60 protein-coding genes, 1 tRNA gene and 1 other RNA gene (2 of these 62 only partly in view) are annotated in these 54148 nt (G+C 67.0%); 33 read left to right on the forward strand and 29 right to left on the reverse strand.

What is annotated here, in order from left to right; all coding sequences use genetic code 11:
* The 7 genes from BUR28_RS05295 to BUR28_RS05325 all read right to left on the reverse strand — a co-directional run.
* Positions 1-731 carry the 5' portion of an NUDIX domain-containing protein gene (locus BUR28_RS05295; RefSeq protein ID WP_139307492.1) on the reverse strand. It extends 400 nt beyond the left edge of the window, so the window shows 731 of its 1131 coding nt (coding positions 1-731); it begins with the start codon at positions 729-731; its stop codon lies off the left edge, out of view.
* 9 nt (positions 732-740) lie between these two features.
* The gene (locus tag BUR28_RS05300; RefSeq protein ID WP_074219171.1) at positions 741-1184 is read right to left on the reverse strand and encodes a TrgA family protein; all 444 of its coding nucleotides are present in this window, start codon (positions 1182-1184) and stop codon (positions 741-743) included.
* A gap of 3 nt (positions 1185-1187) precedes the next feature.
* A complete protein-coding gene (locus BUR28_RS05305) occupies positions 1188-2399 on the reverse strand; it encodes an SAM-dependent methyltransferase (RefSeq protein WP_074219172.1) in 1212 nt (403 codons plus the stop codon).
* A gap of 59 nt (positions 2400-2458) precedes the next feature.
* Complete coding sequence (locus BUR28_RS05310) at positions 2459-3880, reverse strand: cryptochrome/photolyase family protein (RefSeq protein ID WP_074219173.1); 1422 nt, start codon at positions 3878-3880, stop codon at positions 2459-2461.
* A 15-nt stretch (positions 3881-3895) separates the two neighbouring features.
* Positions 3896-5128 carry an aminotransferase class V-fold PLP-dependent enzyme gene (locus BUR28_RS05315; protein WP_074219174.1) on the reverse strand — a complete coding sequence of 411 codons (1233 nt, stop codon included), beginning with the start codon at positions 5126-5128 and terminating at the stop codon, positions 3896-3898.
* 121 nt (positions 5129-5249) lie between these two features.
* The gene (locus tag BUR28_RS05320) at positions 5250-6890 is read right to left on the reverse strand and encodes a BCCT family transporter (RefSeq protein ID WP_074219175.1); all 1641 of its coding nucleotides are present in this window, start codon (positions 6888-6890) and stop codon (positions 5250-5252) included.
* Between the two features lie 48 nt (positions 6891-6938).
* Positions 6939-7364, reverse strand: a complete 426-nt coding sequence (locus BUR28_RS05325) for a universal stress protein (RefSeq protein ID WP_074219176.1) — start codon at positions 7362-7364, stop codon at positions 6939-6941.
* A 264-nt stretch (positions 7365-7628) separates the two neighbouring features.
* On the opposite strand from BUR28_RS05325, the gene BUR28_RS05330 reads away from it, so the two are divergent.
* Positions 7629-8090, forward strand: coding sequence for a cytochrome c (locus BUR28_RS05330; protein ID WP_254813690.1), 462 nt, complete (start codon positions 7629-7631; stop codon positions 8088-8090).
* Between the two features lie 46 nt (positions 8091-8136).
* Here the strand turns inward: BUR28_RS05330 and BUR28_RS05335 are convergent, their stop codons facing one another.
* On the reverse strand, positions 8137-9129 hold the full coding sequence (locus BUR28_RS05335) for an MDR family oxidoreductase (protein WP_074219178.1): 993 nt from the start codon (positions 9127-9129) through the stop codon (positions 8137-8139).
* Positions 9130-9146: 17 nt separating this feature from the next.
* The gene (locus BUR28_RS05340; RefSeq protein WP_254813691.1) at positions 9147-9668 is read right to left on the reverse strand and encodes a DinB family protein; all 522 of its coding nucleotides are present in this window, start codon (positions 9666-9668) and stop codon (positions 9147-9149) included.
* Between the two features lie 137 nt (positions 9669-9805).
* Between BUR28_RS05340 and BUR28_RS05345 the strand changes: the two genes are divergently transcribed.
* The 4 genes from BUR28_RS05345 (at position 9806) to BUR28_RS19925 (ending at position 13397) form a co-directional block, all read left to right on the forward strand.
* Positions 9806-10846, forward strand: a complete 1041-nt coding sequence (locus BUR28_RS05345; RefSeq protein WP_074219179.1) for an extracellular solute-binding protein — start codon at positions 9806-9808, stop codon at positions 10844-10846.
* A gap of 278 nt (positions 10847-11124) precedes the next feature.
* Positions 11125-12087 (forward strand): sulfurtransferase, encoded by a 963-nt coding sequence (locus BUR28_RS05350; RefSeq protein WP_074219180.1) that lies wholly within the window; start codon positions 11125-11127, stop codon positions 12085-12087.
* A gap of 18 nt (positions 12088-12105) precedes the next feature.
* A complete protein-coding gene (locus BUR28_RS05355; protein WP_074219181.1) occupies positions 12106-13230 on the forward strand; it encodes a YeeE/YedE thiosulfate transporter family protein in 1125 nt (374 codons plus the stop codon).
* Entirely contained in the window at positions 13227-13397 is a 171-nt protein-coding gene (locus BUR28_RS19925; RefSeq protein WP_175566904.1) for a hypothetical protein, read from the forward strand. Before BUR28_RS05355 ends, BUR28_RS19925 begins: the two co-directional genes overlap by 4 nt.
* Before the next feature lies 1 nt (position 13398).
* Here BUR28_RS19925 and BUR28_RS05360 read toward each other — a convergent pair whose 3' ends face one another.
* Both BUR28_RS05360 and BUR28_RS05365 read right to left on the reverse strand, forming a co-directional pair.
* Positions 13399-13638, reverse strand: coding sequence for a hypothetical protein (locus tag BUR28_RS05360; protein ID WP_074219182.1), 240 nt, complete (start codon positions 13636-13638; stop codon positions 13399-13401).
* Positions 13626-14126: a CBU_0592 family membrane protein gene (locus BUR28_RS05365; RefSeq protein WP_074219183.1), complete on the reverse strand. Its 501-nt coding sequence runs from the start codon at positions 14124-14126 to the stop codon at positions 13626-13628. Before BUR28_RS05365 ends, BUR28_RS05360 begins: the two co-directional genes overlap by 13 nt.
* A 148-nt stretch (positions 14127-14274) precedes the next feature.
* Between BUR28_RS05365 and ssrA the strand changes: the two genes are divergently transcribed.
* From ssrA to BUR28_RS05405, 8 genes are all read left to right on the forward strand, one after another.
* Positions 14275-14627, forward strand: a transfer-messenger RNA (tmRNA) gene (ssrA, locus tag BUR28_RS05370).
* A 109-nt stretch (positions 14628-14736) separates the two neighbouring features.
* Complete coding sequence (locus BUR28_RS05375; protein WP_074219184.1) at positions 14737-15162, forward strand: nuclear transport factor 2 family protein; 426 nt, start codon at positions 14737-14739, stop codon at positions 15160-15162.
* Between the two features lie 62 nt (positions 15163-15224).
* Positions 15225-16487, forward strand: coding sequence for a chromate efflux transporter (chrA, locus tag BUR28_RS05380; RefSeq protein WP_074219185.1), 1263 nt, complete (start codon positions 15225-15227; stop codon positions 16485-16487).
* 63 nt (positions 16488-16550) lie between these two features.
* Entirely contained in the window at positions 16551-17030 is a 480-nt protein-coding gene (locus tag BUR28_RS05385) for an SspB family protein (protein WP_074219186.1), read from the forward strand.
* A gap of 24 nt (positions 17031-17054) precedes the next feature.
* Positions 17055-17657 (forward strand): hypothetical protein, encoded by a 603-nt coding sequence (locus BUR28_RS05390; protein WP_074219187.1) that lies wholly within the window; start codon positions 17055-17057, stop codon positions 17655-17657.
* A 69-nt stretch (positions 17658-17726) separates the two neighbouring features.
* Entirely contained in the window at positions 17727-19121 is a 1395-nt protein-coding gene (gene fumC, locus BUR28_RS05395; protein WP_074219188.1) for a class II fumarate hydratase, read from the forward strand.
* The gene (locus BUR28_RS05400) at positions 19121-19303 is read left to right on the forward strand and encodes a DUF4169 family protein (protein ID WP_074219189.1); all 183 of its coding nucleotides are present in this window, start codon (positions 19121-19123) and stop codon (positions 19301-19303) included. Before fumC ends, BUR28_RS05400 begins: the two co-directional genes overlap by 1 nt.
* A complete protein-coding gene (locus BUR28_RS05405; protein WP_074219190.1) occupies positions 19300-19515 on the forward strand; it encodes a ribbon-helix-helix domain-containing protein in 216 nt (71 codons plus the stop codon). Before BUR28_RS05400 ends, BUR28_RS05405 begins: the two co-directional genes overlap by 4 nt.
* A gap of 117 nt (positions 19516-19632) precedes the next feature.
* Here BUR28_RS05405 and BUR28_RS05410 read toward each other — a convergent pair whose 3' ends face one another.
* Positions 19633-20388, reverse strand: coding sequence for a cytochrome c biogenesis CcdA family protein (locus BUR28_RS05410; RefSeq protein ID WP_074219191.1), 756 nt, complete (start codon positions 20386-20388; stop codon positions 19633-19635).
* A 109-nt stretch (positions 20389-20497) separates the two neighbouring features.
* On the opposite strand from BUR28_RS05410, the gene BUR28_RS05415 reads away from it, so the two are divergent.
* Positions 20498-20725: a sulfurtransferase TusA family protein gene (locus tag BUR28_RS05415; protein ID WP_074219192.1), complete on the forward strand. Its 228-nt coding sequence runs from the start codon at positions 20498-20500 to the stop codon at positions 20723-20725.
* 12 nt (positions 20726-20737) lie between these two features.
* On the opposite strand, the gene BUR28_RS20330 is transcribed toward BUR28_RS05415, so the two are convergent.
* From BUR28_RS20330 to purC, 8 genes are all read right to left on the reverse strand, one after another.
* Positions 20738-21343 (reverse strand): IS630 family transposase, encoded by a 606-nt coding sequence (locus BUR28_RS20330; RefSeq protein ID WP_139307493.1) that lies wholly within the window; start codon positions 21341-21343, stop codon positions 20738-20740.
* On the reverse strand, positions 21330-21695 hold the full coding sequence (locus tag BUR28_RS20335; protein WP_074218878.1) for a helix-turn-helix domain-containing protein: 366 nt from the start codon (positions 21693-21695) through the stop codon (positions 21330-21332). The genes BUR28_RS20330 and BUR28_RS20335 overlap by 14 nt, the downstream gene beginning before the upstream one ends.
* A gap of 171 nt (positions 21696-21866) precedes the next feature.
* Positions 21867-24641, reverse strand: a complete 2775-nt coding sequence (locus tag BUR28_RS05430) for a ribonuclease E/G (protein WP_074219194.1) — start codon at positions 24639-24641, stop codon at positions 21867-21869.
* Between the two features lie 415 nt (positions 24642-25056).
* On the reverse strand, positions 25057-26388 hold the full coding sequence (locus tag BUR28_RS05435; RefSeq protein ID WP_074219195.1) for a sigma-54-dependent transcriptional regulator: 1332 nt from the start codon (positions 26386-26388) through the stop codon (positions 25057-25059).
* A gap of 9 nt (positions 26389-26397) precedes the next feature.
* Positions 26398-28161 (reverse strand): sensor histidine kinase, encoded by a 1764-nt coding sequence (locus BUR28_RS05440; protein ID WP_074219196.1) that lies wholly within the window; start codon positions 28159-28161, stop codon positions 26398-26400.
* 47 nt (positions 28162-28208) lie between these two features.
* Complete coding sequence (purQ, locus tag BUR28_RS05445) at positions 28209-28877, reverse strand: phosphoribosylformylglycinamidine synthase subunit PurQ (protein ID WP_074219197.1); 669 nt, start codon at positions 28875-28877, stop codon at positions 28209-28211.
* Positions 28878-28887: 10 nt separating this feature from the next.
* Positions 28888-29127, reverse strand: a complete 240-nt coding sequence (purS, locus tag BUR28_RS05450) for a phosphoribosylformylglycinamidine synthase subunit PurS (RefSeq protein ID WP_074219198.1) — start codon at positions 29125-29127, stop codon at positions 28888-28890.
* Between the two features lie 156 nt (positions 29128-29283).
* Positions 29284-30045, reverse strand: a complete 762-nt coding sequence (gene purC / locus BUR28_RS05455) for a phosphoribosylaminoimidazolesuccinocarboxamide synthase (protein WP_074219199.1) — start codon at positions 30043-30045, stop codon at positions 29284-29286.
* A 283-nt stretch (positions 30046-30328) separates the two neighbouring features.
* Here purC and BUR28_RS05460 point away from each other — a divergent pair, with 283 nt between their 5' ends.
* The 3 genes from BUR28_RS05460 (at position 30329) to bmt (ending at position 32283) form a co-directional block, all read left to right on the forward strand.
* Complete coding sequence (locus BUR28_RS05460; RefSeq protein ID WP_074219200.1) at positions 30329-30781, forward strand: SRPBCC family protein; 453 nt, start codon at positions 30329-30331, stop codon at positions 30779-30781.
* A gap of 100 nt (positions 30782-30881) precedes the next feature.
* A complete protein-coding gene (locus BUR28_RS05465) occupies positions 30882-31196 on the forward strand; it encodes a DUF1476 domain-containing protein (RefSeq protein ID WP_074219201.1) in 315 nt (104 codons plus the stop codon).
* 76 nt (positions 31197-31272) lie between these two features.
* Positions 31273-32283: a betaine--homocysteine S-methyltransferase gene (gene bmt / locus BUR28_RS05470; RefSeq protein ID WP_074219202.1), complete on the forward strand. Its 1011-nt coding sequence runs from the start codon at positions 31273-31275 to the stop codon at positions 32281-32283.
* Positions 32284-32339: 56 nt separating this feature from the next.
* Here bmt and BUR28_RS05475 read toward each other — a convergent pair whose 3' ends face one another.
* Positions 32340-33410: a PA0069 family radical SAM protein gene (locus tag BUR28_RS05475; protein WP_074219203.1), complete on the reverse strand. Its 1071-nt coding sequence runs from the start codon at positions 33408-33410 to the stop codon at positions 32340-32342.
* A gap of 125 nt (positions 33411-33535) precedes the next feature.
* Between BUR28_RS05475 and BUR28_RS05480 the strand changes: the two genes are divergently transcribed.
* The 4 genes from BUR28_RS05480 (at position 33536) to BUR28_RS05490 (ending at position 36185) form a co-directional block, all read left to right on the forward strand.
* Complete coding sequence (locus tag BUR28_RS05480) at positions 33536-34495, forward strand: SGNH/GDSL hydrolase family protein (protein WP_074219204.1); 960 nt, start codon at positions 33536-33538, stop codon at positions 34493-34495.
* 129 nt (positions 34496-34624) lie between these two features.
* Positions 34625-35329, forward strand: a complete 705-nt coding sequence (locus tag BUR28_RS05485) for a corrinoid protein (protein WP_074219205.1) — start codon at positions 34625-34627, stop codon at positions 35327-35329.
* Positions 35330-35388: 59 nt separating this feature from the next.
* Positions 35389-35550, forward strand: a complete 162-nt coding sequence (locus BUR28_RS19935; RefSeq protein WP_175566905.1) for a hypothetical protein — start codon at positions 35389-35391, stop codon at positions 35548-35550.
* Positions 35547-36185, forward strand: coding sequence for a DUF1638 domain-containing protein (locus tag BUR28_RS05490; RefSeq protein WP_074219206.1), 639 nt, complete (start codon positions 35547-35549; stop codon positions 36183-36185). Before BUR28_RS19935 ends, BUR28_RS05490 begins: the two co-directional genes overlap by 4 nt.
* Here BUR28_RS05490 and BUR28_RS05495 read toward each other — a convergent pair.
* The gene (locus BUR28_RS05495; RefSeq protein WP_074219207.1) at positions 36182-36625 is read right to left on the reverse strand and encodes an NUDIX hydrolase; all 444 of its coding nucleotides are present in this window, start codon (positions 36623-36625) and stop codon (positions 36182-36184) included. The two genes, BUR28_RS05490 and BUR28_RS05495, sit on opposite strands and share 4 nt — an antisense overlap.
* Positions 36622-37053 carry a SufE family protein gene (locus BUR28_RS05500; protein ID WP_074219208.1) on the reverse strand — a complete coding sequence of 144 codons (432 nt, stop codon included), beginning with the start codon at positions 37051-37053 and terminating at the stop codon, positions 36622-36624. Before BUR28_RS05500 ends, BUR28_RS05495 begins: the two co-directional genes overlap by 4 nt.
* Before the next feature lie 132 nt (positions 37054-37185).
* Between BUR28_RS05500 and BUR28_RS05505 the strand changes: the two genes are divergently transcribed.
* Together BUR28_RS05505 and BUR28_RS19290 are read left to right on the forward strand one after the other, a co-directional pair.
* Entirely contained in the window at positions 37186-37653 is a 468-nt protein-coding gene (locus tag BUR28_RS05505; protein WP_074219209.1) for a hypothetical protein, read from the forward strand.
* A 28-nt stretch (positions 37654-37681) separates the two neighbouring features.
* Complete coding sequence (locus BUR28_RS19290; protein WP_139307494.1) at positions 37682-37942, forward strand: hypothetical protein; 261 nt, start codon at positions 37682-37684, stop codon at positions 37940-37942.
* A 13-nt stretch (positions 37943-37955) separates the two neighbouring features.
* On the opposite strand, the gene rnd is transcribed toward BUR28_RS19290, so the two are convergent.
* From rnd to purM, 3 genes are all read right to left on the reverse strand, one after another.
* Positions 37956-39119 (reverse strand): ribonuclease D, encoded by a 1164-nt coding sequence (gene rnd, locus BUR28_RS05510; RefSeq protein ID WP_074219210.1) that lies wholly within the window; start codon positions 39117-39119, stop codon positions 37956-37958.
* A 117-nt stretch (positions 39120-39236) separates the two neighbouring features.
* The gene (gene purN / locus BUR28_RS05515; RefSeq protein WP_074219211.1) at positions 39237-39827 is read right to left on the reverse strand and encodes a phosphoribosylglycinamide formyltransferase; all 591 of its coding nucleotides are present in this window, start codon (positions 39825-39827) and stop codon (positions 39237-39239) included.
* The gene (gene purM / locus BUR28_RS05520; protein WP_074219212.1) at positions 39824-40870 is read right to left on the reverse strand and encodes a phosphoribosylformylglycinamidine cyclo-ligase; all 1047 of its coding nucleotides are present in this window, start codon (positions 40868-40870) and stop codon (positions 39824-39826) included. The genes purN and purM overlap by 4 nt, the downstream gene beginning before the upstream one ends.
* Before the next feature lie 105 nt (positions 40871-40975).
* Here purM and BUR28_RS05525 point away from each other — a divergent pair.
* Positions 40976-41052 (forward strand) — tRNA-Ile (locus BUR28_RS05525).
* Positions 41053-41091: 39 nt separating this feature from the next.
* Here BUR28_RS05525 and cueR read toward each other — a convergent pair.
* The 3 genes from cueR to BUR28_RS05540 form a co-directional block, all read right to left on the reverse strand.
* The gene (gene cueR, locus BUR28_RS05530; RefSeq protein ID WP_074219213.1) at positions 41092-41484 is read right to left on the reverse strand and encodes a Cu(I)-responsive transcriptional regulator; all 393 of its coding nucleotides are present in this window, start codon (positions 41482-41484) and stop codon (positions 41092-41094) included.
* On the reverse strand, positions 41481-43934 hold the full coding sequence (locus tag BUR28_RS05535; RefSeq protein ID WP_074219214.1) for a heavy metal translocating P-type ATPase: 2454 nt from the start codon (positions 43932-43934) through the stop codon (positions 41481-41483). Before BUR28_RS05535 ends, cueR begins: the two co-directional genes overlap by 4 nt.
* A 78-nt stretch (positions 43935-44012) precedes the next feature.
* On the reverse strand, positions 44013-44933 hold the full coding sequence (locus BUR28_RS05540) for a LysR family transcriptional regulator (protein WP_074219215.1): 921 nt from the start codon (positions 44931-44933) through the stop codon (positions 44013-44015).
* 104 nt (positions 44934-45037) lie between these two features.
* Here BUR28_RS05540 and BUR28_RS05545 point away from each other — a divergent pair, with 104 nt between their 5' ends.
* The 9 genes from BUR28_RS05545 to BUR28_RS05585 all read left to right on the forward strand — a co-directional run.
* A complete protein-coding gene (locus tag BUR28_RS05545) occupies positions 45038-46045 on the forward strand; it encodes a class 1 fructose-bisphosphatase (RefSeq protein WP_074219216.1) in 1008 nt (335 codons plus the stop codon).
* Between the two features lie 18 nt (positions 46046-46063).
* Positions 46064-46936 carry a phosphoribulokinase gene (locus BUR28_RS05550; RefSeq protein ID WP_074219217.1) on the forward strand — a complete coding sequence of 291 codons (873 nt, stop codon included), beginning with the start codon at positions 46064-46066 and terminating at the stop codon, positions 46934-46936.
* Between the two features lie 14 nt (positions 46937-46950).
* Entirely contained in the window at positions 46951-48942 is a 1992-nt protein-coding gene (gene tkt, locus BUR28_RS05555; protein ID WP_074219218.1) for a transketolase, read from the forward strand.
* Positions 48943-48954: 12 nt separating this feature from the next.
* On the forward strand, positions 48955-49956 hold the full coding sequence (gene gap / locus BUR28_RS05560) for a type I glyceraldehyde-3-phosphate dehydrogenase (protein WP_074219219.1): 1002 nt from the start codon (positions 48955-48957) through the stop codon (positions 49954-49956).
* Positions 49956-51164, forward strand: a complete 1209-nt coding sequence (gene pgk / locus BUR28_RS05565) for a phosphoglycerate kinase (RefSeq protein ID WP_074219220.1) — start codon at positions 49956-49958, stop codon at positions 51162-51164. Before gap ends, pgk begins: the two co-directional genes overlap by 1 nt.
* Before the next feature lie 11 nt (positions 51165-51175).
* Positions 51176-52240, forward strand: a complete 1065-nt coding sequence (fba, locus tag BUR28_RS05570) for a class II fructose-bisphosphate aldolase (protein ID WP_074219221.1) — start codon at positions 51176-51178, stop codon at positions 52238-52240.
* Between the two features lie 52 nt (positions 52241-52292).
* A complete protein-coding gene (gene rpe / locus BUR28_RS05575) occupies positions 52293-52988 on the forward strand; it encodes a ribulose-phosphate 3-epimerase (RefSeq protein ID WP_074219222.1) in 696 nt (231 codons plus the stop codon).
* Between the two features lie 442 nt (positions 52989-53430).
* The gene (locus BUR28_RS05580) at positions 53431-53781 is read left to right on the forward strand and encodes a hypothetical protein (RefSeq protein WP_074219223.1); all 351 of its coding nucleotides are present in this window, start codon (positions 53431-53433) and stop codon (positions 53779-53781) included.
* Positions 53782-53881: 100 nt separating this feature from the next.
* Positions 53882-54148, forward strand: the 5' end (the start) of a protein-coding gene (locus BUR28_RS05585; protein ID WP_074219224.1) for an MBL fold metallo-hydrolase. 678 nt of this gene lie beyond the right edge of the window; the window shows 267 of its 945 coding nt (coding positions 1-267); its start codon is at positions 53882-53884; its stop codon lies beyond the right edge, outside the window.

Raw genomic sequence — 54148 nt, forward strand, 5'->3', positions numbered from 1 at the left:
AACTGCTCGATCAGCAGCACCCGGTCGCGCGGCGAGTCATAGGGCAGCACCGTAGCGGCGTCGGCCGTGAAGAAGGCCGCGCGGTTCAGCGTCGGGCTCCAGGAGCCGTCGAAGCGGCGGTGGCGGAAACCATATTCCTCGACGGCAAAGAAATTGGCATAGGGCTGCGTGCGGCGGAACTCCTCGACATCGTTCGGCCGCGTGGGCCGGCGCAGCGTCGTGGGGGACGGGGCGCGCGCCCGGACGCGGGCACCGGCGCGGGCGAGGATCATCCGGTAGCGGCGGCGATTCACCTCCGGCTCGCGGTCCGGAAAGCCCAGCATCACCTCGTCAGCGGCGAGTGTCGCGATATCGCCCCAGCGCGCGGCCCACTCGCCAAGATCCCAAGGCGCCCCGGGCCGCAAGCCGGCATCCCGCCCGTGCAGATAGGCATGCGCCTCGTACGGACCATCCGTGGTCTCGACCGTCACTCGCCCCAAGGTGAACCCGTAGCACCCCTCGTAGTAGTCGAGGCGCGCCTGCGCCGCGGGCGTCACGCCGTCAAGCACGATGCCGTCGGCCACCGCCTCTGCTGCTTCGCGCAACATCGGAAAGTTGTCGCCTTCGGCCCAGTGGGCGGCGTGCCCGTGCAGCCGCGCCGGCCGCGGGCTTAACGCCGTTTGCGAAACGCCCAGCACGCGGGCGAGCAGCGGCACATGGCGAAGCGTGCCGTAGAAGAACAGCCGGTCCAAGCGCCCCCCTTAGTTCCAGCGATGCGACGCCCATTCCACGGCCATCGCCGCAACCACCCCGCCGACCAGCAGGATGCCCATGACCGCGGGCTCGGTTACGACCATCAGCCCGTATTCCCCTATCAGTTCCATCATGCCGGTCAGCGCGTCCATCGTGTCGTCGTAGCGCAGGTCGGTGGCGCGCTGAAGCATCTCGTAGATCGCGTGGAAAAGCAGCGCATAGACCAGGAAGACGGCCGACGTCCGCAGCCCCGCGGTGACCGCTACCCCATACCCCTCCCCCGCAAGCCGGCCCATGACGAACCAGCCCGCGAGCCCCCCGATCGCCGTGTTGACCTCTGCGAAGTAGCCCAGATCGGCGCCTTCGGGGAACAACGGCACCGCCGCGTCAGACGCAAACCACGCCACTGCGGCATAGCACAGGAACGCGACAAGCTTGGCGGCTGTGGGCATGGATCAGGCGGGTCTCGTCACGGTGAACTGTGTCACGTCGCAGTTTCCGCTGTGGAAGGTCGCCGCGCAAGAGGTGAGGTACATGTTCCACATGCGCCGGAACCGCGCATCGAAGCCGAGGTCGGCGATCTCGTGCCAGCGCGCGTTGAACGTCTGGTGCCAGCGGCGCAGGGTCTGGGAATAGCTCTCTCCGAACTCGACGGACCGCGTCACCTCCAGGTCTGCGGCGCGGGCCAAGTCGCCAAGTATGGTGTGGCTGGGCAGCATGCCGCCCGGAAAGATGTATTTCTGGATGAAATCCACGCCCTTGCGGTAGATCTCGAAGCGCCGTTCCTGAACGGTGATAATCTGCAGGGTCGCGCGGCGTCCGGGCTTGAGGCAGGCGCGGAGCGTGCCGAAATAGGTGGGCCAGTACTTTTCCCCCACCGCCTCGAACATCTCGATCGACGCGATGCCGTCATAGCGGCCGGTTTCGTCGCGGTAGTCCTGGAGCTTGATCTCGACGCGGTCCTGCAAGCCCGCGCGCCGGATCCGCTCCACCGCGTAGTCGTGCTGTTCCCGGCTGATGGTCAGGCCAGTGACCTTCAGCCCGCGCTGACCCGCGGCATACTCGGCGAAGCCCCCCCAGCCGCAGCCGATCTCCAGCACATGGTCGCCGGGGCCGACGCCCATCTCGTCGACCATCGAGGAATATTTCAGCTCCTGCGCGGCTTCGAGGCTTTCCTGCCCGCTGCGGAACAGCGCCGAGGAATAGGTCATGCTCTCGTCGAGCCAGAGCGCGTAGAAGTCGTTTCCGAGGTCGTAATGCGCGGCGATGTTGCGCCGGGCCTGCCGCTTGGTGTTGCGCTGCAGCCAGAACCGGAACTTCTCGAAGGCGCGCACCAGCCCCTGGCCCGGGAATCCGTCGTAGATCTCGTCATTGTCGGCATGGACGAGATCCATGAAGGCCATCAGGTCGGGCGTCGACCAGGCCTCGTCGAGATAGGCTTCGCAGAAGCCCAGATCGCCCTCGCGGATCAGCCGGGCGAAGACCTCGTCGTCATGGATGTCGAGTTCCGCCACCGGCCCCGGCCCCCGGCCCTCGGCCCGGAACCGCCGCCCGTCGGGCAGCACGAAATCGAGCCGGCCGTGGGCCATGTTGCAGGCCACGTCGAACACCTGCGCGAAATAGCGTGGCAGGTCGGCCTGCCCCTTGGTACTTGTCAGGATTGTCATCCTGGCTCCCTCGTTCCTGTCGATATTCATGGCAAGACCCGCAGGGCGGCGCAATGCCCTCACGCGGGCCGCGTCTCGTAGGCGGCCAGCGCACGCTTGCGCCCTGCATCGACCGCCACGACCGGTGCGGGATAGGGCGCGTCCGGCGACAGCCCCCAACAGGCCGGCACAGCCTCGAAATAGGACAGCGCCGTTTCGGTGGGCCGGTCCCTGCCTTCGGCGATCCAGGCGCGTCGGTAGGCGCCGTCAGGGTCGAACTTTTCGGCCTGGGTTTCCGGGTTGAAGATACGGAAATAGGGCGCGGCGTCGGGGCCCGAGCCCGCCACCCATTGCCAGCCCATCGCGTTCGAAGCCGCATCCCAGTCGATCAGGTGATCTTCGAACCATTTCATCCCGATCTTCCAGTGGGTCATCAGGTGCTTGGTGAGGTAGGAGGCCACGATCATCCGGGCGCGGTTGTGCATCGTGCCCGTGACGTACATCTGGCGCATGCCGGCATCGACAAGGGGAATACCCGTGCGCCCGCGTTTCCAGGCGGTGGCCTCGGGGCTGGCGCCATCTTGCGACCAGGGAAAGGCGTCCCAACCCTCGCGCCAGTTACGGGTCGCGATATACGGGCTGTGCCACATAAGATGCCAGGCGAATTCGCGCCAGACCAGTTCCTTGAGAAAGTGTTCGGCGCCGGGCTTGCCCTCGTCCATCGCGCGCAGCCCTGCATGCCAGCAGGCGCGGGCCGAGATCTCGCCATAGGTTAGGTTTTCGGACAGGCCAGAGGTGGCATAGGCCGCCGGAAAGTCGCGCCGGTCCTTGTAGTCGGCGATCCTGTGGGCGGCGAAGGCCCCAAGCCGGCCCTGGGCCGCCTCCTCTCCGATCACGGCATGGCGCGCCACCACCGCCGCGCCCCGGCGCATCGCGGCGCCCATGCGCAAACGGCCGATCTCGTCGCTGTCAGGCCAATGATCGGGACGCGGGATCATGCCCGGGGCCGGGGTGGGTTCGGGCACGTTCCGGGTGCGCACCGTCTTCCAGAAAGGCGTGTAGACCTTGTAGAACTCGCCCTGGCCGGTCTCCACCGTCCAGGGTTCGAACAGGAGGAAGCCCGGCACCGAGCGGACTTCAATGCCGTCCGCCTTCAGCGCCGCCTTCACTGCCTTGTCGCGCGCGACGCCGTCGGGGTCATAGGCGCGGGTCCAGACGACCGCGCCCGCGCCCGTCTCGGTGATCAGCTTGCGCAGAACTTCCAGCGCCTCGCCCCGGCGCAGGATCAGACGGGAGTTGCGCGCCGACAGCGCCCGGCCGAACGCCTCGATCCCCTGCCCCATCCGCCACTTGGACGCCGCGCCGAGGCTGGCGATCTGCGCGTCGTGGATGAAGACAGGGATCACCGGGCGGCCCGAACCGCACGCCACGCCCAGCGCGGGGTTATCGCTCAGCCGCAGATCGCGGCGCACCCACCACAGGACTGGCGAGGCATCGGACATGGACCGCTTTCTCCTTCAAAGCTCGCTATCTAGCGCGGAGATCAGGCGGTCAACCTCTTCGGGTAGCGTGTAGTGCACGAGGCTCAGGCGCAGGACGCCGCGCGCCGGCTCCACCCCCATCGCCTTCAATAGCCGCCCGGCGTAGAAATCGCCCCCACCCGCGAGAATGCCATACCGCGCCAGCCGCGCCGCCGCCTGCCGCCCGGGTTCCGACAGCGCGATCGAGACCGTGGGCAACCGCTCGGCCTTCACTCCGCGGGGACCAAGCACCCTCAGCGCCGGCCGACCCGCAAGGTAGTCCATCAAAGGTGCGAGCAGCGTCCGCTCCTGCGCTCGGATCAGTTCGGAGACCTTGTCCGACCGGCCCCGTGCATCGCGCCCGCCCAGGTAATGGCGCTCGTACAGCGCGTCGATATAATCCGAGATGCCGGCACAGGCCGCCACCTGCGCATGGTCCGGGCCCGCCGGGTTGAACCGCTTGATCGTGTCCTCGCCGTTGAAGCAATGGCCCTGGTTGGGCAACTGGTGTGCCAGTTCGCGCCGCATCACCATCACGCCCTGGTGGGGGCCGTAGGTCTTGTAAGTCGAGAACAGGTAGATGTCGGGCCCGAGCCTGCGCATGTATGGCAACCCGTGCGGTGCGTAGCTGACCCCATCGACGCAGGTCAGCGCACCCACGTCCCTCGCCATCCGGCAGATCGCGGGAACGTCGTTGATCTCGCCGAGGATGTTCGAGGCGTGCGGAAAGCACACCAGTGACACCTTCTCGTCCAGCAGGGGCGCAAGGGCCTCCGGGTCGAGACGTCCACAGGAAGGGTCGACCGCCCATTCCCGCAGGTCCAGCCCGCGTGCCTCGGCTATCCGCCGCCAGGGGCCGGAATTCGCCTCGTGATCCTGGTTCGTCACAACGATCGCCGCGCCGTCGGGAAGCCAGTCTCCGAAGGCGCGGGCCAAAACATAGGCGTTCGCGGTGGTGGACGGGCCGAAATGCACCTCGTCCCGCGCCACGCCAAGGTGTCCGGCCAGACGCATGCGCGCCTCGTCCATCTCCTCGCCGGCCAGTTGCGAAGTGGCGAAGGCGCCGTAGGGTTGAACCTTGCGTTCGTTGTAGAAGCGGTGCAGCCGCCAGATCACGTAGCGGCAGGTGTACGACCCGCCGGCATTCTCGCAGAACACCTTGTCCCGCAGGTCCTTGTGCCGGAAGGCCGGAAACTGATTGCGGACAAATTCGGCATCGAACGCAACCATCTGGGCTCCGGCGGGCAATCTGCGAGTAGCGATCCCTCTTTAGACGGGGCGCGATCCGATTGCAAAGCCTTGAAAGGCAAGGCAATCGCGCTATCGCGCCCCGCTTCGTGCCGCGCCGGGCTCAGCGCTCTTCTGACCGGAGCCCCATGTAGATCGCCCAGCACATGAGCAGTAGCACGATGGTGAACGGCAGACCCGTCGAGATCACCATCGCCTGCAGAGCCGAAAGCCCGCCGCCAATCAGCAGCACGATGGCCACCGCCCCCTCGAAGGTGCACCAGAACACCCGCTGCGGCACCGGCGCGTCGATCTTGCCGCCCGCGGTGATCGTATCGATGACCAGCGAGCCGGAGTCCGACGAGGTCACGAAGAACACGATCACCAGCACGATCGCGATGACAGAGGTGATCGCGGCCAGCGGCAGCCCCTCGAGCATCGCGAAGAGCGACATCGGCGGGTTGTAGGCGTCGATCACCTGCGCCTTGACCGTGCTTGCATCCGGGTTGCTCAGCACCTGCTCGATCGCGGTTCCGCCGAAGACCGCCATCCACAGCACGCAGACGAGGCTCGGGATCAACAGCACGCAGATGATGAACTCGCGCACCGTGCGGCCGCGGCTGACGCGCGCGATAAACATGCCGACGAAGGGCGACCACGAGATCCACCAGGCCCAGTAGAACGTCGTCCAGCCGTGCATGTAGCCGGTATCTTCACGCCCGAACGGGTTGGACAGCGCCGGCAAGTCCTTGCCATAGGCCACGAGGCCCGCGGCGAAGTCGGTGAAGATCACCAGCGTCGGACCGACCAGGAGCACGAACAGCAGCAACAGCGCGGCCACGGTCATGTTGATCTCCGACAGCACCTTGACGCCGCCATCAAGGCCGCGCAGGACCGAAACCAGCGCCACCGCAGTGATCGCGGTGATCAGGATGACCTGCACGGTAACGTTTTCGGGAATCCCGAAGACGTGGCTCAGACCGGCATTCGCCTGCTGCGCCCCGAAGCCCAGCGAGGTGGCCAGGCCGAACAGCGTGGCGAAAACCGCGATCGTGTCGATGATGTGGCCCCACCAGCCCCAGACACGCTCGCCCAGGATCGGATAGAAGGCCGAACGGATCGTCAGCGGCAGACCTTTGTTATAGGTGAAGAGCGCCAGCGCCAGAGCCACCACCGCGTAGATCGCCCAAGGATGCAGTCCCCAGTGATAGATGGTGGCCGCCAGGCCCATTTCGCGCGCGGCCGCGACGTTTTCGGCGATCAGTTGCCCGTCCTCGTTAAAGGGCGAGGGCACGCCCAGCGGTGCCGAAACCGCCATGTGGTAGACCGGTTCAAGCACGCCGAAGAACATCAGCCCGATGCCCATGCCGGCCGCGAACAGCATCGCGAACCAGCCTGCGTAACTGTAGTCGGGCCGGGCGTCGCGCCCACCGAGCCGGACGCCGCCCACTGGCAGCACGATCAGCGCGAGGCAAAACAGCACGAACAGGTTCGCCGCGCCCATGAAGAACCAGTCGAAGGTCGACGTCAGGAACGGCCTCAGCCAGCCGAAGATGTCGGCCGCCTGGCCGGGCAGCGCCAGCGCGTAGAACACAAAGGCGACGATGGTCAGCCCCGAGATCATGAAGACGGGGTTGTGGATGTCGAATCCGAAGGGGCCGAGGCTCCCTTCGATATTGTCCTGACCGATCTCGTAATCGGTCTCGATGAGGTCCGCGGGCCCTTCGGGCGCGGGGATCCCCGGTTGGGTGGTTTCGTCTGTCATTGGTCTTGGTCCCTCCGCTTGCGCCCGGGACGGGCCCGGGCCGGGCGATCAGTCCTCGTGCTCGCGCACCAGCATGATCGAGGAGTGGGTGTGAAGCGCGAGCTTGCCGCCGTGGGACGGCCAGAGATAGTCGCCTAGGTTCGGCATGTGTGAGCCCATCACCACGAGATCGGCCTCGAGTTCCTGCCGCGCCTCGCGCAGTGCATGGTCGAGGTCGACCGCAGGGTCGTGGCTGACCACGCTCTTGGAGCGCGCGTCATGCCCGTATTTCTGCCCCTGTTCCGCCGCGAAATCCGCGAGCTTGCGGGCGAACTCCTCGGGACTGTGCGCCACCTTCGATGGCTGCGGCGTCGTTACGGCGACATAGGTCGCCGGGATGTCATAATGGCGCGCGAGGTCCGCCGTGACCTCGAGCGCCCGTGAAAGTCGGTCGACATGGCACAGGTCGACCGGAGCCAGGATGTGTTTGAACACGTCGCTCTCCCCTGTTGGGGCGCCCGGTTCGCGACGACGACGCGCCGCCACCGCCCGTTCCGGACGCGCGTACTGGTTCTTGCGGGGAATTCTCAGAAAGTGTTCGCGCCGTTCCCCCATGGCGAGCGTATCGGGGAATGCCCCGCCGCACAACCGCGCAACCCCGCGGCCGCCCATGTGGCCCGGTTCGCGAACGCACACGTGTTGACGGTCGACAATGATCTGCACGCGTCGATGCCGCAAAATCCCCGCCTCCGACATGGAATGGAGCTAGGGAGAGAGATCATACGGACCCATCTGACCCTGGCGGGGCTTTGCCTGTGCCTCGCCCCCGCCGTCGCCCCGGCCCAATCGTCCGACATGGCGGCGCGGGCCGCCGCGATCGAGGCCGGAAAGCAGGAATACATGCTGGCCTGCGCCGGATGCCACGAAGACAGCGGCAAGTGGGATGGCCCGATCGCCGCGATGCTGGAGATCGAGACGCCCGACCTGACCCGGATCAGCGAACGGATGGGCGGCACCTTCCCGGTCGGCAACACGCTCCTGCTGATCGACGGGCGCGAGACCTTGCGCGCCCATGGCGGCGAAATGCCGGTCTGGGGCGACAGGTTCCTGGCGGCAGCGCAGGACCGGGCCGGGCCGGATGCGACAGCCGTCGATGCGGAACTGGCCGGTCTCGGCCGGACCCTCGCATTGGTCTACTACCTGGAATCGATCCAGCGGTGACGGGACGCCGACGGTGCCATGCGGCCCCGCCGAGCCGCGTGCGAGGTCAGGCGTTCACGTCCACCACGACCCGCCCCTGCACCTGCCCCTTCAGGATCGCGGCCCCGAGATCAGGCAGATCGACCAGCGTCGCCGGGCGGATCATCGCTTCGAGCTTCTCGATCGGAAGGTCGCGCGTGAGGCGGTCCCAGGCGCGCACGCGATCCTCGTAGGGACGCAGCACGCTGTCGATCCCCAGCAGGTTGACGCCCCGCAGGATGAAGGGCGTGATCAGCGCGCCCTCGATAACGGCCCCGCCGGCGAGACCCACCGCGGCCACGGAGCTGCGATACTTCATCTGCTTTAGGACGCGCCCCAGCATCGCGCCCGCCACCGCGTCGACGCAGCCCGCCCAGACCTCGCTTTCAAGGGGCTTCTTCGTGACCTCGGTCAGCTCGTCCCGGGGCACGATCCGCGACGCGCCGAGCTCGCGCAGGTAGGGCTCGGTCTCGGGCCGGCCGGTTACTGCGGCGACCTCGTAGCCGAGTTTGTCCAGCACCGCGACGGCCACGGAGCCGACGCCGCCCGCGGCGCCGGTCACCAGCACCCCGCCCTGCCCCGGCGCCAGTCCGTGATCCTCTAGATCCATGATCGCCAGCATCGCGGTGAACCCGGCCGTGCCGACCGCCATAGCCTGGCGCGTGGTCAGCCCCTCGGGCAGCGGGACCAGCCAGTCGGCGGCGACCCGTGCCTTCTGGGCATAGCCACCCCAGCGCGCCTCGCCCACGCGCCACCCGGTCAGGATAACCTTGTCGCCAGGCTTGTAACGCACGTCGGCGCTTTCCTCGACCGTGCCGGCGAAATCGATCCCCGGAACATGGGGGTAACTCTTCACCAGCCCGCCGCCCGGTCCGATGCAGAGCCCGTCCTTGTAGTTCAGGGTCGAGTACTCGACCCCGACCGTCACCTCTCCCTGCGGCAAGCGGCCCTCGTCGACCTCCTGCACGCCCGCATGGGTCTTTCCGTCTTCGTCCTTTTCGACAACCAGCGCGTTGAACATCTTCTCGCTCCCTCGCATCACCCGACGAGGTCGGGCATCATCAACAGATCGGTGGGCCCCGGATCGGTCCCGGCTGCGGTCAGCATCGCGTGGACCTGGCCGCGGTGATGGGTCTGGTGGTTGAACATGTGCACGACGCACAGCGCGCGCGGCATGTTCAGTTCGCGCCCCGTAGACGAGGACCGCCAGCTTAGATCGCCCCGCAGGTCAGCCCCCGAAAGCCCCTGCACCCAGCGGCTGATCCGTGCGTCGGTGATCTGGCGTTTCGACCGGAGATCGGCCCAGTCGGCAACAAACCCCGAACTGTCGCCAAGCACCACGTTCGGCGCCTCCCAGCCATCGAGCCGCGACATCCACATGTGATCGGCCCAGAGCAGATGCGCGAGCGTGCCGTGGATCGAGCCCCAGAACGCGCCACGATCGGCGGTGCGCGCCTCCAAGGGCAAGGCCCCCGCCGCCTCGATCGCCGCGCGGTTCTGCCAGCGATTGTAGCGCGCCATTACCCGGCACCACTCGGCCGTCACCAGAGAGTCGCCCATGGCCGTCCTCCACCGTTTGCCGCCGTTGTGACAGACCCGTGCGCCGGTTGCGAGTCCCGCCCGCATTTCCCTTGAGCGGGCGCCGGCGCATCGCTAGCGTTGAGCGAGAAACTCCCACCCGAGGACCCTTGACTGACATGACCCTGCGCTTCGCTCTGTTCGGAACCGCTACCCTCTTCGCCGGCGCCGCCTGGGCCGCCGATCCTGATCTGCTTGTCTTCGACTATTCCGGCTTCGAGGATCCGGCGTTCCACAGCGAATATGCCGCCAAGCACGGACAGCCGCCGAGCTTCACTTTCTTCGGTGACGAGGAAGAAGCCTTTCAGAAACTCCGCTCGGGCTTCAAGGCCGATGTCAGCCATGTTTGCGCGGGCTCGGTGACGAAATGGGTCGAGTCGGGTATCGTCGAGTCTTGGGACATCAGCCGGATCGACGCGTGGGGCGACCTGAACGCCGACCTCAAGGGCACCGACGTCGCCGAGACCGGCGAAGAGGTCTATTTTGTTCCCTCCGATTTCGGCTCGACGGCGATCGCCTACAACACCGAGGAAGTGCCGGAGGCGGATGTCTCCACCCTCGACGTGTTCACGAACGCCGATTACGCTGGCCGCGTGACGCTTCCCGACAATGTCGACGATGCCTATGCGCTGGCCTATCTCGCCACCGGCACGACCGACTGGTCGGACGTGACCGACGACCAGTTCCAGGCCGCGTCCGACTGGCTGCGCGAGGTGCACCCCAACCTGCGCACCTACTGGGTCGACCCGGCGGAACTGGCGCAGCTTCTGGCCACCGGCGAGGTGCTAATCGCCTGGGCCTGGAACGAGACCCTGCCGACCATGACCGAGGAAGGCTTTCCCATCGGCTTCCAGCGCGAACCCGAGGAGGGCTCGTCGCTCTGGCTGTGCGGCTACGTGAACCTCAAGGACGGCGAAGGGGCCGAGGACAAGGCCTACGATTTCATGAACGCGCTGCTGCACCCCTCCTCGACCATGCCGCTGCTAGAGGCCGGCTACGGCCATGCCAACGCCGCCGCGATGGCGGAGTTGGGCGACGAGGCGCTGACCGAGGTGGGTCTGGGCCCGATCGACGCGCCGGTGCTGGCGCAGTTGCCGATGCCCGGCGCGTTGCGCGAGCGCCAGTCCGCCGAGTTCGAGAAAATCAAGGCCGGCTTCTGATCGCACGTCCCGCCGCCCCACGTTGGGGCGGCGCACGTTCCGGGACGCGCAGACGCCGATTGCGGCCGTAATGTCACGTCGGGGTCCTTTTTTCTCACCGCCCACGACAACATGTTCCCTGCGGCCATACGCTGCGGCGAAAAAGCGATTGGCCGCGCGAGCGAGGCAGAGAACAGACGATTTTCTCGGGGATTCGCGTTAGGATGAGTCGCGCGCTGCGGTATTGCGCCGCGCGTCGCCACGCCACAGGTTCGGCCCGACAACGAGAGGTGACCGACATGAACAGATTTTTTCCCCCTATGGCCGTCTGCCTGGCGCTTCTTGCCGGGCCCGCCGTGGCGCAGGAGGCCACTTTCGGCCCGCTGATCGACGCCCCGGCGCTTGCCGAGGCGCAGGAGAGCCTCGATCCGCTGATCCTCGACATCCGCCCTGGCAAGGTCGAGGACACGGAGGAAACCCATTTCGAGGCCGGCCATATCCCGGGCGCGGTGCATGCACCCTACAACCTGTTTCGCGGCCCCAAGGAGAACCCCGGCCAGCTCGTGACCGAGGACCAGATCACCGAGGTTCTGCGCTCGGTCGGCGTGACGCTCGACCGGCCCACCGTGATCGTCCACCAGGGCCGTGACCAGACCGATTTCGGCTCGGCCGCGCGGGTTTACTGGACGCTGAAATCCAGCGGGGTGAGCCCGCTTGCCATCCTCAACGGCGGCATGAACGCCTGGGAAGCGGCGGAATTGCCCGTTGAGACTGGCCCGGTGACGCCCGAGCCCAGCGACGTGACGGTCAGCTTCTCCGACGAATGGATGGCCACCACCGCCGACGTCGAGGCCATCGTCGCGGGCGACCAGTCCGGCGCGTTGCTCGACGCGCGGCCGCAGGCCTTCTGGGAGGGTAACGCGAAGCACGGCGCGGCAGCGCGCCCGGGCACGCTGCCGCAATCGCGCTACTTCACCCACTCGGGTTGGTTCGGGTCTGACCGGCCGGCCTTCATCGAGCCCGGCCTCGTCGAGCGGCTGACGGCCGAAAACGGCTTCGAAAAAGGCGACGAGCTGGTGTCGTTCTGCAATACCGGCCACTGGGCAGCCACCAACTGGTTCGCGTTGAGCGAACTGGCCGGTATCGACGGGGTGCGGCTTTACCCCGAATCCATGGTCGGCTGGTCGACCGCCGGCAACGAGATGGCCAACGTGCCGGGACCGCTGCGCAACCTCTGGAACCGGGTCACGGGCAAGTACTGAGCAAGCATCGAGGAGGACATGACCGACACAACCCTGGAGGCGCGATCCGCGCCGCGCCTGAGGGGCCGCGCATTGGCGGTCCTGGCAGCCCTCGTCGCCGCGCTCGCCGTCGCCGCGCTGGCCGGTCCGCGCTATGGGGCACTGTTGCTGATCGGGCTCGGCTTCGGCATCGCGCTGGAGGGGCTGCGTTTCGGCTTTACCGGGCCGTGGCGCCGTTTGATCCTGTTCCGTGACGCCACGGGGATCGTCGCGCAGATGATCTGCATCGGGCTGGTGGCCCTGATCGCCTTCCCGCTGCTCGCCGCCAATCCGACCGAGCTCATCGGCGCGCATGCGCCGGTTGGCTACGCGATGATCGGCGGCGCCTTCATATTCGGGATGTGCATGCAGATCGTGCTGGGCTGCGGCTCGGGAACGCTGGTGAATGCGGGTTCTGGCAACGTGGTCAGCGCCGTGGCGCTACCGTTCTTCTGCATCGGCAGCTTCGCCGGCGCCTATCACCTGACCTGGTGGACCGACCTGGGCAGCCTGCCGATCGCCGTGCTCTCGGGCGTCGAAGGGCTGGCGCTGACGCTGGTGGCGCTGGCCGCCGTCGCCGGCATCGCGCTGGCCGTTGCCGAACCGGGCAAGCGGATGCTGCCCGGCCGGCTCTGGGCGGCCGCGCTGGTAGTCGCGGGTCTCGCCATCGTGCACCTCACCGTCGCGGGCCAGCCCTGGGGCGTGGTCTACGGGCTTGGCCTGTGGGTCGCCAAGGGGACGACAGCGCTGGGCGCAGATCTCTCAGCATCGCCCTTCTGGTCGGCGCCCGGCAATGTCGAACGGCTGGAACAGAGCCTGCTGACCGATGTCACCTCGCTGACCGATATCGGCCTGATCGCCGGCGCGGCGCTCGCCGCCTGGTGGCGCGACGGGCTGACCGCGAAGGTCAAGGGCCACCCTGTCCACGCCTGGATAGCGGTGATCGTCGCGGGGTTCCTGCTGGGCTATTCCTCGCGGCTGGCCTTCGGCTGCAATATCGGCGCGTTCTTCAGCGGCGTCTCGACCGGAAGCCTCCATGGCTGGGCCTGGTTCGCGGCCGCGTTCACCGGATCGTGGTACGGCATCAAGCTCAGACCCCTGCTCGGTCTGGAGGCGCAGCGATGACCCGGCTGCCCGTTGTCGCGGTCCTGTTGCTCGCGGTGGCCGGAGTGCTGGTCTTCGACCTCGCCACCTCGGCCCCGCTCGACCCGTTCTCGGCCCCGCCGCTGATGGCGCTGGGCTCGGGCCAGGCCACCAGCGGGGCGCATTGCGCCTCGCTGCCGACGAACTGACTCACGGCACCCACATCTGCGCCTCGGCCACAAGGGTGTGACGCCGCAGGACCGCTTCGGTCACGCGCATCTTCTCGTACGCGTCACGCGCGAACCCCGTTTCAAGCGCGCGGCGCAACTCGTTGTCGGCCGCCGCGAGGGCGCGCAGTCGCTCCGCCGGAACGCAAAAGCAGCGCGCCTCCGTCACGAGCTGCCAATCCGCCGTCGCGGACCGCCCCGACAGGCAGATCAGTTCGCCCACAAAAACCTTCGGCCCGTAGACATGCAGCCGATACCCCCCCCGATCGCATTCATCACCTGCCCGTCGGAAACGTACACGAGGTTCCGGGCCCGCGCTCCGGCCCGCAGCAATACCGCCCCCGCCGCCCGCTCCTCCCAGTGCCCGGCGTCGAGAAACCGGCGCGCCCGATGCGCTTCGAGTCCCGGAAACTGGGTTTCGAGCAGCCGCCGCTCTTCAACGCTGAAGCGGCAGCCGGTGCGCAAAAGGCAGAGCCGCACCAGCCCGAACACGCTTATCGCGATCCAGCTGACCTGGATCAGCGCCGCAGACAGGTTGAACTGGCTCTGGAGGTCGAACAGAACGCAACCGGCGGCCACCATGTTTAGCGCCGGATAGCTGTAGCTATGCCCGCGCAGCAGCCCCGACTGCAGCGCGAAATACGACCCGAGATAGAGCAATACGCCCGCCGGGCCCACGATGTCTCGAAGATCGTCGAACTCCAGAAGCATCGGCCGCATCCGATGGAGGGTTACGGTGGAAAACGTCGAACCTGCCGACCCGGGCCGGCACACCCCAGAACCTGCCGCAGAGTAAACCCGATGCGCGGCCCGCACAGGTCGGGAATCCCCCCATGGCGCGAGGCGGACCAGCGCGATTCCTCTTGAACCGCTGGCATGGCGGGCTTACCTTCTTACGGTCTCGCAAGGGACTATGGCGATAAACGCGCCCGTAATAAGCGGATCGGACCCGGGGGCGGTACCCGGCGGCTCCACCAAAACTCCCTCATTGGCGGGATCATGGGGCCGAAACAGGATCGACGGACGTCTAAAGGGGTTAGCCTTCGCCCGGTGAGGTACCACCGTTATCGGTCCAAGCATGATAGTTGCCAATGACAACCGTGCTCCGGTCGCCGTTGCCGCCTAAGCGGTAACCAGACCGAAAACTCAAGCCCAGTTCCTCTAGCAAGGGCTGGCGGGGTTCGCAGGCACCTGGCAACAGAAGCCTGCATCTTCATCGAAATTCAGTTCGGCCAGAGTTCCTTGCGGCCGAAATGTCTCTCGTTCAACATTTCCCAACTCTCTCCGTGCATAACCGGCCAGGCGCAGAACGGGAGTTTTCATGGATCGCGTCTTACAACTCGAAGACTGGTATCGCAGGGTCTACATCGACGGCGACGTGGACGCTGTCGGAGAACTCTTTACCAAGGAAAGCCGCGCGGCGGGCCTGATGGCCGACATGCAGGTGGGCGCCGAGGACATCGCCGCCTTTGCGATGGCCCTGGTCCATCTCGTCGATACCCCGCGCCTGCACATCGTGAAGGCGGTCGAGGACGGCGACTGGCTGGCCGCCCTGATCGAATGCGAGGCGGTGCGGCCCTCCGACGGCAAGCCGCTGCGCGTGACCGGCCAACTCATGGCCCGCTACGAGGGCGACAAGATCGTCGAAGCGTATAACAGCTTCGAGTTCATCGGGTTCTTCGCACAACTGGGCCTTTTGCCCGAAGACAGCGTGGCGATCGGGATGAGCGGTCAGAAGATCGGCTGAGGGCCCGCGCGCCCGGCGTCAACGTCATCGCCTTGTCACGGAGCTTTGGCTATGACGGGGGCATGCCAGCGCCCCCCCTCTCAGACCTGTTCCGCGTTTTCGGCCGCATCGGCATTCTGTCCTTCGGCGGGCCGGCCGCGCAGATCGCCCTGATGCACCGGGAACTTGTCGAGACGCGCGGCTGGCTCGACGAGGGCGGCTTCCTGCGCGCGCTCAGCTTCTGCATGCTATTGCCTGGACCCGAGGCGATGCAACTGGCGACCTTCGCGGGCTGGCAGCTGCGCGGCGTCGCGGGCGGGCTGATCGCGGGCACACTGTTCGTACTGCCCGGCGCGGCCATCATCTTTGCGCTGGCCGCCGCCTATGCCGCCTTCGGCGCGGTACCGCTCGCGCAGGCCCTGTTTCTCGGCATCAAGGCCACAGTCGTGGTGATCGTGCTCCAGGCGCTGGCGCGGCTCGGCAACAAGGCGCTGAAGACCCCTGCGCGCTGGGGCATCGCGGGGCTGTCCTTTCTCGCGATCTTCCTGTTCGCCCTGCCCTTTCCCCTGATCATCGCACTTGCCGCCGGCTGGGGCTATGCTGCGGCAACCGGCACGCCTTTGCCCCGCACCGCGGACGTCGCGCCCCCAAGGACGGGCCGCACCATCGCCCTGTGGGGGGCGCTCTGGCTCGGGCCGGTGGCTCTGCTCGCAGCGGTCGGCGGCGGCCTGCTCGCCCAACTCGCCACCTTCTTCTCCAAACTGGCCGCGCTCACCTTCGGCGGCGCCTATGCGGTACTGGCCTGGATGGCGCAGGAGGTCGTGACCGACAAGGGCTGGCTATCGCCCGAGCAGATGATCGACGCCCTCGGCCTCGCCGAAACGACGCCGGGTCCGCTGATCCTCGTGACGCAATTCGTGGGCTTTCTCGCGGGATACGGCGCCAGCGGATGGGGCCTGGCCTTCGCTGCGGGCGCCGTCACGCTGTGGGTGACCTTCGTGCCCTGCTTCTTGTGGATCTTCGCCGGCGCGCCCTATGTCGATCGGCTCGCGGACTTTCCCCGGCTCTCTGCCGCGCTCGAGGCCATTACCGCGGCCGTGGTCGGCGTGATCCTCAACCTCTCTCTGTGGTTTGCGGCCCACGTCCTCTTCGCCGAAGTGGGGGCGCTGCGCGCTGGCCCGATCGACACGATCGCGCCCGTCTGGGCAAGCTTCAAGCCGCGCGCGGCGCTACTCACCGCACTGGCGGCACTGATGCTGCTGGGGCTGCGCTGGCCGCTGCCGGGCGTGCTGGCACTGATGGCGGGGGCGGGCGCCGCGCTTGGGTCGGGGGCATTTTTCCTCTAGCCCCTTCCCCTGTTCTTCGAATCCCCTATGCTGGAGCCAATTCAACCTAGGGGCATATGCGCGATGGCCGACAGGATCGACTATGGCAACCTCATGCATGCCGCGATGCGCGGGCTGATCCGGCAGGTTCTGTCCAAGGTCGCCGCAGAAGGTCTGCCCGGCGAACACCATTTCTTCATCACCTTCGACACCAACGCGGAAGATGTCGACATCGCCGACTGGCTGCGCGACCGCTATCCCGACGAAATGACCGTCGTCCTGCAGCACTGGTTCGACAATCTCGAAGTGGACGAGGACGGGTTCGCGGTGACGCTCAACTTCGGCGACAGCCCCGAGCCGTTGTATATTCCGTTCGACGCGATCCGCACCTTCGTCGATCCCTCGGTGGAGTTCGGGCTGCGTTTTGAGACGCAGGAGAGCCAAGCGGACGACGACGAAAACGAGAGCGCCGAAAACCAGCATCGCCCCGAGGCCGACGAGGACGCGGAGGCACAGACGTCCGGCGAGGCCGAGGTGGTCAGCCTCGACAAGTTCAGAAAATAACCGCAACGCCGCGCAGCGACGCGGATGTTCGGGTTTCTCAGAAAACAGAAGGAACGACAGCCCGACCCGCCCGCCGGCGTCACGGTGATCGCCCGTCTCGCGGCCCATCTCGGCCCCGCCGAACGACGTACGACCTACGAGGTTCCGATGGCCGCGGCGCTCGGCACCGACGGAGATATCGTCGGCGGCGGCAGCATGGCGAACGAGCGCGGCGAGGCGCTTTTCATCGAGATCGAGGTGCGGTTACGCGAAGTGACGGAGCGGATGCTTGACCGCCTCGTGCACACGCTCGAGCAGGCCGGCGCGCCGAAAGGATCCTCGTTGTGGGCATCCGACGGCACCGAGCTGCGTCGGTTCGGCCGGATGGAGGTCGTTGCGCTCGACATCCTCGCCCACGGGCTGCCCGAGGAGGTCTACCGCCGGTTCCACGTACAGGACCTGGTAGACGAGATCGCGCCGCTGATGGGCGCGGCCGGACGCTACCAGGGGTTGCGGATGCTGCCCGATCGGGGCGTGCTCTATTTCCATGGGCGCGACGCCGCGGCGATGGAGCGCGCGATCCGCGAGGTCGCGGCCTTCCACCCGCTCTGCCGGAATGCCGCGATCCGCCGCCCGCCGCGGGCGTGACCACGCGATTGATCTTTCCGTCCAAGCCGTTAAGACCCGGGGCAAAAGCCAGACAAGGAGAGCGCGCCAATGACCGCCACCCGCACCGAGACCGACAGCTTCGGCCCGCTGGAGGTGCCCGCCGACAAGTACTGGGGCGCCCAGACCCAGCGCTCGCTGCTGAACTTCCCGATCGGCTGGGAGAAGCAGCCCGTCGCCATCGTCCGCGCGCTGGGCGTCATCAAGCAGGCCTGCGCCGAGGCGAACATGGTGCTTGGCACGCTGGACGAGGACCGCGGCCGCGCCATCGTGCAGGCCGCCGGCGAGGTCGTCGAGGGCCGGTTCGACGACAACTTCCCGCTGGTGGTCTGGCAGACCGGCTCGGGCACCCAGTCCAACATGAACGCCAACGAGGTAATCGCGAACCGCGCGATCGAGATCCTGTGCGGGGTGATCGGCTCGAAGGACCCGGTCCATCCGAACGACCACTGCAACATGGGGCAAAGCTCGAACGACACCTTCCCCACCGCGATGCACATCGCCGCCGCGATGACCGCGCGCGACGTCCTGCTGCCGGGGCTGGAAAAGCTGGCCGCGGGGCTCGAGGCGAAGGCGGAGGCGTTCAAGGACGTCATCAAGATCGGCCGCACCCATACCCAGGACGCAACCCCGCTGACGCTTGGCCAGGAATTCTCGGGCTATGCGCATCAGGTGCGCCAGGGCATCGCGCGGGTGAAGGCCGCGCTGCCGGGCATCTACGAACTGGCCCAGGGCGGCACGGCGGTCGGCACCGGGCTGAACACCAGAACGGGCTGGGGCGAGGCGGTAGCGGCCAACATGTCACGGATCACCGGCCTGCCCTTCCTGACCGCACCGAACAAGTTCGAGGCTCTGGCCGCGCATGACGCGATGGTGTTCATGTCGGGCGCGCTCGCGACGGTGGCGGGGTCGTGCTACAAGATCGCCAACGACATCCGGTTCCTCGGTTCGGGCCCGCGCTCGGGCCTCGGCGAGTTGATCCTGCCCGAGAACGAGCCCGGCTCCTCGATCATGCCGGGCAAGGTGAACCCGACCCAGGCCGAGGCGCTGACCCAGGTCGCCGCCCACGTCATGGGCAACGATGCCGCGATCAAGTTCGCCGGCTCCCAAGGTCATTTCGAACTCAACGTCTACAACCCGATGATGGCCTACAACCTGCTGCAGAGCATGCAGCTTCTGGGCGATGCCGCCGACAGCTTCACCGAGCGGATGCTGAACGGTATCGAGGCGAACGAGCCGCGGATCGAGAAGCTGATGCGGGAATCGCTGATGCTGGTGACCGCGCTGGCGCCCGAGATCGGCTATGACAACGCCACCAAGGTCGCCAAGACCGCGCACAGGAACGGCACGACGCTGCGCGAGGAGGCGGTGAAGCTGGGCTTCGTCGACGAGGCCACCTTCGACCGGGTGGTGCGGCCCGAAGACATGATCGGGCCGAAGGACTGATGGCGGGCGGCGTCGTCAACCTGCGCGCCGCGCGGAAGGCGAAGGCGCGCGCCGAGAAGCGCGCCAGGGGTGACGCCAACGCCGCGAAGCACGGCCGGACCCGGGCGCGGAAGGCGGCGGAAGAGGCCGATGCCGCATGCGCCCGCAAGACGCTCGACGCCCACAGGCTGGAGGAGGAATGAGCGCCCGCCCGGTCAAGCGGTCGCTGACGCTGAAGGGGCACCGCACCTCGGTCTCGCTCGAGGACGAGTTCTGGGCCGCCTTCCGCGAGATCGCGGTCGAGCGCGGCATCGCGGTGAACGCGCTGGCCGACGAAATCGACTCAAACCGAGACCTGGAAACCGGCCTTGCCTCGGCGATCCGCGTCTTCGTCCTGACGCATTACCGCCGCTAGTACTTGCGTCGGACAAAGCCTTCAAAATGCCGCGCGCCTGTTCAGATGCGCGACCGGCATCGGAATCCAAACCGAACCTGCCCACCATCGCCGTCGGGGCGCGCCTCCCCCGGGGGCTCACCCGAGCGTGGCCAGTCCGGGGAAGGTCTCCAAGAGCCAGTAGCTGAACGCGCTGAAAGCGCCGGTCACCAGCGCAAGCCCCACCGCGACAAGAAGCCCGCCCATCACCTTCTCGATCAGTGCCATGTGGCGCTTGAGCCGGTTCATCACGCTCATTGCACGCTGGATGAACAGCGCTGCGAGCAGGAAAGGGATGCCCAGCCCGGCGGCGTAGACGGCCAGCAGAACCGTACCGCGCGTGACGTCGGCCTCGGATGCCGCGAGCGAGAGGATCGCGCCAAGCTGCGGGCCGATGCAGGGCGTCCAGCCGAAGGCGAAGGCGAGGCCGAGGAGATAGGCGCCAAGCGCCGAACCGCCCCGGTCGCCGGCGTCGAGCCGCGCCTCGCGGTCGAGGATCGGAATGCGAAACACGCCGAGGAAATGCAGCCCGAAGACGATGACGACGACCCCGGCGATCCGCGCGAACCACTGTTGGTTCTGCAGGAAGAAGGCCCCGAAGGCCGAGGCGGTGAAACCTAGTAACAGGAACACCGTCGACAGCCCAAGCACAAAGAACAGCGCCGGCAGCAACGCCGAGCGCCGGAGTCGCGCGCCCGTGCCGGTCAACTCGCCCATGCTGATCCCGCCCATATAGGCGAGGTAAGGCGGCACGATGGGCAGGACGCAGGGGCTGAGAAAGCTCAGCAGGCCGGCGGCCAGCGCCACCAGCATGGCCGGGATCAGCCCCGCATCGATCAACTCGATTCCGAACATCGCCACTCCTTTCCCTCGGGCGGGCTTAGCCGAAGCCGGGCGTTTCGTCACGCCATGTCCTGTCACAAAGGCGTGGACAAGGGGCCGCATCGAACATAGGCCCGCAGACATGACGCTCACGATCGAGGTGGACGCGCGGGGACTGCGTTGCCCGCTTCCCGTACTCCGGGCACGCAAGGCGTTGGAGGAGTTGGGGCCGGGCGGGCTTCTGCGACTCTGGGCCGACGACGCGGTGGCGGTAATCGACGTGCCGCTTTTTTGCCGCGACGCCGGGCACGAGTTCCTCGCGATGGAAGAGCACGAGGGCGCACAGCTCTACCTGATCCGGCGGGGCTAGAGCGCGTCGCATTTAATCGGCCTCATAGCCGGCCGCCTTGAAGTAGTTGTAGCATTCTTGGTCTGAGACGAGGTCGCAGACATGGCCGACGGCCGCCCAAAGTTGATCGTAGGTTCGCGCGGCTGCCTTCCTTATGAGCGACTTCAGCTTTGAGAACGCCATTTCGATGGGGTTCAGGTCCGGGCTGTAAGGCGGCAAGAACAGGAACCAGGTGCCAATCGCACGCAGGGACGCCGCTGCGGCCGGGGCCTTATGGCTCGACAGGTTGTCGAGAATGACAACGTCGCCTTTGCGCAGCGTCGGCCCCAGCTGGGTTTCGATGTAGAGGGCGAACATCTCGGCGTTCATCGCCCCGTCGATGATCCATGGTGCGTCGAGCCGGTCGTGGCGCAGGGCCGCGACGAAGGTCTGGGTGCGCCAATGTCCGAACGGCGCGTGATCGACGAGGCGCTGCCCGAACGGGGCCCAGCCGGTCGTCTTGGCCATGTTGGTTTTGACCGAGGTCTCGTCCACAAAGGCCAGCCGGTCCAGATGGTTGGCCATGAAGGGCTGGCGTTTCGCGATCCAGATGCGCCGCAGATCGGCGACATCCTTGCGCTTCTGCTCAAGCGCCTGCAGGTCTTTTTTCGTGCGTCAGACCAAGCCCGCGCAGCACCCGCCAGATCGTGCCGCGATGGACCTCGATGCCATGGGTTTCGGCCAGCTCAACGGCCAATTCATCGAGCGTGATCTCGCCCTTGGCGGCGACGCGGGCTTCGATCCAGCCGGTCACGCCCGCAAGCTTGCCGTGCCCGCCGCCATTGCCTTGGGGCCGGGGCTTGAGTGATCCGGTCTCGCGACGCAGTTTGATCAGCTCGTTCACGAACTTCGGCGATACTCGGAAGTGCCGTGCCGCTTCGCGATGCCCATGACCTTCGTCCACAAACGCGACGACACGCTCGCGTAGCTCTATCGGATGTGGTTTGCCCATCTATGACCCCCATATCTACCTCAAAGAGACGGAATCACATCACGGCCAATCTGGGAATCCTGAATCCGAAAGCCGGCGACACGCTCTAGCTCCGGCGCGGCCTGAACGCCACGAGGGGCAACGCCCCCGAAACGCCGCGCGGCCGGGGGGCTTGCTTTCGCCGGGCCACCATCAGCGGCCCAGCGACCACCACCCACGCTTCTTCGGCTTGGAGGCTTCCTCTTCGTCCGCCGCGGCAGCGGGTGCAGGCTGCGCCTCGGGCTTGGGCGACGGCTCGGGCGCGGCATCCGGTTCCGATACCGACGCGGGGATGGGTGCCGCGGCGGTCTCTTCGACCGGTTCAGGCTCGGTTCCGGGCTCCATGCTCGGCTCGGCCGGCGGCGTGTCGGCCTCCCCATCCTGATCGGCCGCCGTCTCTGCTGGCTCGGCCTTGCGGCCGCGCGGCCGGCGTGTCCGGCTCTTGCGGGGTTTCTCGCCTTCAGCCTCTGTTTTCTGTTCGGCGGGCTCGGCCCCCTCACCAGTCGGCTCACGAGCCTCCTCGCTGCCGGCCTCAGCTTCGCCCGTGCGGCCCTCGTCGGCCTGACCTTCGCCGTTCGAACCGGCTTTCTTCTTGCGGCGGCGCCGCCGCCGCTTCTTGGGCTTCTCCTCGCCTTCGGCGGACGACACGGCCTCGGCGGACGACGCGGCCTCGGACTCGTCCTCAACCACCGCTTCTTGCATCTCAGAGGTATCGACAGAAATCACCGGCGCGACCACCTCGGGCACCGCGCGGGTCGCCGTCTTGAAGCGCTCGATCGAGAAATCGGGCGAGATCAGGAACGGGTCTGCCTCGATCCGAACCGACAGGCCGTACCGCGCCTCGATCTGGGCCACATGCTCGCGTTTCTGGTTCATCAGGTAGTTCACGATACCTACCGGCGCTTTCAGCAGAACCTCGCGAGACCGGCCCCGGACCCCCTCTTCCTCAAGCTGGCGCAGGATGGCCAGCGCCAAGCTGTCATCGGAGCGGATGAGCCCTGTGCCGTGACAATGCGGGCACGGCTGGGTCGTCGCCTCGATCATGCCGGGGCGTAGGCGCTGGCGGCTCATCTCCAAGAGGCCGAAGCCCGAGATACGGCCGACCTGGATGCGGGCGCGGTCGTTCTTGAGCCTTTCCTTGAGGCGCTTCTCGACCGCGGCGTTGTTCTTCCGCTCCTCCATGTCGATGAAGTCGATAACGATCAGCCCGGCGAGGTCGCGCAACCGCAGTTGGCGGGCCACCTCCTCGGCCGCCTCGAGGTTGGTCTTGAGCGCCGTTTCCTCGATCGAGCCTTCCTTCGTCGCCTTGCCCGAGTTCACGTCGATCGCTACCAACGCCTCGGTGACGCCGATCACGATATACCCGCCCGACTTGAGCTGGACGGTGGGGTTGAACATAGAGGAAAGGTAGCTCTCGACTTGGAACCGCGCAAAGAGCGGCAGCGGGTCGGTATACTGCTTCACGTTCTTGGCGTGGGACGGCATGATCATCTTCATGAAGTCCTTGGCCATGCGATAGCCGCGATCGCCCTCGACCAGCACCTCGTCGATCTCGCGCGAATACAGGTCGCGGATCGACCGCTTGACAAGATCGCCTTCCTCGTAGATCGGCGCCGGCGCGACGGATTTCAGCGTCAGTTCCCGGATCTGTTCCCACAGCCGTTGCAGGTATTCGTAATCGCGCTTGATCTCGGACTTGGTGCGCTGCGCGCCCGCCGTCCGAATGATGAGCCCCGCGCCCTCGGGAACATCAAGTTCGCCCGCGATCTCCTTGAGTTTCTTACGATCTGCGGCGTTCGTGATCTTGCGCGAGATGCCGCCGCCGCGAGCGGTGTTGGGCATCAGTACGCAGTAGCGGCCTGCGAGGCTCAGGTAGGTCGTGAGCGCCGCGCCCTTGTTGCCGCGCTCTTCCTTGACGACCTGCACCAGCATGATCTGCCGGACCTTGATGACCTCCTGAATCTTGTAGCGGCGCGGCCGGGGCTTGCGCGAGCGGATCTCCTCGGTCACGTCCTCGTCGGCGACCGACTCGATCTGGTCGTCACGTGCGGCGGGCTCCGCCGCTTTGTCGTCCGTCTCCCGGGTCTCCGCCGACGCGTCGCCCTGCGGCGCGGTCTCGCCCTCGTCGGGTTTGCGTGCGGACTTGCGACGTCGGCGCGACGGCTTGCGAGGCTTGGACGGCTCCGCCTCTTCACCTTCAACAAGCGGCTGGGCCGACTCGGCCTCTTGGCCGAGGTCGACCACGTCCATCCCGGGGATATCGCCCGACGGCTCGCGCGTCTCAACCGGGTCGTCGCTGCGCGCGGCGGCCGCAACAGTACCGGAGGGGCCGTCGTCCCCGCGATTTTCGGGCGTCACCTTCCGGTCGGGAGTGTCCTCGTCCGCCGATTCCGCCGGCCTGTCTGCCGCTTCCGTTGGCGTGCCCGGCGAACACGCCTCCTCCGAGGTCACGGGCGGCTCGGCCGCCACCCCGGACACACCTTGGGGTTGTGCCGCTGGCGCGGCAACTTCGGCCGATTCCTGGTCGGGTCCGGCCTCGGCGGCGGGAGACTGGCCCTCCGTCTTGGGCTTGCGCCGGGACCGTGAGCGCCGCTTGGGCTTGGGCTTCTCCGCCGCCTCGTCCTCGTCCATCTCCTCGGCGAGCGCGCGTTCTTCTGCGAGCAACGCCTCACGGTCGGCGACCGGGATCTGGTAGTAGTCCGGGTGGATTTCCGAGAACGCCAGGAAGCCGTGTCGGTTGCCGCCGTAATCCACGAACGCCGCCTGGAGCGAGGGCTCCACGCGGGTGACTTTCGCTAGATAGATATTGCCGGCGAGTTGACGCTTGTTGACACTCTCGAAATCAAACTCTTCAACCTTGTTTCCGTCCACCACCACAACGCGGGTCTCTTCCGCGTGGGTGGCGTCGATGAGCATTTTCTTTGCCATATCAATTCTTTGCACCACGGCGTCACGCCCGGCCCCGGCGGGGCAAGGCGGCGCGGAGGGTGTCTTGTTGGGGCGTGGGCGCGCGCGCGGGCCGGGCGGGCGACGTCTGGCCTGCCCGTCTCCTGCCTTGTATGCCTCACGCACTCCATCGCGGTTCGTCTCCGATGCCGAAAAAGTGAGCGGCATCCATTGGTGTGTCCCGGCGGCATCTGCGCACACCGGGCATGCGGCGGGACCTTGCGGGTCCCCTTCGGCCTGCTTCGTGCTGCTCCGGGCTTCGGTGCCGCGGGACGCGCGAAATACAGCGAAACTTGTCGGCGGCGATCGGACGACCATACGCGTTCCACGCGCCGCTTGGCGACATTAGCGGTAGAGGCGGGGAAATTACAATGCCTTTTTCCCCCGCCCCACCCGCTCAGAGATAGTCGGCCCGGCTGAGACCGTACTTGGCCATTTTCTCGTTCAACGTGCGCCGCGGCAGGCAGAGTTCCTCCATAACGCCCGCGATCGAGCCCTTGTGGCGGCGCATCGTATTGTCGATCAGCATCCGTTCGAAAGCCTCGACATATTCCTTCAGCGGCTTGCCCTCGGTGGTCATCACCGGTTTCGCGGCCTCGTTGTCGGCCATCAGGAGGCTCGCGATGGTGCCCGATCCGCGGCGGTTCTGCAGCACCGCCCGCTCGGCGATGTTGATCAGCTGGCGCACGTTGCCCGGCCAGGGCGCCTGCATCAGCTGCGCCGCCTCCTGCGCGGTCACCTCGGGCGCTTCGCAGCCGTATTCCTCGGCGAACTGTTCGGAGAGCCGGTTGAACAGAGTCAGGATATCCTCGCCGCGGGCACGCAGCGGCGGCAGGGTGATCCGCATCGCGGCGAGCCGGTAGAACAGGTCCGGCCGCAACGCATCCTCCACCGTCTTGTCCTGCTCTTGCAGGTTCGACACCGCGATGATCCGCGTCTCGGCCGGTACGCCCTGATCGTTGATGAAGGTCAGCAGACGCGCCTGCAGAGCCGGCGACAGGGCGTCGACATCCTCAAGGCACAGCGTCCCTCCGCGCGCCTCTTCGACCGCCGGCAGGCTCGCGCCTTCGTCGAACGGGCCGAAGAGGCGCGCGCTCAATGACTCGTCATCGAAGGCGGCGCAGGCGATCTGCACGAATTTCTTGCCCGCACGTGGCCCAACTGCGTGCAGCGCGTGCGCCACCAGCGTCTTGCCTGTACCGGTCTCGCCATCGATCAGCACGTGGCCGTCGGCTTGGCCGAGGTCGAGAATATCCTCGCGCAGCCGCTCCATCACGGGGGAAGAGCCGATCAGCTTCTTCACCAGTACCGTGCCGTCGCCGAGCTCGCGCCTAAGCGCCCGGTTGTCCAGAGTCAGCCGCCGGGTCTGACTGGCCCGCTTGGCCAGTTCGGTCATGCGGTCGGGGTTGAACGGCTTTTCCATGAAATCGAACGCCCCAATCCGCATCGCCTCCACCGCCATCGGCACGTCGCCATGCCCCGTGATCATGATGACGGGCAGCGATGAATCGAGGCTCATCAAGCGCTTCAACAGCGCGATGCCGTCCATCCCCGGCATCTTGATGTCGGTCACGACGACGCCGGGATAATCGGGACCAATCTCCTTCAGCGCGTCCTCGGCGCGCGCGAAGGTTGCCGTGTCGAACCCGCTCAGCGCCAGCCACTGGCTGATCGACTGGCGCATGTCCTGCTCGTCGTCGACGATGGCGATCTTCATGGCCTGGGGCATTGTTCTTCCTTATTCCGCGGCTTCCACGTCCTGGCTCAATATCGGCAGCTGCACTTCGAATACAGCCCCACCGTCGCGCCCGTTGCGCGCGGTCAGCCGGCCACCGAGATCGTTGACGATTCCCGACGAGATCGCGAGGCCCAGCCCCACCCCGTCGCCCGGCTCCTTTGTGGTGTAGAACGGCTCGAACAGGTTCTCGAGGTCCTCGATCCCGTGGCCGTTGTCGCGCACGGTCAACGTCGCCGTCTCGCCGGCCGAGAGGATCAGGTCGACTTGGGGCGCGGGCGACTCCCGCGTCGCATCGAGGGCGTTGCGCAGCAGATTGATGATCACCTGCTCAAGCCGGACGCGATCGGCCATGACGCACACCTTCTCACGCGGCAGCGACCGCGTTATCGTCACCCTGCGGCGCTTGAGCTGGGGCTCCATCATCGACAGCGCGCCCGAGACGCAGGAGCGCATGTCCAGGGGCTCGAAGGCGTCCCCCCCCTTGCGAGCGTAACTCTTGAGTTGCCTGGTGATCGCGCCCATCCGTTCGATCAGGTCGTCGATCCGCTGGAACGAAGACAGCGCCTCGTCAGACCTCTTGCGCTGCAAAAGCAGGCGCGCGCCGGCCAGGTAGGTCTTCATCGCTGCGAGCGGCTGGTTCAGTTCATGGCTGACCGCGGCCGACATCTCGCCCAGCGCCGCCAGCTTGGAGCTTTGCGCAAGCGTCTGCTCGGCCACTTCGAGGTTCTTCTCGGCCCGCTCGCGCTCGGCGATCTCGCGTTGCAGCCGGGCGTTCAGTTCGCGCAGCTCGCGGGTTTCCTGCTGGAACCCGATCGAGCGCAGCTGCGCCCGGCGGGACATCATGTAGAACGTGCCGGCCAGCAGGATCGCGAAGCCCATGATCTCGAGCGCCAGCACCGAGTTTACCTTGTCGCGGATCGAGACATAGGAGGTGAACGAGATGATGCGCCAGCCATGGTGGTTGATCCGCGCCGAGTTGCGCATCACCGCCTCACCCATCAGATAGGCATCGGGCGGCAGAGCGCCCCAGTCCGCGGTGGCCTGGAGCGCGCGCTGGATCGCCGACGGCGGAGAGCGCACCGCCAGCGCCTCTTCCACCGTGCGCCCGCGCCAGCGCGGCTCGGTCGACAGGATGATCTGTCCCTCGCTGTCGGTGACTATGATCGCGTCGGCAATGCCCGCCCAGTTCTGCTCGAACTTGCCGAGATCGACGCCGACGACGATCACGCCGGCCTTCTTACGGTTGATCACGATCGAACGGGAATAGGTGAAACTGTAAGCCCCCGCCTCGGTCCGCGACGTGATGAAGACCGTGTCGTTCGAACGCTGCGCCTCGACGAAAAAGGGCGCGTTGCGCAGGTTGGTGCCGATCCTGTTGCGATCGGTGGCGGCCACCACCCGCCCGCTGCCGTCCAGCAGCATCAGCGAGGCGGCGCCAATCTCGTCCACATAGCTGATCAACTGCTGGGAGCTTTGCGAGAAATCGCTTGTGTTCAGCGCATTGATCAGCGTGGGATCGCGCGACAGCAAAAGCGGCACGACCGAGGCGCGCTGCAATTCGCTCACGACGTTGCCGGAGTAGAGCGCAAGCCGCACCTGGGCGCGGTTGCGCGTCGTCTCGGTGAAGCGTTCCGTCAGCCAGGTGTTGGTGACCCAGACCGTCGCGACGGCAACCGCAATCAGGGCGACAAGCGCGATGCGCTTGCGCCATTCCGCCCCTTCCGGCGCGAAGACGACCCTAGCCTTGCGAAAGACGCCGAGCATGTCCGCCAGATTACGCCGGGGCCGCAGACCGCTCAAGCGCGGCGCCCTCACGCCGGCGTCAGCGCGCCGATCAGCGAGCGGAAAAGCGCCGCCCCATCCGTGCCGCCATGGGCGGGTTCGGCGGCGCGTTCGGGATGCGGCATCACGCCCAGCACGCGCCGGTTCTCGCTGAGAATTCCGGCGATGTCGGCCACCGAGCCGTTGGGGTTGTCGCGATAGGTGAAGGCGATGCGGTCCTCGCCTCGCAGCCGCGCCACAAGGTCGTCATCGGCGACATAGTTGCCGTCGTGATGGGCGACGGGCACGGCGATCCTTTGGCCGGCCTCGTATCCGGTCGTGAAAGCGCAATTGGCGGTTTCCACCGTGAGGTCGACGGGCTTGCAGACGAACTTCAAACCCGCGTTCCGCATCAGCGCCCCAGGCAGTATGCCGGTTTCCGTCAGCACCTGGAACCCGTTGCAGACCCCCAGCGCATAGCCGCCGCGATGGGTATGCTCGATGACCGCGCGGGTGATCGGCGAGCGCGCGGCGATCGCGCCGCAGCGCAGGTAATCGCCGAAGGAAAACCCGCCGGGTATGCCGACGACGTCGACGCCCTCGGGCAGGACTCGGTTCTTGTGCCACACCATCGTGACCTCGGCGCCGGCCTTGCGGAACGCTTCCGCTAGGTCGCGGTCGCAGTTGGAGCCGGGAAAAACGAGAACGGCGGCTTTCATCGGGGTCCCCTCAGCCGATCTCGATGTCGAAGCGCTCGATCACGGTGTTGGCGAGCAGCTTTTCGCACATCTCGCGCACCTGCGCCTCGGCCGCCCCCGGGTCCGTTTCCGCCAGATCAAGATCGATGACCTTGCCCTGGCGCACCTCGCCCACGCCGTCGAACCCCAGCGCGCCCAGCGCATGGGCCACCGCCTGTCCCTGCGGGTCTAGCACGCCATCCTTGAGCATCACGTGAACGCGGGCTTTCATGCCGTCTTTCCTTTCGTCGCTCGGGGCCTGCGCGGTCGCGGAAGCCCGTCATGTCGTTCAGCTGCGCCCGTCCCTTTTCGCACCGCGGGCACCCTTGCGCTTGGCATCATGTCCGGAGGAGCTTCGTGATGACACGAGCCGGACACGCTTGCCCTTTCAATTGATCAGAGTCGGCTTCGTCGCATGGGTTACGTTCGTCGGCAGCACGCCCAGCCGTTTGGCGACCTCGGTGTAGGCGTCGGTCAGGCTGCCCAGGTCGCGGCGGAACACGTCCTTGTCGAGATGCTCGCCGGTCTTGACGTCCCACAGTCGGCAGCTGTCGGGGCTGATCTCGTCGGCCACCACGAGGCGCATGAAATCGCCCTCCCAAATGCGGCCGACTTCGATCTTGAAATCCACCAGCTTGATGCCGACGGCCAGCATCACCCCCGAAAGGAAGTCGTTCACCCGAAGCGCCAGCGCCACCATGTCATCCAGGTCCTGCTGCGCCGCCCAGCCGAAGGCGATGATGTGCTCCTCGGTCACCAGCGGGTCGCCCAGAGCGTCGTCCTTGTAGTAGAATTCCACGATGGGCCGCGGCAGCGCGGCCCCCTCCTCTAGCCCCAGCCGCTTGGACATCGAACCGGCGGCCACGTTGCGCACCACGACCTCCAGCGGGATGATCTCGACCTGGCGGATCAGCTGTTCGCGCATGTTGATGCGGCGGATGAAATGGGTCGGCACGCCGATAGCGTTCAGCCCGGTCATGAAGAACTCGGACAGGCGGTTGTTCAGCACCCCCTTGCCCTCAATCACGTCGTGCTTCTCTGCGTTGAAGGCGGTGGCGTCGTCCTTGAAGTATTGCACAAGGGTGCCGGGCTCGGGCCCCTCGTAGAGAATCTTCGCCTTGCCCTCGTAGACTTTCTTGCGACGTGCCATGGAGACTCCGAATCCGGGAAGCGCGGGCCCCGGGTGACCCGCGCGCTCGCTGAGCTTTTAGGGCATGGGCCGTCCTGCCGCAAGGCACCGCGCGGCGGCACCGTCAAGACAAGGCCACCACAGTGACGTAGCGTCATGCGCCATGATTTTGCCCTTACAGACCATTGGCTACCTTGACGTCTGCCAAAGTATACAACATGTGGCGCGCGCTCGCACAACGTCGGCCGCCCAGAAACGGCCGACCACTCGACGAACAGACCCACCAGCGGCCGAAGAAAACAGAATGGACCGCCCCGTCATCGACTACACCGCACCCGTGTGTACCATCGCCCGGGATATCATCCTCGCGTCCTGCGAACGTGTCTGGCACAGCCTGATCGACTTCGAGCGCTGGCCTTCCTGGAACGACGCCGTGCACCGCGTCGCCCTGGACGGGCCGCTGGCCGAGGGCTCGACCGTCCACTGGACGACGGCGCGCGGCCTGACGCTCAGCACAACCCTGACGCGTCTCGACCCCTACGCGAGGATCGCCTGGGCCGGGTCGGTCGGCGCGATGCAAGCCGGATACCAGCTTTCGCTCGAGCCGCGCGACGGCATGACCCGCGCAGTGGCCGAAGTTTCGATCGACTCCGGCCTTGCGCGGGCGATGCCCGGTTTCACCGAACGTGCGCTGCGGGCGGGCCTCCGGCGCGGCCTGGCGGCCCTTCGGGTCGAGGCCGAGCGCCACGCCGTCTAGGCGAGAAGAACGGCGGGCGAAGGTCAGCCTGCCCCTAGGCAGGCGCGCGAACTTCCCTTAAATGGCATTCGAAACCGGAATCCCAGGAGGCCCGCAGCCGATGACCACTTTCGACGACCGCGAGAACGCATTCGAGAACAAGTTCGCCCACGACTCCGAGATGCAGTTCAAGGCCGAGGCGCGGCGCAACAAGCTGCTCGGGCTCTGGGCGGCGGAGCTGATGGGCCTGTCGGAAGAGGCTTCGCTTGAATACGCCAAGGAAGTGGTCAAGGCCGATTTCGAGGAAGTCGGCGAAGAGGACGTCTACCGCAAGCTCGCCGGCGATCTCGGAACCAAGGCCGACGAGGCGACGATTCGCGCCAAGATGGCGGAGCTGATGGTCGTGGCCAAAGAGCAGATCATGAACGAAAGCTGACGGCGCGCCGGACTCCCCCGGCCTGCCTTCCCGGCGGCACCCGCCGCCTGCCCGTGACCGCCGAAAGGATCCGCAAATGACGGACGCGCTGTCCCGCATGCTTGCCGAGCGCGACTGGCTGATGGCCGACGGCGCCACCGGCACCAACCTGTTCAACATGGGGCTGGCCTCGGGCGAGCCGCCGGAACTTTGGAACATCGACCGCCCCGACGACATCCGGGCGCTGTACCGCGGCGCGGCCGAGGCGGGCTCGGACATCTTTCTGACCAACAGCTTCGGCGCCAACGCCGCGCGGCTCAAGCTGCATGACGCCCAGGGCCGGGTGGGCGAGCTAAACAGGGTCGCCGCCGGACTTGGCCGCGAGGTGGCCGACGCAGCGGACCGCCCGGTGGTGGTCGCCGGCTCCATGGGCCCGACCGGCGAGATCATGGAACCAATGGGGCCGCTTTCCTACCCCGCCGCGGTCGAGATGTTCCACGAACAGGCCGAAGCGCTGAAGACCGGCGGCGCCGACGTGCTCTGGGTCGAGACGATCAGCGCGGGCGACGAGTTCCGGGCCGCGGCTGAAGCCTGCCAGCGGGCGGAGATGCCGTGGTGCGGCACGATGAGCTTCGACACCGCGGGGCGTACGATGATGGGCCTGACCTCGGCCGACCTGGCCGCACTGGTCGAAAATCTGGCTTGGAAACCGCTGGGCTTCGGTGCCAATTGCGGCGTGGGCGCGTCGGATCTGTTGCGCACCGTGCTGGGTTTCGCCGCGGCGGGCACCGAACGCCCGATCATCGCCAAGGGCAATGCCGGCATTCCGAAATATGTCGAGGGACACATCCATTACGACGGCACGCCGGAGTTGATGGCCGATTACGCGGTGCTTGCACGTGACAGCGGCGCGACGATCATCGGCGGGTGCTGCGGCACGACGCCGGCGCATCTGCGCGCCATGCGCGAGGCGCTGGAAACCCGCCCGTGCGGCCCGCGCCCCAGCCTCGACGAAATCGCCGAAAGGCTCGGCGGCTTTTCCTCCGCTTCGGACGGCACCGCAGAGGAGGATACACCGGCGCGACCGCGCCGACGCCGGCGGGGGTAGTCGCGCGCCCGCTCACGCGCCCGGGGCGGCAGCTTGCGGATACCAGCGAATTTATTTCAGAACAGTTCCAGCTGATCGCCCGGGCGTGGCGGCACCCGGAACAGATCGGTGCGCAACGCCGGCAGGTCGCGATCGAGGGCCAGCCGCGCCGCGGCGACACGGAACCGCCGGGCGATCATCGCCGCATAGAGCCCCTCGCCGCGCATCCGCTTTCCCCAGTCCGGGCAATAGTCCCGGCCGCCATGCATCTCACGCAGCCGCGCCATGACACGCGCTGCCTTGCCGGGCTGGTGCCGTTCGAGCCAGTCCTGAAACATCGCCGACACCTCAAGCGGCAGGCGCAGCATCACCCAGGTGGCCGCCACCGCGCCGGCCACCTTCGCCCGCTTCAGGATTGACTCCAACTCGTGATCAGTGAGGCCCGGGATCACCGGCGCAACCATGGCGCGCACCTCGACCCCCGCGCCGGCCAGTCGTTCGATCGTCGCCAGACGCCGCGCGGGCGATGGCGCCCGCGGCTCCATGCTGCGGGCAAGTCCCGCGTCGAGCGTCGTCAGCGAGACCCCAACCCGCACCAGCCCCAGCGCCGCGAGTTCCCCCAGAACGTCGAGATCGCGCTCGATCAGGTTGCCGCGGGTGACGAGGCCCACCGGGTGGCGGAACGCCAGCAGCACCTCGAGCAGGCGGCGCGTAATCCGCTGCGCGCGCTCCACCGGTTGATAGGGGTCGGTATTGGTGCCGATTGCGATCGTGCGCGGTCGGTAGGAAGGTCTGGAAAGCTCCCGGGCCAGCACGTCGGGCGCCTCCGGCCGCGCCACGAGCCGTGCCTCGAAATCGAACCCCGGCGAGAGCCCCAGCCAAGCATGGCTGGGCCGCGCGAAGCAGTAGATGCAGCCATGCTCGCAACCCCGGTAGGGGTTGATCGAACGGTCGAACGGCACGTCGGGCGAACGGTTGCGGGTGATGACCGTGCGCGGCCGTTCCAGGCGCAGTTCGGTACGCAGGACCGGCAGGTCGTCGTCCCGCGCCCAGCCGTCATCCACCGCCTCGGTAGAGAGGCGCTCGAAGCGGTTCGCGGGGTTGTGGCCGGCCCCACGGCCGGGAGTGCGCGCACGCGGATGGTCCATGCACTAAGAATGGAACATATGAGGAACGCCCGCAAGGGCGTTCGCTCCACCGCCGGGGATGCAATGCGACGCGGTCATGGTATGCTGCAGCGTATCTCAGGGAGGACTTCACGCGGATCAGACACTTGACCGTTGCCGCCGCGCTTGCCACCGCCCCGCTGCCGGCGCCCGCTGCCGGGATCGCGCCCTACAGCGACTTTTTCGTCTTCGGCGAAAGCACGAGCGACCCAGGCAACCTGTTCGACTTCCTGTTCGGAGCACCGCTGTCGCCGATGTCCGGGGTCTATGACAACGGACAACTCTCCGACGGCGACACCTGGGCCACGCAACTCGGCGCGGATTTCGCCTCGCGCCGAGATTTCGCCTATGGTGCCGCGCGGGCCACCTATACGGGTGCCGTCGATATCACGCTGCCGGATGGCAGGGTCGTATCGGTGGACGTGCCCGACCTGCCCGACCAGATCACCGGCTTCGTCGATGCGTTGGGAACCGCCTTCACGCTTGGGTCAAGACCGCTCGCCGCCATCTGGGCCGGGGGCAACGACCTGCTCGGTGCAACCGCATCCAACGTGGGTGACATGATCGTGGGCGCCGTAGGCGGGATCCGGCACAGTATCGAAATCCTAGACAGCAAAGGAATCGAGAAGATCGCGGTCCTGGGCCTTCCCGGTCTGGGCGGGCTGCCCCGGTTCACCGACCCGGACGCAGCGACCGCGGCGACCCTCGCATCGGATGCATTCAACGCCACATTGCAAACCATGCTAGCCGATCCCACCCTCGGCGCAAACGTCCAGTACGTCGATATCTTCGGGCTTTTCGAAAGTGTGGTGGACGATCCCGCAGCGTTCGGATTCACCGACACGCAAAAAGCATGCCTCGAAGCACTCTTGCTCGATCCGGCGACGGGTTGCGGAACCTACGTGTTCTACGACGACCTGCACCCGACCGAGGCCGCCCATGCCCTCGTGGCCGAGCTGGTCTTGGACACGATTGCCCCTGTGCCGCTGCCCGCGGGCGGCCTGCTGCTTCTAATCGGCCTCGGCGGCATCGGCCTCCTTGCACGCCGCCGGCCGGGTCAGGATTGAAACAGGGTGTCGCATCGGGCGACCGGCAAGTCGCAAATTGATGAGTGTCGCGCCACCAAACCCGGAATGAAGGGGAAACGGGAACGGCTGGCGGGCGGCGTTTGACGTGTGCCGCGCAGGGAGTGTGACATGGCCGATGAAGACGACGACCTGATCCTTTCGGACTTGCCGGACGAGGAACTCGTCCCGCAGATGCATGACGACCTCTATGACGGCCTCAAGGACGAGATCGTGGAGGGGGTCGAAATCTTGCTCGCGCGCGGCTGGCAGCCCTACACGGTCCTGACAGAGGCGCTCGTGGCGGGCATGACCATCGTCGGCAAGGATTTCCGAGACGGCATCCTTTTCGTGCCCGAGGTTCTCTTGGCCGCCAACGCGATGAAGGCGGGCATGGGTATCCTCAAGCCGCTTCTGGCCGAGACCGGCGCTCCCAAGATGGGCAAGATGGTGATCGGCACAGTCAAGGGCGACATCCACGATATCGGCAAGAACCTCGTGTCAATGATGATGGAGGGCGCTGGCTTCGAGGTGGTCGACCTCGGCATCAACACCGATGTCGACCGCTATATCGAGGCCCTGGCCACCGAAGAGCCGGACATCCTGGGCATGTCGGCGCTGCTGACCACCACAATGCCCTACATGAAGGTCGTGATCGACACGATGGCCGAGAAGGGCATCCGGGACGACTACATCGTTCTGGTGGGCGGTGCGCCGCTCAACGAGGAGTTCGGCCGCGCCATTGGGGCCGACGCCTATTGCCGGGACGCCGCCGTGGCTGTCGAGACCGCCAAGGAATTCGTGGCGCGCAAGCACAACCAGATGGCCGCGGGCTGAAGGGTATATGCGGGCCCGCCCAGGGCCCCTATCTTTCCCGTAGCCGCCGGAGAGAGTCGATGCCGATGCGCCTGTTCCTCATACTTCTGGCCGCGGTGCTTGCCGCCGGGGGTCTGACAGTGGCGCTGATAGCCGCCCTGCCCGGCCATGGCATGTCCATCCTGATCCCGCTTGCCCTGGCGGCAGTACTGGTATTGCGCCTGTTGCCGCGGAAGAAATGACCCGCCCGCACGATCGCACTCTGACCGAGGCCGGGCTCGCACCGAACGGCACGGGCCGGGTGCTGGTGATCGGCTGCGGGGCGCTTGCACACGAGATCCTCGCACTCAAGCGCGCGAATGGCTGGACGCATCTCGACCTCACCTGCCTGCCGGCGATCTGGCACAACCACCCCGAACGGATCGTGCCGGGCGTGCGCGAGGCGGTGGCGCGGTACCGGACGTCGTACGACCGCATCCTCGTGGCCTATGCCGATTGCGGCACCGGCGGCGGCCTCGCGCGCACCTGCGCCGAACTCGGGGTCGAGATGATCGAGGGGCCGCATTGCTACGCGTTCTTCGACGGGATCGACATGTTCGTGACCCACGCGGAGGAGGAGATCACGGCTTTCTACCTGACCGATTTCCTCGCCCGCCAGTTCGACGCCTTCGTCTGGCGCCCACTGGGGCTCGACCGGCATCCCGAACTGATCAGTACCTATTTCGGGCAATACGAGAAGCTCGTTCATCTTGCCCAGACCGAGGATGCGGCGTTGGAAGCCCGCGCGCGCGAGTACGCCAGACGGCTTGGACTGGCCTTCGAACGCCGGGTCACCGGCTATGGCGACCTGGCCCGGTTCCTTTCCCAGTCGCGTTAGGCCGGCCCCGCGAGCGCCTGGCGCAACACCGTGTCGACATCGGCGCTCATCGGAACGACGTGGTCGAACACATCGGCCACAGCGACCCAGCGCGCATCGCTGACATCGTCCTGCGCTTCGGGCACACCGCCGGCAAAGCGGCACAGGACCGGGATCAGCAGGAAATGCGACAGGACCAAGCCCTCGGCATCGCGCTCGATCCGTTCGAGATGCGGCAGACTGGCGCCGGCCTGCCCAGTCACGCCGGTCTCTTCGTGCAGCTCTCGCATCGCGGCCTCCGCCACCGGCTCGCCCAGTTCCACATGGCCGCCGGGATAACCCCAAAGCCCCGCATCGGGCGGGTTGCGCCGCCGCACCAGAAGTGCGTTTTCGTCATGCACCAAGACCGCGAGCGCGCCGAGCCGCGGGACCGACGCGCGTGGGCCGCCCGCCCGGCTCACACCGCCTCGGCGGCCCCGGCGGCCTGGGCGCGAATTCGTTCGACCATCGCGCGCAGCCCGTTCGAGCGCTGCGCCGAGAGGTGTTCGTCCAGACCCAGTCGCGCCAATTCACCATGGGCGTCTGTCTTCAGAACCTCCGCCACCGACAGCCCACCGTAAAGCGCTTTGAGCACCGCGATCAGCCCGCGCACGATCATCGCATCGCTGTCACCCTTGAACCGGTAGGTCGCCTCCGGCCCCATGCCATCGATCTCGGCCATCAACCAGACCTGGCTCGCACAGCCTTCGACCTTGGTCGCTGGCACCTTGAAGGCCTCGGGTAGCGGCTCCATCGCCCGGCCCATCTCGATGACGTGCCGATAGCGGTCTTCCCAGTCCTCCAGGAACTCGAAGGTCTCAACGATGTCCTCGAACGCCTCGCTCGCCAAGGTTGCCTCCTGTCTGGGTGCCCCCGACACTTAGGCGTCAACGCCCGAAAGGTCCAGCACCGTGCCGTCGCGGCTTTTCACCGACCTGCGTTTGGGCTAACCCGGAGGCAGATCAATCGCCTGGAGGAGCCCATGCGCGCACCGCTTCTGATCATCCTTGTCGCTGCGCTGACGCTGGGCGGCTGCGCCAGCGTGCGCGAGTCCCGTCTCAACCCGTTCAACTGGTTCGGTGGCGCGACCGAGGAGCGGGTGACCGAAACCCCGCGCCAGGTGGTGGTGACGGACCCGCGCGGGCTTGTCGACGAGGTGGTCGACATGTCGGTGGATCGCGCGCCGGGCGGCGCCATCGTCCACGCAACAGGACGGCCGTCACGCCAGGGCTACTGGGAGGCCGATCTGGTGCCGCTTTCGTCGCGCCCGGACGAGAACGGGGTGCTGGTCTTCGACTTCCGCGTCGCGCCGCCCCCCGGACCGACACGCATCGGCACCGCGCCTTCGCGCGAGGTCACGGCCGCGGCGTTCTTGACCGACCAGGCGTTGCAGGGCGTGCGCGCCGTCGTCGTGCGCGGAGCCCGAAACCAGCGGCGCGCGACGCGCTGAGCGACACAGCATCGAGGAGACCGACACCATGGTTCGACGCCAAGTTCCCGTCCTTTGCTCTGCGCTGGCCCTGACCGCGTGCCAGGCCGCCATTCCAGTATCCGACGAGACCGTCAGCGGCGGGATGACGCCCCCGGAATATGTGGCATGCGCACAGGTCCGCGCCGAACTTTCCGACGCCGACGCGGTGGCGCGCCGCTTCAGTGGCACCAACGTGACGGCCGAGGCGACCTATTGGCGCGCCCGGCAAGAACGGTTGATCGCGCGCGCCTACGAATGCCCACGCTGAGCGGCGCTTCGGCTCACAGACGGACCACCTCGACATTGCTGCCTTTCGCGGCAAGCGCGATTTCGCCGTCGCAAAGCCGCAGCGCATCTGCCCCGAACACCTCGTGACGCCAGCCCCGGAGTGCGGGCACGTCGCGCCGCCCCGCCGCGATCGCGTCGAGATCGGCGGCCGTGGCGATCAGCTTCTGCGCCACCCCTGCCTGCTCCGATTTCGCCTTCAAGAGCACTCGCAAGAGATCGGCCAGCGCCGGGTTCACCTGCATCTTGGCATTGCCGCCCGGCATCTTGGGATAGTCCTCGGGCGGGGTGTCCAGCGCCGCCGTCACCGCGGCGATGATGCCTTCGGCGATCTCGCCCCGCCGTGCCTCGCGCAGCAGCAAGCGGGAGCGCGACAGGTCCTCGAAGCTTCGCGGCTTGGTCGAGGCCAGTTCCAGGAGCGCGTCGTCCTTGAACACCCGGTTGCGCGGGATGTTGCGCGCCTGTGCATAGCCCTCGCGGAACCGGGCCAGTTCGCGCACCAGCGCAAGAAACTTGCCCGAATGGGTGCGCGTCTTGACGCGCTTCCACGCCTCGGACGGCTTGACGACATAGGTTTCGGGGTCGGTCAGCACACCCAGTTCCTCGCGCAGCCACTTGGCCCGGCCGGTGCGTTCGAGGTCGGCGGCAAGATGCTCGTAGATCACCCGCAGATGGGTGACATCGGCCAGTGCATAGGCCTTCTGCGCCTCGGACAAGGGCCGGCGCGACCAGTCGGTGAAGCGCGAGGTCTTATCCAAGCTCGCCTTGGCGATCTTGCGCACCAGCGTCTCGTAGCCGACCTGCTCGCCGAAGCCGCAAACCATCGCGGCGACCTGGGTGTCGAAGAGCGGCTCGGGAAAGACATTGCCTTCGGTGAAGAATATCTCGAGGTCCTGACGCGCCGCGTGGAACACCTTGACGACGCTTTCGTTGCGGAAAAGCGCATAAAGCGGGTCGAGCGAAAGGCTGCCTTCTAGCGGGTCGACCAGCACGGCCTCGCCGTCGGTGCCATCGGCGGACGGAATCGCCATCTGCACGAGACACAGCTTGGCGTAATAGGTGCGCTCGCGCAGGAACTCGGTATCGATCGTCACATAAGGCGCGTTCGCCGCGCGGTCGCAAAAGGCGACCAACGCCTCGGTCGTGGTCAATGTCTTCATGTCCGCCCGTGTCCTGCCGGCTTCATGCGTGCCCTCGACTGCCTCGCCACCTGCCCCCTGATAAAGAAAGCGCAAGCGGTTTGGAAGGGTCCACGGCGGGCGCGGCGCGCGCCGGTGTCAGGGCAGCGTCACCGGGCGCCGGTCGCCCGCGGCGAAACGGCGAAGCACGGCGGGGTACAGCCGGTGTTCCATAGGCAGAACCCGCGTGGCGAGGGCCTCGGGCGAGTCGCCCGGTAAGACCGGCACCCGCGCCTGGCCGAGGATCGGGCCGCCGTCGAGTTCGGCCGTCACTTCGTGCACGGTGCAGCCCGCCTCGGTATCGCCCGCCTCGATGGCGCGGCCATGGGTGTCGAGCCCGCGATATTTCGGAAGCAGCGAGGGATGGATGTTCAGCATGCGGCCCTGCCAACGGCCCACGAAGCCCTCGGTCAACACCCGCATGAACCCCGCAAGACAGAGAATGTCGGGTCGGGCCGCTTCAAGCTCTGCCTGCAGCGCCGCCTCGAACGCGGCGCGGTCCTTGCCGAAAGGCCGGTGATCGACGACTGCCGTGGGGATACCAAGGGCCGCTGCCCGGGCCAGCCCGCCCGCGCCGGGCACGTTCGACAGCACCAGCACCGGCCGCGCGGGGTGGTCGCCGACCATGCTCTCGGCCAGCGCGACCATGTTCGACCCGCTCCCCGAGACCAGGATCGCAACGCGCTTCACAACAGCCTGCCCCGGTAGGCGACCCCTGCGCCCGGCACGACGCGACCGATTTCGACCACTCTCTCGCCCATGCCCGCGAGGACTTCGGAAAGCGGACCGGCCCGATCGGGCGCCACCGCAAGCACCATGCCGATGCCGGCGTTGAAGGTCTTGAGCAGTTCGGACTCGTCCAGGCCGGCGGTCTGGGCAAGCCAGCGGAAAACCGGCGGCAGGTCCCAGGCCGACAGGTCAAGCTCGGCCCCCAGCCCCTCGGGCAGCACGCGGGGCAGGTTCTCGGTCAGGCCGCCGCCAGTGATATGCGCCAGCGCATGCACCCCGCCTTCCCGTATCGCAGCGAGCGCCGGCCGGACGTAAAGCCGTGTGGGCACCAGCAGAGCCTCGCCCAGGGGACCGTCGGCGAAGGGCGCAGGTGCATCCCAGCCGAGGCCCGCGACCACGACCACCCTGCGCACCAGCGAATAGCCGTTGGAGTGCACACCGTCCGACGCGAGGCCCAACAGGACGTCCCCCTCGGACACGCCGGCCGGCAGGTCCCTGCCGCGTTCCATCGCGCCCACGGCAAACCCGGCCAGGTCGAAATCGCCCGCGGCATACATTCCCGGCATCTCGGCCGTCTCGCCACCAATCAGCGCGCACCCCGCCCGCGCGCAACCCTCGGCAATGCCTTCGACCACGGCGGCCGCCGCGTCGACGGACAGCTTGCCGGTCGCGAAATAGTCCAGGAAGAAGAGGGGTTCCGCCCCCTGGCACACCAAGTCGTTCACGCACATCGCCACGAGGTCGATGCCCACCCCCGACAGCGCGCCGGTATCGATCGCGATGCGCAGCTTGGTACCGACGCCATCCGTGGCCGCGACGAGCACCGGGTCGGTATAGCCCGCCTCCCGGAGGTCGAAAAGCGCGCCGAAGCCGCCAAGCCCAGCCATCACGCCGGGCCGCGCCGTGCGCCTTGCGGCGGGCTTGATCCGATCAACCAGCCTGTTGCCCGCCTCGATATCCACCCCAGCCTCGGCATAGGTGAGGCCGTTCCTGCGCTCGCTCATCAAAGCCCTCCGTCCGGTCGCGGGCAGCGTTAGCCCATCGCCCCGGCGCTGTCCACGGCCGCGCTTGACGACCTCGGCGGGTCTGCTACTCAAGTGCCCACGGTCGGGCCTGTAGCTCAATTGGTTAGAGCAGAGCGCTCATAACGCTTTGGTTGGGGGTTCGAGTCCCTCCGGGCCTACCATTCCCGCCTTCAATGGCGCTCCGGTGTCTCGCCCTCGCGCTAGCCCCGCTCCCCAGCGAGCCCCTTCAGGATCGGGCAATCCGGCCGGTCGTCGCCCGCACAGGACTCCACCAGTTCCGAGAGCGTCGCCCGCATCGCGCGCAACTCGCCGATCTTGGCGTCGATCTGCGCAAGGTGGTCCCGGGCGATCCGCTTGACGTCGGCGCTCGCCCGGCCCTTGTCGGCATAAAGCGCCAGGAGCGCGCGGCATTCCTCGATGGTAAAGCCCAGGGACCGCGCCCGGGCCAGGAAGGCGAGGTTGTGCAGGTCTGTTTCGCAAAAGCGGCGATAGCCGTTCGCGTCGCGATGCGGCAGGATCAGGCCGATATCCTCGTAATAGCGGATCGTCTTGGCCGGAAGGCCGGTCCGCTCTGCCACCTGACCGATATTCATGCCAATCCCCCGGAGACCGGGCCAAGACGACGCAGCCGAAGCGCATTGCCAAGCACGAACAGGCTCGAAATCGCCATCGCGCCGGCCGCCAGCATCGGCGAGAGCAGTGTGCCGCCGAGGGGATAGAGCGCGCCGGCCGCGGCCGGGATCAGCGCAGTGTTGTAGGCAAAGGCCCAGAACAGGTTCTGGCGGATGTTCCGCATCACCCGGCGGCTGATATGCAGCGCGTCGGCCACGTGGCCCGGATCGCCGGCCATCAGCACCACGTCGGCCGCTTCGATGGCGACATCGGTGCCGCTGCCGATGGCGATGCCGATATCGGCGGCCGCCAGCGCAGGGGCGTCGTTCAGACCGTCACCGACAAAGGCCAGCCGCCGCTGCCCCCGCATGTCTCTCAGCGCGGCGACCTTGCCGCCGGGCAGCACGCCCGCGATCACCGTGTCGATGCCGAGCTCTTCGGCGACGGCGCGCGCGGTCTCCTCGGTGTCGCCGGTGACCAGCGCCGTACGAAGTCCCATGCGGTGCAGCACCGCGATGGCAGGCTTCGCGCTGGGCTTGATCGGGTCCGACAGGCCGATCAGCGCGACCGCGCGCCCTTGGCGGGCGACGTAGACCGGGGTCGCGCCCTGCGCGGCGAGCCGCCCGGCGGTCGCCGCCAGCGCGTCGACGGGCACGCCTTCGCGCGCCATCAGCCGCCCTGCGCCCACCAGGACCTCGACCCCCTCGACGCGGCCGCGCAGGCCGAAGCCGGCCAGCGCCTCGACGCCCTCGGCCTCGGCGTGGTCGTCGGGCGCCGCGCCCAGGATCGCCTGCGCGATGGGATGCTCGGCGCGGGCCTCTAGCGCGGCGGCAAGGCGCAGCGCCTCGGCGCGCGACACGCCGTCGGCCAGCGCCACCTCGGTCACCGCCGGACGGCCCTCGGTCAGCGTGCCGGTCTTGTCAAAGGCAATCAGCAACACGTCGGACAGCGACTGCAGCGCCGCGCCCTTGCGGAACAGCACCCCCATCTCGGCCGCGCGGCCGGTGCCAACCATCACCGAGGTCGGCGTGGCAAGCCCCATCGCGCAGGGACAGGCCACGATCAGCACCGAGACCCCCGCAACCAACGCGAGGCCCAGAGCCGGCTCGGGGCCAAAGATGAGCCAGGTCGCGACGGTCACCGCCGCCACCGTTAGCACGATCGGCACGAAGACCGCCGTGACCTTGTCGGCGGTGGCCTGCACCGGCAGCTTGGCGCCTTGCGCGGCCTCGACCATGGCGACGATGCGCGCAAGCGCGGTGTCGCGCCCCACCCTGCTCGCCCGCACCCGCAACGCGGAGGTGCCGTTCACCGTGCCCCCGGTGACTTCGTCGCCCAGGCATTTCTCAACCGGCATGGGCTCGCCGGTCAGCATCGACTCGTCGATGGCACCCCGTCCCTCGATCACCTCGGCATCGGTCGGGATACGCTCGCCCGGGCGAATTTCGAGAACATCGCCCACGACGAGCGCGTCCACCGGGCGCGCCTCGAGACCCGCCTCGGTCACCACCCGCGCGGTGTCGGGACGCAGCGCCATCAATTCGCGGATCGCCGCGCCCGTGCGGCCTTTGGCGCGCGCCTCCAACGTTCGGCCCAGCAGGATCAGTGTGACGATCACGGCGGCGGCCTCGAAATAGACATGGGCGGTGCCCTCCGGCAGCACGCCCGGTGCAAAGGTCGCGAGGGTCGAGAACCCCCAGGCCGCCCCGGTGCCCAGCGCGACCAGAGCGTTCATGTCCGGGGCGCCCCGAAGCAGAAGCGGCACCCCCTTGGCGAAGAACATCCGCCCGGGCCCGGCAAGTACGGCCGAGGTCAGGACAAAGGCGATCACACGCAGCCCCTGCTCGCCCACCAGCCCCGCCAGCGTCTCGCGCAGCCCCGGAACCACATGCCCGCCCATCTCCATTACGAAGACCGGCAGCGTGAGGGCCGCGGCGATCCAGGTGCGCCGGCGCAGCGCGCGCGCCTCGCGCGCCTGGGCTGCCTCCGGGTCGGGAGCCTGATCGGCAGCGTCGATCCCGGCGGTCGGGTAGCCGGCGGCGGTGACGGCGCGGGCGAGCGTGGCCGCATCCGCTTCGCCGTCGATGACGGTTGCGCAAGCCTCGCCGCTGGCAAGGTTCATCGACGCGCCGGTCACGCCAGGCACCCCGCGCAGCGCCGCCTCGATCCGCCCGACACAAGAGGCGCAGTTGGCTGCCTCGACGGCAAGGCGGATCTCGCGTCGCGTTACGCCGAACCCGGCCTCCTCAACCGCACCCACCAGGCGCGCGGGCGCGCCGCTGTGGTCGACCTCGGCGGTTCCCGCGGCCAGGTTGACATTGGCGGACGTCACCCCCGGCACGGTGGCCAGCGCCCGCTCGACGCGGGCGACACAGCCCGCACAGTGCAGCCCTTCTAGCCGGAGCCTGGTGGTGGCGGTTGTCGCGGTCATGGCTCGATCCTCCGGTGTTCGCCCCGATATAGGGCTTCCAGTAACTGGAAGGTCAAGCCCATGGCGCCCGGCGCCCCCCTACCCGGGCAAGAAGGCCCCCTGGCGAGCCACGATATCGGCGTGGATGCGGCGGCCCGCGGCGCTGAGGGCGGTGTCGCTGCGGTGGACGAGGAACCATTGGCGCACCAAGGGCAGCGCCTGTGCGTCAAGCTCGACCAGCCGCCCCGCGGCCAGTTCCTCGGCCACTGTGTGCCGCGAAATCAGCGCCACGCCAAGCCCCGCCATCACTGCCTGCTTGACGGTTTCGTTGCTCTCCATCTCCAGCATCCGTGCCGGGCGGCCGCGGCCAAGCCGCTCCAGGAACCGTTCCAGCAGGATCCGCGTTCCCGACCCCTCTTCGCGGACGACGAACCCCTCGGACAGGATCGCCTCGGCCGTCAATCGCCCCCGGCCGGCCAGTGGATGGTTCGCACGCGCGATCAGCACATGCGGGTGCGGCCCCAGAACCGTGGCCTGCACCTCGGGGACACGGGGGGGGCGCCCCATGATCGCGAGATCGACGCTCACACTGGCCAGTGCGCCGACAATCGTTTCGCGGCTGCCGACGCGCAGGAGAACGTCGACGGACGGATGCGCGCGCTGCAGACCGGCCACCAGCCGCGGGGCGAAATACTTGGCGGTGGACACCACCCCAAGCGTCACCATTCCCTCCATCCCCTCGTTGATCGCGCGGACATGTTCGGCAGAGGCTTCCAGCGCAGTCTCGATCGCCCGCGCGCCCACCAGCACCGCCTCGCCCTGCCGCGTCAGGCGCGCTACGCCCTGCGGCCCGCGCTCCACGAGGCGCGCGTTGAAATTGGTCTCGAGCTGGCGGAGTTGGGTGTGCACTGCGGGCGGGGTGAGGCGATTTGCCTCGGCGGCCGCCGTGATCGAGCCATGCTCGGAGACCGCCTGCAACGCCCTGAGTTGCTTGAGGGTTACGGCCTCGGGTTTAGGCATTAAAAATTTCCTTACACACCTTACAAGTTTTTAAATTCTCTATCGGAGCGGTTTTCACCTAGCAACCGACATCGGCATCCCGCCGCCAGATTCGGGAGAAAATTATGCAGACGAAGAATCCGATCCGGGATTTGCAGCATATCCCCGCCGCGCTCCAGCCGCTGATGAACGCGCTTAGCGAGGTCGGGACCGACCTGTCGCGCACGATTCAGCGCGGGCCGCTGGGCGGTGCACTCGGTGCGGAGGTCGGAGAGAACACCGACGGCGACGCGCAGAAGGCGCTCGACGTGCTGGCCGACGACGCCTTCGCCGCGCGGCTCAAGAGCGCGGATGTGCGCTGGTATGCCTCGGAAGAGCAGGACCGGGTTGTCGAGCTGGACCCCGAGGGGCGCTATGCGCTGGCCATCGATCCTCTGGACGGATCGTCCAACATCGACGTGAACGTCTCGATCGGCACGATCTTCTCGATCTTCGAGGCGACCGACGACCGCAACGCCAGCTTCCTACGCCCCGCGAGAGAGCAGATCGGCGGCGGCTACATCATCTACGGCCCGCAGACGATGCTGGTCTGCACGTTCGGCAAGGGCACGCAGGAATACCTGCTGGATCCGGACTCCAAACAGTTCGTGCTGGTGCAGGAGGCCGTCCGCGTGCCCGAGACGGCAAGCGAATTCGCCATCAACGCCTCGAACTACCGCCACTGGTCCAAGCCGGTCCGCGCTTATATCGATGACTGCCTCGCCGGCGAGGAAGGTCCCCGCGGCAAGAAGTTCAACATGCGCTGGGTGGCTTCGCTGGTGGCGGAAACGCACCGGATCATCAGCCGGGGCGGCGTGTTCCTCTACCCCGCCGACGCACGAAAGGGGTACGAGAAGGGACGGCTTCGCATGGTCTATGAATGTGCGCCCATCGCCTTCGTGATCGAGCAGGCAGGCGGGTCGGCGACCGATGCGCAGGACCGCATCTTGGACAAGACGGCCGAGGAACTGCATGTCCGCACGCCCTTCGTTTTCGGCTCGACCGACAAGGTCGGCCGCGTCGCCGCCTATCACGACCTGCCCGAGCAGGAAGTGAACGCGCTTTTCGGCAATCGCGGCCTGTTCCGCGTCTAGAGTTCCCGGGAGGATACCATGAGCAAGAAACACCCGATCATCTCCGTCACGGGCTCTTCGGGGGCCGGCACCTCGACCGTCAAGCACACCTTCGACCAGATTTTCCGCCGCGAGGGCGTGAAGGCGGTGTCGATCGAGGGCGACGCCTTCCACCGTTTCAACCGCAAGGACATGAAGGCGGAACTCGAGCGACGCTATGCCGAGGGCGACTACACCTTCAGCCATTTCAGCTACGAGGCCAACGAGCTGAAGGAGCTGGAGCGCGTGTTCCGCGAATACGGCGAGACCGGCACCGGCCGCACGCGTACATATGTGCACGACAATGACGAGGCCGAGAAATGCGGCGTGCCGCCCGGCGAGTTCACCGAGTGGGCGCCGTTCGAGGAAGGCTCGGACCTGTTGTTCTACGAAGGGCTGCACGGCTCGGTCGTGAACGACGAGGTGAACCTGCCCAAGCATGCCGACCTGAAGATCGGGGTGGTGCCCGTCATCAACCTGGAATGGATCCAGAAGATCCACCGCGACCGTGAACGCCGCGGCTACACCACCGAGGCGGTGACCGACACGATCCTGCGCCGGATGCACGCCTATGTGCATTGCATCATCCCGCAATTCACCGAGACCGACATCAACTTCCAGCGGGTGCCGGTGGTGGACACCTCGAACCCGCTCGTCGCGCGCTGGATTCCCACCGCGGACGAAAGCCTGGTGGTGATCCGCTTCAAGAACCCGCGGGGGATCGATTTCTCCTACTTGGTCTCGATGATCCACGGGTCGTGGATGAGCCGGGCGAACTCGATCGTGATCCCGGGCGGCAAGCTTGACCTTGCAATGCAGCTGATCCTGACGCCGATGATCGAGCGTCTGGTCTCCGAATCGAAACGCGCCTGAAGGAGGGCCGCCCCATGAACGCCCCGACCAAGATCGACACCAGCGCCGAAGACCTGATGGCCAGCGCGATCCGCGTCCTCGCGATGGACGCGGTGCAGGCCGCCAATTCTGGCCATCCCGGCATGCCGATGGGCATGGCCGACGTTGCAACGGTTCTCTACAACCGCTTCCTCGAAATCGACCCGACGAAGCCGGACTGGCAGGATCGCGACCGCTTCGTGCTGTCGGCGGGCCACGGCTCGATGCTCATCTACGCGATCAACCACATGCTCGGCTATGCCGACATGGACATGGAGCAGATCCGCAATTTCCGCCAGCACGGCTACCGCACCGCGGGCCACCCCGAATACGGCCATGCCGACGGCATCGAGACCACCACCGGCCCGCTGGGCCAGGGCATCACCACTGCGGTCGGCATGGCGCTGGCCGAACGCATGCACAACGCCCGCTTCGGCGACGACCTCGTCGATCACTATACCTATGTGATCGCGGGCGACGGCTGCCTGATGGAGGGCATCAGCCACGAGGCGATCGACATGGCCGGGCACTGGTCGCTCGGCCGGATGATCGTTCTGTGGGACGACAACAAGATCACCATCGACGGCTCGACCGAGCTTTCGACGTCGACCGACCAGAAGGCGCGCTTTGCGGCCAGCGGCTGGCACGTGCTGGAGGTCGATGGACATGACCGCGAGGCCGTGGCCGAGGCCATCGACGCTGCGCGCCGGGACGCGCGCCCCTCGCTCATTGCCTGCGCCACCGTGATCGGCAAGGGCGCGCCCAACAAGGCGGGCAGCCACAAGGTGCACGGCGCGCCGCTGGGCGCGGACGAGGTGGCGGCCACCCGCGATGCGCTGGGATGGAGCCACGAGGCGTTCGCGCTGCCGCGGGAGGTCTACGACACCTGGGGTGCCGTCGCCGCGCGGGGCCGCGCGGCACGCGAGGCCTGGGAAGGCCGGCTCGCGGCATCGGACAAGGCCGACACGTTCAACGCCTCGCTCGCGCGGCCCGATCCGGAGGCCGTGGCCACGGCCATCGACGCCTACAAGCAAAAGCTGTCGGCCGATGCGCCCAAGGTCGCCACCCGCAAGGCGAGCGAGATGGCGCTGGAGGTGGTGTTCGAGGCGGTGCCGAACCTCGCCGGCGGTTCGGCCGACCTGACGGGCTCGAACCTGACCAAGACGGGCGCGATGGCGCCGGTGACCCTCGACAACTACGCCGGGCAGTACATCCATTACGGCATCCGCGAGCATGGCATGGGCGCGGCGATGAATGGTGTCGCGCTGCATGGCGGCTTCGTGCCCTATGGCGGCACCTTCCTGGTCTTCGCCGATTACTGCCGCCCGGCGATCCGGCTCTCGGCACTGATGGGCCTGCCCGTCACCTACGTGATGACGCACGATTCCATCGGCCTCGGCGAGGACGGCCCGACCCACCAGCCGGTGGAGCATCTGGCAAGCCTGCGGGCGATGCCGAACCTCAACGTGATCCGTCCGGCGGATGTGGTCGAGACCGCCGAGGCCTGGGAAATCGCGGCCACCGCGACCGGCGCCCCCACCCTGCTGGCGCTGTCGCGTCAGGGCCTGCCCTGCCTGCGGACCGAGCATGTCAGCGAGAACCGCCTGGCCAAGGGCGCCTATGTCCTGCGCGAGACGGATGGGGCGCGCGACGTCACGCTGATCGGCACCGGCTCGGAGGTCGAGATCGCGATGAAGGCCGCCGACATTCTGGCCGAACAGGGTCTCAAGGCAGCCGTCGTGTCAGCCCCCTGTTTCGAGCTTTTCGCCACACAGGACGCAGGCTACAAGGCCGCCGTGCTAGGCGACGCGCCGCGGGTCGGCGTCGAGGCCGCCGTCGAACAGGGTTGGGCGCCGCTTCTGGGCGAAAACGCCGCCTTCGTCGGCATGTCGAGCTTCGGCGCTTCGGCCCCGGCGGCCGATCTCTACCGGCATTTCGGCATCACCGCCGAGGCGGTGGCCGAGGCCGCGAAGACATTGATGAAGTAAGAAGGGTCGAAAATGACAGTCAAAGTTGCAATCAACGGCTTCGGCCGCATCGGCAGGAACGTGCTGCGCGCCATTGTGGAATCGGGCCGCACCGATATCGAGGTGGTCGCGATCAATGACCTCGGCCCGGTCGAGACCAACGCCCATCTCGTGCGCTACGACAGCGTGCACGGCCGCTTTCCCGGCGAGGTGAAGGTGGACGGCGACACCATCGACGTCGGCCGCGGCCCGATCAAGGTGACCGCCATCCGCGCCCCCAAGGACCTGCCCTGGGGCGACGTGGATATCGCGATGGAATGCACCGGCATCTTCACCGCACGCGAGAAGGCCGCGATGCACCTTGAAAACGGGTCGAAGCGCGTGCTGATCTCGGCCCCGGGTGCCGGTGCGGACAAGACCGTCGTCTACGGCGTGAACCACGACACACTGACCAAGGACGACACGGTCGTGTCGAACGCGTCTTGCACCACCAACTGCCTGTCGCCGGTGGCCAAGGTGCTGAACGACACGATCGGCATCAAGCGCGGCTTCATGACCACGACGCACAGCTATACCGGCGACCAGCCGACGCTGGACACCATGCACAAGGACCTGTACCGCGCGCGCGCCGCGGCGATGAGCATGATCCCGACCTCGACCGGCGCGGCCAAGGCCGTTGGGCTGGTGCTGCCGGAACTGAACGGCAAGCTGGACGGCGTCGCCATCCGCGTGCCCACGCCGAACGTGTCGGTCGTGGACCTGGTGTTCGAAGCCAACCGCGACACCACCATCGAAGAGGTGAACGCCGCGATCAAGGCCGCCGCCGAGGGCCCGATGAAGGGCGTTCTGGGCTATACCGAGGAACCGCTGGTCAGCGTCGACTTCAACCATGACCCGCATTCCTCGATCTTCCACATGGACCAGACCAAGGTCATGGACGGCACCATGGTGCGCATCCTGACCTGGTATGACAACGAGTGGGGCTTCTCCAACCGGATGTCGGACACCGCAGTGGCGATGGGGGCGCTGATCTGATGGCGCTGACGCCCCTGACATCGCTGGATGTTGCGGGCAAGCGCCTGGCGGTCAGGGCCGACCTGAACGTGCCGCTGACCGCCGACGGGGTGGGCGATGCCACGCGCATCGCCCGGTTCGCCCGCGGCATGAAACCACTATTGGACCGCGGCGCGCGAGTCGTCGTCCTGACCCATCTGGGCCGGCCCGAGGGCGAGTTGACCCCCGCCCTTTCGACCGAACGGCTGGTGCCCGCTCTGTCGGAAGCGTTCGGCCGGCCCGTGCGGTTCAACGACACCTGCGCCGGGCCCATCGTCGAGCGCGCCAGCGAACGGCTGGAACCGGGCGCGGTACTCTTGTGCGAGAACCTGCGCTTCGAACGCGGCGAAGAGCAGAACGACCCCAACCTCGGCGCGCAGTTGGCCCGACTGGGCGAATTCTACGTCAACGACGCGTTTTCCTGCTGCCACCGGGAGCACGCCTCGACCACCGCGGCCGTGCTTTCGGCCGGGCGGGTCGCGGCGGGGCCGCTGCTGATCGAGGAACTGACCGCGCTCGAAAGCGCGCTCGACGACCCGCAATACCCCTCGGTCGCGCTGATCGGTGGCGGCAGCGTGGCGCCGCGGCTGAACGTGCTGAAGCGGCTGGTGCCCAAGATCAACACGATCCTGCTGGGCGGCGGGCTGGCCAGCGCGTTCCTCTTCGCGCGCGGCTACAGCATCGGGCGCTCGTTCATCGAGCCCGAATATGCCGAGGACATCCTGGAAATCGCCGCGCTCGCCATGGTGGCTGGCTGCGAGATCGTCACGCCGCAGGATTTCGTCGTCGCGGGTTTCCAGCGCGCGGGAATAAACTCCTATCCCGTGCCCCTTGGCGGCATCCGCGCCAACCGGCGCATCCTCGATATCGGGCCGAACACCGTCGCCCGCTATCAGGGCATGCTCAGGAACGCGCGCACCATCCTGTGGAACGGTCCGATGGGCACCTACGAGACCAAGCCCTTCGATACCGCTACGAACGCGCTCGCCCAGACCATCGCGGAACAGACCCGCGCGGGTCTCGCCGTCTCGGTTGCGGGCGGCGGCGACACTCTGGTCGCGCTGAACCGCAGCGGCGCCGCGCACGACTTCACGCATGTCTCCACCGCCGGTGGGGCATTTCTCGAATGGCTCGAGGGCCGGCACATGCCCGGCCTCGACGCCCTCGAACGCAAAGCAGATGCAGCCTGACGGAGGAATTGATGGCGCTGATTACACTTAGGCAATTGCTGGATCACGCGGCGGAGCACGGCTATGGCGTGCCCGCCTTCAACATCAACAACATGGAACAGGGCCTCGCGATCATGGAGGCCGCCAAGGCCGCCGATGCGCCGGTCATCATGCAGGCGTCGCGCGGCGCCCGGCAATATGCCAACGACATCATGCTCGCCAAGATGATCGAGGCGCTGGCCGAGATCTATCCCGACATCCCGCTCTGCATGCACCAGGACCACGGCAACAACGAGGCCACCTGCCTGTCGGCGATCAAGCACGGCTTCACCTCCGTCATGATGGACGGCTCGCTCGAGGCCGACGGCAAGACGCCCGCCTCCTACGAGTACAACGTCGATATCACCAAGCGCGTCTCCGAGATGGCGCATTGGGTGGGCGCCTCGGTCGAAGGCGAGCTGGGCGTGCTGGGCTCGCTGGAATCGGGCCAGGGCGAGGCCGAGGACGGCCACGGCGCCGAGGGCGAGCTGTCGCGCGAACAGCTCCTGACCGATCCCGACCAGTCCGCCGATTTCGTCGCCAAGACCAAGGTCGACGCGCTGGCCATCGCCTGCGGCACCAGCCACGGCGCCTACAAGTTCACCCGCGAACCCACCGGCGACATCCTTGCCATGGACGTGATCGAGAAGATCCATGCCAAGCTGCCCGACACCCACTTGGTGATGCACGGCTCCTCCTCGGTGCCGCAATACCTGCAGGATCTCATCAACCAGTATGGCGGCGAGATGCCCCAGACCTACGGCGTGCCGGTCGAGGAAATCGAGCGCGGCATCAAGCACGGGGTGCGCAAGGTCAATATCGACACCGACAACCGGATGGCGATGACCGGCATCTTCCGCAAGATCGCGACGGAGAAGCCGCAGGAATTCGACCCGCGGAAATTCCTGAAACCCGCGATGGACGAGATGCAGAAGCTCTGCCAGGACCGGTTCGAACGCTTCGGCACCGCGGGCAACGCCAGCAAGATCAAGGTGATCCCGATCGACGACATGGCCAAGCGCTATGCCGACGGAAGCCTGGACCCCAACACCAAATGACGCCCCGGCGCGGGGGCATCCCCCCGCGCCCCAACCCGTTCGGGAGGAAGAGATGTTCGACCGTTCCATCAAGATCGCCCCGTCGATCCTGTCCGCCGACTTCGCGGATTTCGGGCGCGAGATTCAGGCCATCGAGACGCAGGGCTGCGACTGGGTCCATGTCGACGTGATGGACGGGCATTTCGTCCCGAACCTCACCTTCGGCCCGCCGCTGGTCAAGGCGATCCGCAAGCATGTCACCACCTTCATGGACGTGCACCTGATGATCGCGCCGGTGGACCCCTTTATCGAGGCCTTCGCAGAGGCGGGCGCCGACCTGATCTCGGCCCATGTCGAGGCGGGTCCGCATATCCACCGCACGCTTCAGGCGATCCGCGCCCAGGGCGTGAAATCGGGCGTGGTGCTGAACCCCGGCACGCCGGCCGAGGCCATCGCCGACGTGCTCGACATGGTGGATCTGGTGCTGGTGATGACGGTGAACCCGGGCTTCGGCGGGCAGAAATTCATCCAATCCGGCGTCGAGAAGACGCGCAAGATCCGCCAGATGATCGGCGACCGGCCCATCCACATTCAGATCGACGGCGGCATCACGCCCGAGACCGCGCCGCTGGTCGTGGAGGCCGGGGCCGACTGCCTGGTGGCGGGGTCGGCCGTCTTCAAGGGCGGCTCGGTCGAGAACCCAAGCGTCTATGGCGAGAACATCCGCGCGATCCGCAGCGCCGCCGAGGCAGCGCGGCAGGCCGCCTAACGAGGCCTGTGCCGCCCGGCGCAGACTGCCGGGCGGGTGGTTTCACGGGCTCCGTAATCGCAATACCAGTCCCACCCGGCTCGGCGCGTTCCACTATGGACGCCGTGCGTCGGCGTGGGCCAAAAAAATACCGTCGCATACACATCCAAGGACTCGTATTTGTTGCAAACCTCAAAAACGGGATGCCAAAGCATACAAATCCAAGAACTTGATTTAAAATGTCTTTCCAGATAACTGCTCTACAGTAGCGACAAGGCATCGCTGTCTTTTGCGGCCGCGGAACCGGAAAGGTATTTCGAAATCGTTTCCCGAGCCTTACAAATTTTGCATAACGGGTGTTCCGTAACTCTATTGGTCATTGCTGCACCGCAGCATCAAACTACCGATTGATCGGTCGCGCCCACCCACGGCTTTTCCGCGACCGCCAAAACCCGGAGCCGCCATGAAACCGCTTCTGCTGTCCGCACTCGCCGCCTTCGCCCTGGCTTCACCCGCCGCCGCGGGCGAGATCACCCTCACCGTGCCGTTCGAGGCCTACCGGCTCAGCACCGGCAATGTCGACATGATCGCCTACCAGACTGATCTCGGAGATGGCGGCTACGAAGTCACGGCTTATGCCCGCGCCCGCGATTCCTATTCTCAGCCTCAGCGCTTGATGATGCGCCTGAAGGACCGCGACAGCGTCACCTTCGCCATGCCGTCCGAACCGCGCATCCTGTACACTTTCGCGCGCAAGGCAGAGCTGGTGACGGTGACGTCCCGTTACGTTCCGATGGAACTCGCCTCCAACTAGGTCCGCACGCCGCGCCCCTGACGCCCGGGCGCGGCGCATGGCCTCTGGCCAGTCACATTCAAAGTTGATTATGTTTCGGGCACAAGGGAGGACCCGAACCATGATCCGTACAGCCATTCTTCTGGCCTGTCTGCCCGCACCGGCGCTCGCCAGTGAAAAGATCGCCGACAAGTATCCGCAATCGGTGCTCTACGACAAACCTTTCGAGGTGATCCCGAACGTCTGGTCGGCGATCGGCGCGACCGCGCCGCCGACCTACGAGAACGCGGGGCATAACAACAATCTCAGCTTTCTCGTCACCGGCGACGGCGTGATCGTCATCAACGGCGGCGCCAACTCCAGGCTGGCCGAAGCGCTGCATGCAGAG

Origin of the sequence: Rhodovulum sp. ES.010 (assembly GCF_900142935.1) — a bacterium.
GTDB lineage: Bacteria > Pseudomonadota > Alphaproteobacteria > Rhodobacterales > Rhodobacteraceae > Rhodovulum.

Excerpts from the sequence above, each read along its gene's own strand:
- BUR28_RS05300 (WP_074219171.1), bottom strand. The coding sequence starts at position 1,184 with ATGCCCACAGCCGCCAAGCTTGTCGCGTTCCTGTGCTATGCCGCAGTG.
- BUR28_RS05305 (WP_074219172.1), bottom strand. The coding sequence starts at position 2,399 with ATGACAATCCTGACAAGTACCAAGGGGCAGGCCGACCTGCCACGCTAT.
- BUR28_RS05310 (WP_074219173.1), bottom strand. The coding sequence starts at position 3,880 with ATGTCCGATGCCTCGCCAGTCCTGTGGTGGGTGCGCCGCGATCTGCGG.
- BUR28_RS05315 (WP_074219174.1), bottom strand. The coding sequence starts at position 5,128 with ATGGTTGCGTTCGATGCCGAATTTGTCCGCAATCAGTTTCCGGCCTTC.
- BUR28_RS05320 (WP_074219175.1), bottom strand. The coding sequence starts at position 6,890 with ATGACAGACGAAACCACCCAACCGGGGATCCCCGCGCCCGAAGGGCCC.
- BUR28_RS05330 (WP_254813690.1), top strand. The coding sequence starts at position 7,629 with ATGGAGCTAGGGAGAGAGATCATACGGACCCATCTGACCCTGGCGGGG.
- BUR28_RS05335 (WP_074219178.1), bottom strand. The coding sequence starts at position 9,129 with ATGTTCAACGCGCTGGTTGTCGAAAAGGACGAAGACGGAAAGACCCAT.
- BUR28_RS05340 (WP_254813691.1), bottom strand. The coding sequence starts at position 9,668 with ATGGGCGACTCTCTGGTGACGGCCGAGTGGTGCCGGGTAATGGCGCGC.
- BUR28_RS05345 (WP_074219179.1), top strand. The coding sequence starts at position 9,806 with ATGACCCTGCGCTTCGCTCTGTTCGGAACCGCTACCCTCTTCGCCGGC.
- BUR28_RS05350 (WP_074219180.1), top strand. The coding sequence starts at position 11,125 with ATGAACAGATTTTTTCCCCCTATGGCCGTCTGCCTGGCGCTTCTTGCC.
- BUR28_RS05355 (WP_074219181.1), top strand. The coding sequence starts at position 12,106 with ATGACCGACACAACCCTGGAGGCGCGATCCGCGCCGCGCCTGAGGGGC.
- BUR28_RS19925 (WP_175566904.1), top strand. The coding sequence starts at position 13,227 with ATGACCCGGCTGCCCGTTGTCGCGGTCCTGTTGCTCGCGGTGGCCGGA.
- BUR28_RS05365 (WP_074219183.1), bottom strand. The coding sequence starts at position 14,126 with ATGCTTCTGGAGTTCGACGATCTTCGAGACATCGTGGGCCCGGCGGGC.
- BUR28_RS05375 (WP_074219184.1), top strand. The coding sequence starts at position 14,737 with ATGGATCGCGTCTTACAACTCGAAGACTGGTATCGCAGGGTCTACATC.
- chrA (WP_074219185.1), top strand. The coding sequence starts at position 15,225 with ATGCCAGCGCCCCCCCTCTCAGACCTGTTCCGCGTTTTCGGCCGCATC.
- BUR28_RS05385 (WP_074219186.1), top strand. The coding sequence starts at position 16,551 with ATGGCCGACAGGATCGACTATGGCAACCTCATGCATGCCGCGATGCGC.
- BUR28_RS05390 (WP_074219187.1), top strand. The coding sequence starts at position 17,055 with ATGTTCGGGTTTCTCAGAAAACAGAAGGAACGACAGCCCGACCCGCCC.
- fumC (WP_074219188.1), top strand. The coding sequence starts at position 17,727 with ATGACCGCCACCCGCACCGAGACCGACAGCTTCGGCCCGCTGGAGGTG.
- BUR28_RS05400 (WP_074219189.1), top strand. The coding sequence starts at position 19,121 with ATGGCGGGCGGCGTCGTCAACCTGCGCGCCGCGCGGAAGGCGAAGGCG.
- BUR28_RS05405 (WP_074219190.1), top strand. The coding sequence starts at position 19,300 with ATGAGCGCCCGCCCGGTCAAGCGGTCGCTGACGCTGAAGGGGCACCGC.
- BUR28_RS05410 (WP_074219191.1), bottom strand. The coding sequence starts at position 20,388 with ATGTTCGGAATCGAGTTGATCGATGCGGGGCTGATCCCGGCCATGCTG.
- BUR28_RS05415 (WP_074219192.1), top strand. The coding sequence starts at position 20,498 with ATGACGCTCACGATCGAGGTGGACGCGCGGGGACTGCGTTGCCCGCTT.
- BUR28_RS20335 (WP_074218878.1), bottom strand. The coding sequence starts at position 21,695 with ATGGGCAAACCACATCCGATAGAGCTACGCGAGCGTGTCGTCGCGTTT.
- BUR28_RS05430 (WP_074219194.1), bottom strand. The coding sequence starts at position 24,641 with ATGGCAAAGAAAATGCTCATCGACGCCACCCACGCGGAAGAGACCCGC.
- BUR28_RS05435 (WP_074219195.1), bottom strand. The coding sequence starts at position 26,388 with ATGCCCCAGGCCATGAAGATCGCCATCGTCGACGACGAGCAGGACATG.
- BUR28_RS05440 (WP_074219196.1), bottom strand. The coding sequence starts at position 28,161 with ATGCTCGGCGTCTTTCGCAAGGCTAGGGTCGTCTTCGCGCCGGAAGGG.
- purQ (WP_074219197.1), bottom strand. The coding sequence starts at position 28,877 with ATGAAAGCCGCCGTTCTCGTTTTTCCCGGCTCCAACTGCGACCGCGAC.
- purS (WP_074219198.1), bottom strand. The coding sequence starts at position 29,127 with ATGAAAGCCCGCGTTCACGTGATGCTCAAGGATGGCGTGCTAGACCCG.
- purC (WP_074219199.1), bottom strand. The coding sequence starts at position 30,045 with ATGGCACGTCGCAAGAAAGTCTACGAGGGCAAGGCGAAGATTCTCTAC.
- BUR28_RS05460 (WP_074219200.1), top strand. The coding sequence starts at position 30,329 with ATGGACCGCCCCGTCATCGACTACACCGCACCCGTGTGTACCATCGCC.
- BUR28_RS05465 (WP_074219201.1), top strand. The coding sequence starts at position 30,882 with ATGACCACTTTCGACGACCGCGAGAACGCATTCGAGAACAAGTTCGCC.
- bmt (WP_074219202.1), top strand. The coding sequence starts at position 31,273 with ATGACGGACGCGCTGTCCCGCATGCTTGCCGAGCGCGACTGGCTGATG.
- BUR28_RS05475 (WP_074219203.1), bottom strand. The coding sequence starts at position 33,410 with ATGGACCATCCGCGTGCGCGCACTCCCGGCCGTGGGGCCGGCCACAAC.
- BUR28_RS05485 (WP_074219205.1), top strand. The coding sequence starts at position 34,625 with ATGGCCGATGAAGACGACGACCTGATCCTTTCGGACTTGCCGGACGAG.
- BUR28_RS19935 (WP_175566905.1), top strand. The coding sequence starts at position 35,389 with ATGCCGATGCGCCTGTTCCTCATACTTCTGGCCGCGGTGCTTGCCGCC.
- BUR28_RS05490 (WP_074219206.1), top strand. The coding sequence starts at position 35,547 with ATGACCCGCCCGCACGATCGCACTCTGACCGAGGCCGGGCTCGCACCG.
- BUR28_RS05505 (WP_074219209.1), top strand. The coding sequence starts at position 37,186 with ATGCGCGCACCGCTTCTGATCATCCTTGTCGCTGCGCTGACGCTGGGC.
- BUR28_RS19290 (WP_139307494.1), top strand. The coding sequence starts at position 37,682 with ATGGTTCGACGCCAAGTTCCCGTCCTTTGCTCTGCGCTGGCCCTGACC.
- rnd (WP_074219210.1), bottom strand. The coding sequence starts at position 39,119 with ATGAAGACATTGACCACGACCGAGGCGTTGGTCGCCTTTTGCGACCGC.
- purM (WP_074219212.1), bottom strand. The coding sequence starts at position 40,870 with ATGAGCGAGCGCAGGAACGGCCTCACCTATGCCGAGGCTGGGGTGGAT.
- cueR (WP_074219213.1), bottom strand. The coding sequence starts at position 41,484 with ATGAATATCGGTCAGGTGGCAGAGCGGACCGGCCTTCCGGCCAAGACG.
- BUR28_RS05535 (WP_074219214.1), bottom strand. The coding sequence starts at position 43,934 with ATGACCGCGACAACCGCCACCACCAGGCTCCGGCTAGAAGGGCTGCAC.
- BUR28_RS05540 (WP_074219215.1), bottom strand. The coding sequence starts at position 44,933 with ATGCCTAAACCCGAGGCCGTAACCCTCAAGCAACTCAGGGCGTTGCAG.
- BUR28_RS05545 (WP_074219216.1), top strand. The coding sequence starts at position 45,038 with ATGCAGACGAAGAATCCGATCCGGGATTTGCAGCATATCCCCGCCGCG.
- BUR28_RS05550 (WP_074219217.1), top strand. The coding sequence starts at position 46,064 with ATGAGCAAGAAACACCCGATCATCTCCGTCACGGGCTCTTCGGGGGCC.
- tkt (WP_074219218.1), top strand. The coding sequence starts at position 46,951 with ATGAACGCCCCGACCAAGATCGACACCAGCGCCGAAGACCTGATGGCC.
- gap (WP_074219219.1), top strand. The coding sequence starts at position 48,955 with ATGACAGTCAAAGTTGCAATCAACGGCTTCGGCCGCATCGGCAGGAAC.
- pgk (WP_074219220.1), top strand. The coding sequence starts at position 49,956 with ATGGCGCTGACGCCCCTGACATCGCTGGATGTTGCGGGCAAGCGCCTG.
- fba (WP_074219221.1), top strand. The coding sequence starts at position 51,176 with ATGGCGCTGATTACACTTAGGCAATTGCTGGATCACGCGGCGGAGCAC.
- rpe (WP_074219222.1), top strand. The coding sequence starts at position 52,293 with ATGTTCGACCGTTCCATCAAGATCGCCCCGTCGATCCTGTCCGCCGAC.
- BUR28_RS05580 (WP_074219223.1), top strand. The coding sequence starts at position 53,431 with ATGAAACCGCTTCTGCTGTCCGCACTCGCCGCCTTCGCCCTGGCTTCA.